The sequence below is a fragment of the Pseudoflavonifractor sp. HNCC25GI2 genome, assembly GCF_058136395.1.
Map to the genome: position 1 here is coordinate 1 of NZ_JBYUOW010000009.1, position 57,671 is coordinate 57,671.

Annotated in this window: 37 protein-coding genes and 3 riboswitches (1 of these 40 running past the window's edge); of the genes, 7 read left to right on the forward strand and 30 right to left on the reverse strand. The window is 61.7% G+C overall.

Translation table 11 applies throughout. The features are described from left to right. Positions 1-534 precede the first annotated feature (534 nt). The 7 genes from AC3YUO_RS10720 to mfd all read right to left on the reverse strand — a co-directional run bounded on the left by AC3YUO_RS10720 (position 535) and on the right by mfd (position 14,446). Positions 535-1,644: a GerAB/ArcD/ProY family transporter gene (locus AC3YUO_RS10720; protein ID WP_489963026.1), complete on the reverse strand. Its 1,110-nt coding sequence runs from the start codon at positions 1,642-1,644 to the stop codon at positions 535-537. A 41-nt stretch (positions 1,645-1,685) separates the two neighbouring features. After that, a complete protein-coding gene (locus AC3YUO_RS10725; RefSeq protein ID WP_489963027.1) occupies positions 1,686-2,765 on the reverse strand; it encodes a Ger(x)C family spore germination C-terminal domain-containing protein in 1,080 nt (359 codons plus the stop codon). Then, positions 2,762-4,264 carry a spore germination protein gene (locus AC3YUO_RS10730; protein WP_489963028.1) on the reverse strand — a complete coding sequence of 501 codons (1,503 nt, stop codon included), beginning with the start codon at positions 4,262-4,264 and terminating at the stop codon, positions 2,762-2,764. Before AC3YUO_RS10730 ends, AC3YUO_RS10725 begins: the two co-directional genes overlap by 4 nt. Positions 4,265-5,092: 828 nt before the next feature. After that, positions 5,093-7,753: a cation-translocating P-type ATPase gene (locus AC3YUO_RS10735; protein ID WP_489963029.1), complete on the reverse strand. Its 2,661-nt coding sequence runs from the start codon at positions 7,751-7,753 to the stop codon at positions 5,093-5,095. A gap of 335 nt (positions 7,754-8,088) precedes the next feature. Further along, positions 8,089-9,390, reverse strand: a complete 1,302-nt coding sequence (locus tag AC3YUO_RS10740) for a peptidylprolyl isomerase (RefSeq protein ID WP_489963030.1) — start codon at positions 9,388-9,390, stop codon at positions 8,089-8,091. A 285-nt stretch (positions 9,391-9,675) separates the two neighbouring features. After that, positions 9,676-10,833 carry a trans-sulfuration enzyme family protein gene (locus AC3YUO_RS10745; RefSeq protein ID WP_489963031.1) on the reverse strand — a complete coding sequence of 386 codons (1,158 nt, stop codon included), beginning with the start codon at positions 10,831-10,833 and terminating at the stop codon, positions 9,676-9,678. A 103-nt stretch (positions 10,834-10,936) separates the two neighbouring features. After that, complete coding sequence (mfd, locus tag AC3YUO_RS10750; RefSeq protein WP_489963098.1) at positions 10,937-14,446, reverse strand: transcription-repair coupling factor; 3,510 nt, start codon at positions 14,444-14,446, stop codon at positions 10,937-10,939. A 1,051-nt stretch (positions 14,447-15,497) separates the two neighbouring features. Between mfd and AC3YUO_RS10755 the strand changes: the two genes are divergently transcribed. From AC3YUO_RS10755 to AC3YUO_RS10765, 3 genes are read left to right on the forward strand one after another with little or no spacing between them, the layout of a single operon-like run. Beyond that, a complete protein-coding gene (locus tag AC3YUO_RS10755) occupies positions 15,498-15,860 on the forward strand; it encodes a BlaI/MecI/CopY family transcriptional regulator (RefSeq protein WP_489963032.1) in 363 nt (120 codons plus the stop codon). Positions 15,861-15,863: 3 nt separating this feature from the next. Further along, complete coding sequence (locus AC3YUO_RS10760) at positions 15,864-17,990, forward strand: M56 family metallopeptidase (protein ID WP_489963033.1); 2,127 nt, start codon at positions 15,864-15,866, stop codon at positions 17,988-17,990. Next, on the forward strand, positions 17,987-18,538 hold the full coding sequence (locus tag AC3YUO_RS10765; protein WP_489963034.1) for a hypothetical protein: 552 nt from the start codon (positions 17,987-17,989) through the stop codon (positions 18,536-18,538). The genes AC3YUO_RS10760 and AC3YUO_RS10765 overlap by 4 nt, the downstream gene beginning before the upstream one ends. A gap of 780 nt (positions 18,539-19,318) precedes the next feature. Here AC3YUO_RS10765 and AC3YUO_RS10770 read toward each other — a convergent pair. The 10 genes from AC3YUO_RS10770 to proC all read right to left on the reverse strand — a co-directional run bounded on the left by AC3YUO_RS10770 (position 19,319) and on the right by proC (position 27,482). After that, a complete protein-coding gene (locus AC3YUO_RS10770; protein WP_489963035.1) occupies positions 19,319-20,122 on the reverse strand; it encodes a hypothetical protein in 804 nt (267 codons plus the stop codon). A 13-nt stretch (positions 20,123-20,135) separates the two neighbouring features. Further along, the gene (locus AC3YUO_RS10775) at positions 20,136-20,909 is read right to left on the reverse strand and encodes a hypothetical protein (RefSeq protein WP_489963036.1); all 774 of its coding nucleotides are present in this window, start codon (positions 20,907-20,909) and stop codon (positions 20,136-20,138) included. 99 nt (positions 20,910-21,008) lie between these two features. Next, positions 21,009-21,602 carry an aminoacyl-tRNA hydrolase gene (gene pth / locus AC3YUO_RS10780; protein ID WP_489963037.1) on the reverse strand — a complete coding sequence of 198 codons (594 nt, stop codon included), beginning with the start codon at positions 21,600-21,602 and terminating at the stop codon, positions 21,009-21,011. 89 nt (positions 21,603-21,691) lie between these two features. Beyond that, positions 21,692-22,675 (reverse strand): ribose-phosphate pyrophosphokinase, encoded by a 984-nt coding sequence (locus AC3YUO_RS10785; RefSeq protein ID WP_489963038.1) that lies wholly within the window; start codon positions 22,673-22,675, stop codon positions 21,692-21,694. Positions 22,676-22,801: 126 nt separating this feature from the next. After that, entirely contained in the window at positions 22,802-23,485 is a 684-nt protein-coding gene (locus AC3YUO_RS10790) for a GlgC family sugar phosphate nucleotidyltransferase (RefSeq protein ID WP_489963039.1), read from the reverse strand. 199 nt (positions 23,486-23,684) lie between these two features. Next, positions 23,685-24,182: an HD domain-containing protein gene (locus AC3YUO_RS10795; protein WP_489963040.1), complete on the reverse strand. Its 498-nt coding sequence runs from the start codon at positions 24,180-24,182 to the stop codon at positions 23,685-23,687. Positions 24,183-24,310: 128 nt separating this feature from the next. Beyond that, positions 24,311-25,567 (reverse strand): glutamate-5-semialdehyde dehydrogenase, encoded by a 1,257-nt coding sequence (locus AC3YUO_RS10800; protein WP_489963041.1) that lies wholly within the window; start codon positions 25,565-25,567, stop codon positions 24,311-24,313. 13 nt (positions 25,568-25,580) lie between these two features. After that, complete coding sequence (locus AC3YUO_RS10805; RefSeq protein ID WP_489963042.1) at positions 25,581-25,832, reverse strand: kinase to dihydroxyacetone kinase; 252 nt, start codon at positions 25,830-25,832, stop codon at positions 25,581-25,583. 38 nt (positions 25,833-25,870) lie between these two features. After that, positions 25,871-26,644, reverse strand: a complete 774-nt coding sequence (gene proB, locus AC3YUO_RS10810) for a glutamate 5-kinase (protein WP_489963043.1) — start codon at positions 26,642-26,644, stop codon at positions 25,871-25,873. A 31-nt stretch (positions 26,645-26,675) separates the two neighbouring features. Further along, positions 26,676-27,482 (reverse strand): pyrroline-5-carboxylate reductase, encoded by an 807-nt coding sequence (proC, locus tag AC3YUO_RS10815; RefSeq protein ID WP_489963044.1) that lies wholly within the window; start codon positions 27,480-27,482, stop codon positions 26,676-26,678. Positions 27,483-27,736: 254 nt separating this feature from the next. Here proC and AC3YUO_RS10820 point away from each other — a divergent pair, with 254 nt between their 5' ends. The 4 genes from AC3YUO_RS10820 (at position 27,737) to AC3YUO_RS10835 (ending at position 32,529) form a co-directional block, all read left to right on the forward strand. After that, positions 27,737-28,108, forward strand: coding sequence for a GntR family transcriptional regulator (locus tag AC3YUO_RS10820; protein ID WP_489963045.1), 372 nt, complete (start codon positions 27,737-27,739; stop codon positions 28,106-28,108). Next, complete coding sequence (locus AC3YUO_RS10825) at positions 28,105-29,007, forward strand: ABC transporter ATP-binding protein (RefSeq protein WP_489963046.1); 903 nt, start codon at positions 28,105-28,107, stop codon at positions 29,005-29,007. The genes AC3YUO_RS10820 and AC3YUO_RS10825 overlap by 4 nt, the downstream gene beginning before the upstream one ends. After that, positions 28,982-30,982 (forward strand): hypothetical protein, encoded by a 2,001-nt coding sequence (locus AC3YUO_RS10830; protein ID WP_489963047.1) that lies wholly within the window; start codon positions 28,982-28,984, stop codon positions 30,980-30,982. The genes AC3YUO_RS10825 and AC3YUO_RS10830 overlap by 26 nt, the downstream gene beginning before the upstream one ends. Positions 30,983-31,272: 290 nt before the next feature. Continuing rightward, positions 31,273-32,529, forward strand: a complete 1,257-nt coding sequence (locus AC3YUO_RS10835) for an acetyl-CoA C-acetyltransferase (RefSeq protein ID WP_489963048.1) — start codon at positions 31,273-31,275, stop codon at positions 32,527-32,529. A gap of 445 nt (positions 32,530-32,974) precedes the next feature. Here AC3YUO_RS10835 and AC3YUO_RS10840 read toward each other — a convergent pair whose 3' ends face one another. From AC3YUO_RS10840 to AC3YUO_RS10900, 13 genes are all read right to left on the reverse strand, one after another. Continuing rightward, positions 32,975-33,442: a nucleoside deaminase gene (locus AC3YUO_RS10840; RefSeq protein ID WP_489963049.1), complete on the reverse strand. Its 468-nt coding sequence runs from the start codon at positions 33,440-33,442 to the stop codon at positions 32,975-32,977. Beyond that, positions 33,439-33,609, reverse strand: coding sequence for a hypothetical protein (locus AC3YUO_RS10845; RefSeq protein ID WP_489963050.1), 171 nt, complete (start codon positions 33,607-33,609; stop codon positions 33,439-33,441). The genes AC3YUO_RS10840 and AC3YUO_RS10845 overlap by 4 nt, the downstream gene beginning before the upstream one ends. 66 nt (positions 33,610-33,675) lie before the next feature. Beyond that, the gene (gene spoIIP / locus AC3YUO_RS10850; protein WP_489963051.1) at positions 33,676-34,860 is read right to left on the reverse strand and encodes a stage II sporulation protein P; all 1,185 of its coding nucleotides are present in this window, start codon (positions 34,858-34,860) and stop codon (positions 33,676-33,678) included. Between the two features lie 174 nt (positions 34,861-35,034). Beyond that, the gene (locus AC3YUO_RS10855; protein WP_489963052.1) at positions 35,035-39,192 is read right to left on the reverse strand and encodes a VWA domain-containing protein; all 4,158 of its coding nucleotides are present in this window, start codon (positions 39,190-39,192) and stop codon (positions 35,035-35,037) included. Positions 39,193-39,228: 36 nt separating this feature from the next. Then, positions 39,229-39,344: riboswitch (cyclic di-GMP riboswitch) on the reverse strand. A 351-nt stretch (positions 39,345-39,695) separates the two neighbouring features. Further along, entirely contained in the window at positions 39,696-42,620 is a 2,925-nt protein-coding gene (locus AC3YUO_RS10860; protein WP_489963053.1) for a leucine-rich repeat protein, read from the reverse strand. Between the two features lie 654 nt (positions 42,621-43,274). Beyond that, a riboswitch (cyclic di-GMP riboswitch) is annotated at positions 43,275-43,396 on the reverse strand. Between the two features lie 314 nt (positions 43,397-43,710). Continuing rightward, positions 43,711-46,527 carry an LPXTG cell wall anchor domain-containing protein gene (locus AC3YUO_RS10865; RefSeq protein WP_489963054.1) on the reverse strand — a complete coding sequence of 939 codons (2,817 nt, stop codon included), beginning with the start codon at positions 46,525-46,527 and terminating at the stop codon, positions 43,711-43,713. A 36-nt stretch (positions 46,528-46,563) separates the two neighbouring features. Next, positions 46,564-46,685: riboswitch (cyclic di-GMP riboswitch) on the reverse strand. Then, the gene (locus AC3YUO_RS10870) at positions 46,683-46,877 is read right to left on the reverse strand and encodes a hypothetical protein (protein WP_489963055.1); all 195 of its coding nucleotides are present in this window, start codon (positions 46,875-46,877) and stop codon (positions 46,683-46,685) included. It overlaps the preceding riboswitch by 3 nt. A gap of 111 nt (positions 46,878-46,988) precedes the next feature. Beyond that, on the reverse strand, positions 46,989-47,990 hold the full coding sequence (locus tag AC3YUO_RS10875) for an ABC transporter permease (RefSeq protein WP_489963056.1): 1,002 nt from the start codon (positions 47,988-47,990) through the stop codon (positions 46,989-46,991). After that, positions 47,987-49,111, reverse strand: coding sequence for an ABC transporter permease (locus AC3YUO_RS10880; RefSeq protein WP_489963057.1), 1,125 nt, complete (start codon positions 49,109-49,111; stop codon positions 47,987-47,989). The genes AC3YUO_RS10875 and AC3YUO_RS10880 overlap by 4 nt, the downstream gene beginning before the upstream one ends. Then, positions 49,108-50,685 (reverse strand): ABC transporter ATP-binding protein, encoded by a 1,578-nt coding sequence (locus AC3YUO_RS10885; protein ID WP_489963058.1) that lies wholly within the window; start codon positions 50,683-50,685, stop codon positions 49,108-49,110. Before AC3YUO_RS10885 ends, AC3YUO_RS10880 begins: the two co-directional genes overlap by 4 nt. 404 nt (positions 50,686-51,089) lie before the next feature. Next, the gene (locus AC3YUO_RS10890; protein WP_489963059.1) at positions 51,090-52,379 is read right to left on the reverse strand and encodes a BMP family ABC transporter substrate-binding protein; all 1,290 of its coding nucleotides are present in this window, start codon (positions 52,377-52,379) and stop codon (positions 51,090-51,092) included. A 320-nt stretch (positions 52,380-52,699) separates the two neighbouring features. Beyond that, positions 52,700-53,278: a xanthine phosphoribosyltransferase gene (locus AC3YUO_RS10895; RefSeq protein WP_489963060.1), complete on the reverse strand. Its 579-nt coding sequence runs from the start codon at positions 53,276-53,278 to the stop codon at positions 52,700-52,702. Positions 53,279-53,834: 556 nt separating this feature from the next. Then, positions 53,835-57,671, reverse strand: the 3' portion of a protein-coding gene (locus tag AC3YUO_RS10900) for an FtsX-like permease family protein (RefSeq protein WP_489963061.1). 273 nt of this gene lie beyond the right edge of the window; 3,837 of the gene's 4,110 nt are visible here — the last part of the coding sequence; its start codon lies beyond the right edge, outside the window; its stop codon occupies positions 53,835-53,837.

Consider the following 57,671-nt stretch of genomic DNA (forward strand, 5'->3'; position numbering starts at 1 on the left):
GTTCAAAGCTTTAAAACAACCATCACCTTCTGGTGCTTTTCGTGTTTGTCACGTTGTTTAATTTACAAGGTGCACACCGCTCATCGCGGCGGGTTTTTATTATAGCACTCGGTTTTTCCTTTGTCAAGAGCTTTTTTCAAGTTTTTTCAAACTTTTTTGAGCTCTTTCATTCGCCGGTCGTCCGGGGCTATCGCTTGCCGCTCTCACAAGCGACCTACTTATTTTACCACAGCTCGTTTCGCTTGTCAAGAACTTTTTTCAAGTTTTTCAAAACTTTTTGAAGTTCTTTCAGCAGAAACTTTGCCGTGTCGCGCGCCGCTCTCGCGAGCAGCTCAACTAGGTTACCACACTCGATTCCGTTTGTCAAGCACTTTTTTCGAGCTTTTTCAAACTCATTTGTGCTGACCGGTCTCGGTGGGACCCCTCGTTGGAGCGCTTGCCTATACTACCAGAACATTCCTCCTTTGTCAACACCTTTTTTCAAGTTTTTTCGGGCTTTTTTGCACCTTTTTCTCCACAACAATATCTGCCCCTCTAAGGCGGCGATTCACCACAAGATGTGTCCCCCTTCCGTCCCCTTTGCCAAAGGGTTTTCAAGAGAAGCAGCACCGCAGGCAGTCCCAAAGCCAAAATCAGGTTGCCAGCAGGCACAATGACCTGGCTCCAGTACTCCGCCTCTCCCCGTGAAAACGCGGCCAGAGCGGCGGCAGCCCCCACCACGGCGGCTCCGGCGGCCACCGGCTTCTCCTGTATTTTGGGGCTCAGCTCCACCGCCATGGCCCGCAGGGCAAAGAGAAGCAGAACACACAGAGTGAGGTCGGCACAGGTCCAGAGGGCGATGACCACACTCTCCACCCGCTGGAAGGCACCCTCCACGCCCACGCTCTTGGCCAGAGCAAAGAAGGGGTTATCCAGCCGCCCGGCCAGGGCGGGGCCCAGGTTGCCCAGAATGGTCCACTGGGCCAAGGTAAGGAGCAGACAGCCCCCAAGGCCCCAGAAGAGCCAGTGCCAGCCTCCCTTTTTCCCGCTCCCGGACACCGAGCCGGTGAGAAAGGCCCCAAAGAGTCCCCATCCCAAGGCCCCGGCGGCGGGCAGAGAGGAGGTGAGCACCGGGACCACGTCCTCCCGCCACAGGGGGAGGACCAGTTCGGGCCGGGCCCGCACCAGGGCCAGAGCCAATACCACACCCGCTGTGACCAGCAGGACGGCCAGAAAGAGCTGGCCCGCCCGGGCGTAGGCGGACAGCTTGCCCAGCCCCATCCACAGGGCCATTCCCGCCACCGCCAGCAGGAAAAACCACATGGTACCGTCCCGCAGCCCGGCGGACAGCAGCCGCTGGGCGCACAGCCGCAGCCGCAGAGCCAGCAGCACCAGTGCCCACACCATATAGATAAGGAGAACGCCCCGGCCGGCCACCGGGCCCAATACGTCCCGGATGGAACCCGCCAGCCCCCGGCCACGGGACAGGCTGCCCAGCAGCCAGCCCCCCAGCAGCACCAACGGGATGGCCGCCGCCGGAGCCAGCCAGGCCCCCTTACCCGCCAGGGGCAGGGTGACCGCGGGCAGAAGCTCCGCCGCCGGGGCCAGTACCCCCGCCCACACCAGGGCGGTGAGCTGGGTATGGGAAATGGTATCCCGTTTCACGCCGCAATTCCTCCTCTGCTTTTTCCCATATACAAGGAGAGCTAGTCCTGAATGTCCACCTGCACCTCCAGGTTAGGCTCCAGGCGGGCAAACCACTCCTCCCAGTCCTCCTCAATCTGCCGCCAGGCCTCCGGGGCGGACAGGGCACTGCGTACCCCCAGCCCCGCGCAGTCCGCCCCCCAGGCCCGGAGCTGGGTCAGCGCCCTGGTCATCCGCTCTGTCTCCACCCGGGTCAGCTCCTCCTCCACGGCCTGGAGCTGCTTCCGGTTCGGCTGGGTGCGGTACTCCGCCAGCTGGGCCGTCACCCGGCAGGCCACCGTCAGACCGGTGACCTGTCCTCCCTCCGTCTCCAGGCGGCAGGTGGTATCTCCGCCGGTGATGCGCACATACACCGTCTCCCCTTCCTGCTCCACCGGAATGATGTCCGAGGAGGGCTTCCCCACCAGAAGTTCCAGGCCCCGGGCTCCCTCCCCGTCCAGAAAGCCCACCAGCGTGTCCCCCTTCAGCACGGCGTAGCCCGCCTCCAACAGCACCGCCTGCTCCTCTGTCCCCGGCCGCAGGGCGGGGAGATAGGCCGACCCCTGCTCCAGCAGGTCGGTATAGACCTCCCCGGCGGTGCGGGCCAGGGCGGCAATGCCCATCTCCCCGTCCAGGCGCAGGGTGGACAGGCGGCTCTCCACACCCCGGTCCCCGCCTGCCTCAACTGCCTGCTGGGCGGAGGCGTCCCGCACCACCCAGAGCTGAGCCCCCAGGCCCAGCTCCACGTCCCGGGCAAAGTAGTCCAGCACCTGGGTCACCCCCGCCCCGGCCAGTTCCTCCCCCAGCAGCAGCTGGTCCACGTAACCGAAGAACACATAGCTGTCGCTGAGGGACTGGAGGGTGAGGGCGGCATCGCTGAGGGATTCCCCCTGGGCGGAGAGCACCAGGGCGCTCTCCCCCTCCCCCTGGAGCCCCTTGGCCCGGGGGCCGGTGGACACGGTAACGGACAATCCCTCCTCCCCCAGGTCCACCCCCATGGTGCGCAGCAGGGCCATGTCCCCCATCTCCCGGGGGTAGGGCAGGCCGGAGCAGCCCGTGAGCAGCAGGACCAGGGCAGCAAGCAGGGGCAGCATGCGTCTCATTTCTGATTCCTCCGGTTTTTGGTGTGCACCGCCCCGTCCCGCCACTTCAAAAGGGGCAGGGGCAGGCGGATGAGGCTGGGGTGCCCCCGTAGATTTTGGCTTCCGGTGGTGAAGGGGGCCAGATAGGGCACCCCAAAGGTCTCCAGCCCCGCCAGGTGGTAAATGAGGGCGGCGCAGCCCAGGGTCAGGGCGAAGAGGCCGCCCAGGCTGGCCAGGATGGCCAGGAGAAAGCGCCACAGCCGCAGGGCGTTGCCAAAATCCTGGGAGGGCTGGGTGTACCCCGCCACCCCGGCGATGGCCACGGCGATGAGCACCGCCGGGGACACGATGTGGGCCTCCACCGCCGCGTTGCCCACCACCAGGCCGCCCAGAATGGACACGGTGGACCCGATGGGCCCGGGCAGGCGCAGGCCTGCCTCCTGGATGACCTCGAAGGCCAGGAGCATGATGAGCACCTCAAAGACGGTGGAGAAGGGCACCTCCTGCTTGGCGGCCACAATGGACAGGGCCAGCTTGGCGGGGATGGCCTCGGGATGGAAGGTCACCAGGGCAATATAGAGCCCGGGCATCAGCAGGGTCAGGGCGGCGCAGACATAGCGGATGAGGCTCAGAGCCGAAGCCGCCAGCCAGTGGTAGGCCCGGTCCTGGCTGGTCTTGAAGAACTGGTCGATGGTCCCCGGGGCCATCCAGGCCAGAGGCAGGCCGTCAGCCATCAGACCCACCCGCCCCTCCAGCAGAGCCTGGCACAGCCGGTCGGGCCGCTGGGTGAAGGCCATGGTGGGAAAGGGTGTGGCCAGATTTCCGGTGAGGTACTCCTCCAGGTTGCCCGTAGCCTCCACTCCGTCAATATCCAACTCCTCCAACCGCTTCTCCACCCGCTCCACCGTCTCCGGGTCGGCGATGCCATCCAGGTACAGCACATCAACCATGGTCCGGGACTGCCGCCCCACGATGTGCTCCTTGATTTTCAGGTCCGGGGCCTTCAGATGCCGCCGGACCATGGCGGTGTTGGTGCGGATGGACTCCACAAAGGATTCCCGGCTTCCCTTCAGGGCAGGCTCATTGGAGGGCTCCCCCACCCCCCGCTTCTCCTCGGTGGGTACCGGGAAGGTGAGCACGTCCTGCCGCCCGGGGAAAAACAGGGCGCAGGAGCCTAATATGAGGTCGTTCACCACGTCGTCCAATTTGTCCCGCCGCAGGGCCGCCAGATTATAGAGTGCCCCGTACTGGAGGCGGGAAAAGAGCTCCCCCTCGGGCACCCGGCTCAGCGCCGGGTCCTGGGCCATGGGGCGGAGAATGTAGTCGCTGACCCGCTCGTTCCGGGTCATGCCCAGAAGATAGCACACCGTGGTGGTCCGCTCCCGGTCCCCGTTGAGGTACACCCGCCGCTCCATGTAGTCCACACACCCCGAAAACACCTCCTCCAGATGCTCCAGGGACAGGGGCTTGTCATAGCGGGGCTCCTTCCGGGGGTGGGGGCCGTCCTTTCGTTCCGACATGGCAAAGTCCCTCCTTTCCGGCTTAGTTTGCCGGAAAGGAGGGACTTTATACCAAACAGACCCAGGTTATATGCGAAAAAGGATGTTTCGCCTCCGGGCGAGTGACTTTCTGTGCAGACAGAAAGTCACCAAAGAACTGTCTAGGGGAAGGGGGATTTCGATTTCCCCCTTCCCCTAGATACCCCATTCCCTTGAAACGACCAATCAGGGGGCCTCGGCCCCCTATTGGATGTACCCCCAGAGGACGGTAACCTGGAAGGTCCAGCGCCGAAATAAGCCTGCAGTCGCCGAAACCACTGGCGGGTGCAGACCTGCAACAGGTGTGTACTCGCGACAGTTCTTGCACATCCAGCACCAGCCACGGAGGCGGAGCAACCACCGAACCGCTGCTCGATGGATGGAAGTCAGGCGCGATGGTTCTTGTAGGAGCAAGTACCTATTCAACCAACACGGAGCGGCAGCACCCGCAAGGGGTACGCCGCATCCGTAAGGCGGCAAAGCCGCCAACGGCTGCGCAGCGGGCGGCGCGAGGAACGGTATCCTGTCCTTTGCCCGCGCCGGATGGAGATACGCAGCCCCCTTTGTGGATCCCCCGTAAATTAAATGGGGGTCCGGGGCCGACTCCCCCTGTCAGGGGGAGATGTCCCGAAGGGACAGAGGGGGTAGGGACAGGCGGGATAGGGCATTGTAAATGCCCGTGAGCCGCCCCCGGCGGTCTTTTGGTTCCTTTTGCACCGCTGCAAAAGGAACTCGCCCGCAGGCGAAATCCCCTTATTTCTCAACATAATGGTTGTCTCGAATAGGTGGTACCACATTCTGCCGCGCCCCTTATCCCACAGGGAGATCGTCCCGCTCCTTCTCCGCTTCCTCCAACCGGCTCTCGTCCCGGCGGGAGAGGGCCTTGGCCGTCTCACAGATGGGAATGGGCGCGGCGGCCAGGGCCAGCACCGTCAGCCACTGACTTCCGCTCATGGGAATGACGGAAAACACGCCCTGGAGCGGCGGCAGCAGCAGTACCGCCAGCTGCAGCCCCAGGCCCACCAGGAAAGCCCGGTTCATGGCCGGGTTGGACAGTACCCCTTGGGCAAAGAGGGAGCGGTTCCCACTGCGCACGTTATAGGCGTGGAAGAGCTGGCTGAGGGTAAGGGTGGCAAAGGCCATGGTGTTGGCCGCCGCCCCCTCCTGTCCCGGCTCCCCCAGCACCCGCAGCCCCAAAAAGTAGGCCGTCAGGGTGAGCGCGCCCACCATCAGTCCCTGCCAGACCAAACGGAAGGAAAACCTCCTGTCAAAGAGGCCCGCCCGGGCGTCCCGAGGCTTCTCCTCCATGACGCCCTCCTCCACCGGCTCCACCCCCAGTGCCAGGGCGGGCAGCGAATCGGTGACCAAATTGAGCCACAGCAGCTGCACCGGCACCAGGGGCATCTGCCCCAGGTCCAGGAGGGTGGCGGTAAAGATGGTAAAAATCTCCCCGATGTTGCAGGAAAGTAAGTAGTGGATGGCCTTTTTGATGTTGGAGTAGATGCCCCGGCCCTCCTCAATGGCGGAAACAATGGTGGAGAAGTTGTCGTCGGTGAGAATCATGTGGGCGGCCCCCTTGGCCACGTCGGTGCCCGTGCGGCCCATAGCGCAGCCGATGTCCGCCGCCTTCAGAGCCGGGGCGTCGTTCACCCCGTCCCCCGTCATGGCCACCACGTGCCCCTTCTTCTGCCAGGCCTGGACAATGCGCATCTTATGCTCCGGGGACACCCGGGCAAAGACGGCAAACTTCTCAATGTCCTGCTCCAGCATCTCCTGGGGCATGAAATCCAGCTCCGTCCCCGTCACCGTCCAGTCCTCCGGGCCCAGAATGTCCAGCTCCCGGGCCACGGCACAGGCGGTAGCCCGGTGGTCCCCGGTGATCATCACCGGCCGCACCCCCGCCAGATGGCACTTGGCCACGGCGTTTTTCACCTCCCGCCTCGGCGGGTCCATAAGCCCGAACAGCCCCAGGAAGGTGAGCTCCCGCTCCATCTCCTCCGGCTCCAGCCGGGCGGGCGGGGCGGACAGCTCCCGCCGGGCCACCGCCATGACCCGCAGAGCCTGGGAGGCCATGGCCTCGTTGGCCACCTCCGCCTGCCGCCGCTGGGCGGGAGTGAGGGGCCCGGAGGGTCCGGCCACACACCGCCCCAGCAGAATATCCGGGGCACCCTTCACATAGAGGGTCCAGCCCCCCGCCGGGTTCTGGTGGAGGGTGGACATGAGCTTGCGCCGGGAATCGAAGGGGATGTCCCCCTTTCGGGGGTGGTCCTCCAGCAGGCGGCGCTGGTCCAGCCCCTCCCGGGCGGCGGCCACCACCAGGGCCGCCTCGGTGGGGTCACCCTGGGCAGTGGGAGCCCCCGCGTGCCACTCCAGCCGGGCATCGGAGCACAGTGCTCCCGCCTCCAGGGCCTCCCGACGCCGTCCCCGGGGCGGCGTCCAGATGGACTGCACCGTCATCTTGTTCTGGGTGAGGGTGCCCGTCTTGTCCGAGCAGATGACGCTGGCACAGCCCAGGGTTTCCACGGCAGGCAGCTTCTTCACAATGGCCCCCCGGGCCGCCAGCCGCTGCACCCCCAGAGCCAGCACAATGGTCACGATGGCGGGCAGGCCCTCCGGGATGGCCGCCACCGCCAGAGACACCGCCGTCAGGAACATATCCAGCAAATTCTTCCCCTGAATGAGCCCGATGCCGAACATGATGGCGCAGGCGGACAGGCAGAGGAAGGACAGAGACTTGGAGATCTCCCCCATTTTCCGCTGCAGCGGGGTCTCCCCCTCCTTGTGCTCCAGCAGCAGCCCGGCAATGTGTCCCATCTGGGTCTCCATTCCGGTGGCCACCACCAGGGCGGTGCACCGCCCCGCCGTCACCAGGGTGCCCGACAGGAGCAGGTTCACCCGGTCCCCCAGAGGCGTGTCCTCCGGCAGGGCCTCCCGGGCCTCCTTCTCCACCGGCACCGACTCCCCCGTCATGGCGCTCTCGTCGGTCTGGAGGCGGCTGCACTCCAGCACCCGGGCATCGGCAGGCACCAGATCTCCCGCCTCCAGCAAAATGACGTCCCCGGGCACCAGGGAGGCCGCAGGCACCTGCCGGGGCGTGCCGTCCCGCAGAGCCTTGGCCTGGGGCGCCGACATCCGGCGCAGCTCCTCCAGAGCCTGGTGGGCGTGGTCCTCCTGGGTGATGGAGATGACCGCGTTTACCACCACAATGACCAGAATAATGGCCCCGTCCAGCCAGTCCTCCCCCCTGCTGGCCCACAGGGAGAGTCCCGCCGCCGCCAGCAGCACCAGAATCATGGGATCCTTCAGCTGCCCCCAGATGCGGGCGAGCAGCGAGGGCCGCTGGGGCGGCTGAAGCTCGTTGGGGCCCACCCGCTCCAGGCGCTGGGCCGCCTCCCCCGCCGTCAGCCCTTGGGGCGAGGTGTTCAATTCCTTTATAATCTGGGCCGCCGGCCGACTGTGCCATCCTCCCATAGCTGTCACGCTCCTTTTCCTTCGCTTATGGTGAGTATAGCCCGGAGCCTGTCCTGTTTTTTGGGGAATCCTGGGAGGAAGCACTTTTTTCACTTCGAAATTCAGAAGGGCGGAACGCGGGCGGATACTATCCGCCCCTACGCGGGGACAGGAACCTGTGCGGGCGGCCACAGGCCGCCCCTACGCGACAAAATTAACCCAAGCGCAAACAAGATACAAAAACCGGTGGGAGCGACGAAACACGCCACTCCCACCGGATCATGTCCTTACGGGCACAGAGGCGAAGCGAAGCTTCGCACAACGTTCTTTGCCAAGCTTTCTTTCAAGAAAGCGCGTCAGCCTGCGCTGCTGGAGCTGGAACCAGCGGCAGAAGAAGCGCCGGAGGAGGAGGCGCTGCTGCCGGAAGCGGAGCTGTCCGCGTTCTCAGCCTCCTTGGCCGCCTGAATGGCGGCAATCTCCTGGTAGGCCGCGGTCTGGATGGCCTCCGCCTTGGTGCGGAAGTCGGAGGGGTCAATCTTGTCATAGGCCTCGGTGGTGGTGACGCCGTAGTCCTCCATCCACTGCTCCCGGGTCTCCTGCATCCGCTGGGCAATCAGGTCGGAGCGGTAGTCCGCCGGATCCAGGGGCAGGCGGAGAATGATGTGATAGCCGTAGGAGCTCTCCACCACGTCGCTGATCTCCCCGTCCTTCAGGGCCAGGGCAGTGTCCTCAAACTCAGACACCATGCGCCCCTTCTGGGTGGTGTAGCCGTCGGGGTTGGTGGCCAAACCGGTGTCCTCGCTGTACTCGTTCATCAGCTCATCAAACAGAGCCACGGGGTCGTCCGCCGCCCGCAGCTGAGCCAGCAGCTGGTCGGCCAGGGCCTTCTTCTCGGCGATGGTGGCATCGTCCAGAGGCTCATACTCCCCGGTGGCAGTGCCGTCCTCATTCTTGATGGGCTTCTCCATGTCCTTGGTCAGCAGCAGAATGTGCTTGGCCCGGTAGTAGCCCAGGTCGTCCTGGGCGTAGGACAGCACCTCGGCGTCGGTGGGATAGCTGCCGCTGTCGGGACCAAAATACTTCTCCTGCAGCTTCACATCGTAGTTGCTGCTGAGGTACAGCTGCTCAAAGAGGTTCTTGGTGGTCATGCTCATCCAGAAGTAGTGCTCCACCGCGTCTTCGCTGCCCAGCTCGGTGGTCAGCTCATTCATATAGGCGTCCAGCTCGGACTGGGCGTTCTCAGGGAGGCTCACGCCCTCCTTCAGCGCCTGCTCGTAGACCACACGGTAGGAGGCCGCCAACTCCAGGGCGCTCTCCAGCAAGCCCTGCTCAATGGTCTTACCCTCGCTCATCTCGCTGTCCCAGGGGATTTCGGTCATGCCCATCTGGTAGGCGTACTCCACGTTGTAGTTGAGCCAGTACAGCAGGCTGTCCGCGGTGATATCCCACTCTCCCAGCTTGGCCACCACCGTGTCGCCGGGCATGCCCGCGGCATACTCATAAATGTCGGTGACGGAGGCCAGGTCCACCGTGGGCTGCTGGGAGCCGGAGGCAGAGGTACCGGCGGAGGAGGCGGAGCCATCCTCCCCCTTGGTGCAGCCGGACAGCAGTCCGGCGGACAGGGCCAGGGCCAGTGCCAGCGCCCCAATTCGCTTCATCTTCTTCATCGCTTTGCAGTTCCTTTCCTCGGGGCGTCCGGCGATTCCGGTCTCGTTCCCCACAGTTTGTTCTTCGGCCGGGCAGCAGCAGAACACATACAATCCGGCTCCGCCGCGCCGCCCAAAACCGCCTAAAGCTTTTTTAAAGTTCCAGGCAACATCATAGCATAAAAGAGAACCGGGGGCAAGGAAAACCGTTCTCCCGCCCCCGGCTTCGACTTTGTTCTCTTTCTGTTCCGTCGTCTCCCCGCACGCGTGGGCGGAGCTTCGCCGGTAGGTCACTTCTCAAATGGCCTCCAGCGCCTGGCGCAGATCCTCAATGAGGTCGGCGGCATTCTCCAGGCCCACGGCAATACGGATCATGTCGTCGTTCTCCACCTGGATGAGGGTGTTGGCCTCGCCCAGGCTGGTAGCGATGGTGATGACCTTGGTGTTGTTGCACAGCTTGTAATCCGCCGCCCGGCGGGCCAGGCCCTTCACTTCCTCCTTCAGCCAGACGGCCACAATGCCGCCGCCCAGGCCGTTCATCTGCTTCTGGCACAGCTCATAGCCCGCGTCTCCGGGCAGGGCCGGGTAGATGACCTTCTCCACATAGGGAGAGGACTGGAGGAATTTGGCGATGGCCAGGGCGTTTTCGCAGTGGCGGCGCACCCGCAGATCCAAGGTGGCCATGCCCCGCATGATAAGCCAGGCGTTGAAGGGGGACAGGGCCGCGCCGGTAAAGCAGGGCATGGAGGGGTACTTAATCTTCTCGATGAGGTGCTTGGGGCCGATAACGCCGCCGCCCAGGGCGTCGCCGTGGCCGTTGATGTACTTGGTGAGGCTGTGGACCACCAGGTCGGCCCCCAGCTCCAGAGCCCGCTGGATGGGCGGGGGTGCAAAGGTGCTGTCCACCATCAGCAGGCACCCGTGCTCCTTGGCCAGGGCGGCCACCGCGCGCACGTCCACCACGCCCAGCTTGGGGTTGGTGGGGGTCTCCAAAAACAGGAGCTTGGTGTTGGGCTTGAGGTTCCGCTTTACGTCCTCCAGGTCCTGGAAGTCGGCAAAGGACACGTCCACCCCCAGCTTGCTGAGGAAATCATTCATGAGAATGTTGCTGTGGAAAAAGAGGCCCTTGGCGCACAGCAGATGGTCCCCCTTTTCCAGAATGGCATACAGAGCTGATGTGATGGCTCCGATGCCGGAGGCCGCGGTCACCGCCGCCTCGCCGCCCTCCAGGGCCGCCAGCTTCTCCTCCAGGGCGATGAGGCTGGGGTTGCCCTCCCGGGTGTAGAGATAGCCCAGCTTATCCCAGGCCGCGTCCATGTCCTCCACCGTCTCAAAGCCGAAGGTGGCCGTCTGGTAGATGGGACTGGCCAGAGCGTTGGTGGTGGGGTCAAAGGAATGTCCGGCGTGGATGATCTGGGTTTCAAACGCCAGATTGGATAATTCTTCTCGCTTCATAGCGTTCCCTCCTCTTAAGTGTATCCATAGCATAACCCCAAGGGCCGGGGTGGTGTCAACAGAGAAAAACAGGCTGTTTTTTTGTGTGAACAGACGAAGGATGTCACTCCCCCGCCTCCTCCAGCCCGGCGGAGTAATCGGCCACCAGAGCCCGGGCGGCTCTTAATACATCCTCCCCCTTTTTCAGCTTCAGGGACAGGTAGGGCTTCTCCCCGGCAGAGAACAGCAGCCGCCCCTTGTACTTCTCCCCGCCGCACAGGGCGGAGACCTGGCGCAGGTCGAACTGGGCCAGGGTGAAGAGCAGGCAGCCGTTCTTCTGGTCGATGTCGGTGATGTCCGCCTTGGCGGCATCCGCCCGGAGGAGGGCCACGGAGATGAGGTTATTCACCGTCCGGGGCGGCTCGCCGTAGCGGTCAATGAGCTCATCCACCAAATCGTCGGCGTCCGCCTCGCTGCGCAGGGCGGCGATGCGGCGGTAGAGGTCCATGCGCTGCTCTGGGGAGGACACGTACCGGTCGGGCACCGAGGCAGCCACGGTGAGGTTGGCGGCGCACTGGGTCTGCTTGGGCAGGGGCTGGCCCTGCTGGGTCAAAACCGCCTCCTCCAGCAGCTTCAGGTACATATCATAGCCCACCGAGAGCATGAAGCCGCTCTGCTCCGGGCCCAGCACGTTGCCTGCACCCCGGATCTCCAGGTCCCGCATGGCAATCTTAAAGCCGGATCCGAACTCGGCAAACTCCCTTATGGCCTCCAGGCGCTTGGCCGCCGTCTCGGAGAGTACCTTACCCCGGCGGTAGGTGAGGTAGGCGAAGGCCCGGCGGCTGGACCGGCCCACCCGGCCCCGAATCTGGTGGAGCTGGGCCAGGCCCATCTTGTCTGCGTCCTCAATGACCAGGGTGTTGGCGTTGGGCAGGTCGATGCCTGTCTCAATGATGGTGGTGCACACCAGCACATTGAGCTCCCCGTCGGTCATCTGGCTCATCACCTCGTCGATGGCCTCCTGGGACATGCGGCCGTGGGCCACCCCAATAAAGGCCTGCTCCCCCAGCATGGTCTGGAGGCGGGCGGCGGTGCGGTCGATGGTCTCCACCCGGTTGTGGAGGTAATAGACCTGGCCGCCCCGCTCCAGCTCCCGGCGCATGGCGTCGGTGAGCACCCCCCAGTCGTGCTCCAGCACATAGGTCTGCACCGGCTGGCGGTCGGCGGGGGGCTCCTCCAGGGTGGACATGTCCCGGATGCCCGAGAGGGCCATGTTCAGCGTCCGGGGAATGGGGGTGGCGGACAGGGTGAGAACGTCCACCTGGCGGAAGGTCTCCTTCAGCTTCTCCTTGTGCTGCACGCCGAAGCGCTGCTCCTCGTCCACCACCAGAAGGCCCAAATCCTTGAACTTCACGTCCTTGTTAAAGAGGCGGTGGGTGCCGATGAGGATGTCCACCTGCCCCTCCTCCACCCGGCGCAGGGTCTCCTTCATCTGGGCGGGGGTGCGGAAGCGGGAGACCACGTCAATTTCCACCGGGTACTTCTGGAACCGGCGCAGGGCGTTCAAATAGTGCTGCCGGGCCAGCACGGTGGTGGGCACCAGCACGGCGGCCTGTTTGCCGTCCAGGACACACTTCATCATGGCCCGGAAGGCCACCTCCGTCTTGCCGTAGCCCACGTCGCCGCACAGCAGCCGGTCCATGGGGGTGGGGCGCTCCATGTCCTGTTTGATTTCCCCGATGCACCGCAGCTGGTCGTCGGTCTCGGTATACTCAAACTGCTCCTCAAACTCCCGCTGCCAGGGGGAGTCGGGGGAAAAGGCAAACCCCGGCTGGCGCTGGCGCTGGGCGTAGAGCTCAATAAGACCCTTGGCCAGGTCCTGCACCGCCTTCTTGGCCCGGGTCTTGGCCTTCTCCCAGTCCCCGCCGCCCAGGCGGTTGAGCTTCCTTGTCTCGTTGGCGTCCTCGCCCCCGCCGATATACTTGGAGATGAGGTCCAGCTGGGTGGCCGGGACGTACAGTACGTCGGTGCCCGCGTACTGCAGCTTCACATAGTCCTTCTCAATGCCGTCCACCGGCATCTTCACCATGCCCACGTAGCGGCCCACGCCGTGGTGCTCGTGGACCACCAGGTCCCCGGGGGACAGGTCGGCGTAGGACTTGAGCTTCTGGCGGTTGGTGGCATCCTTCCGGGCCCGGGGCTTCCGGGCGGGGGCGCCGGAGCCCTCGGTAAGGACGGCCAGCTGCATCTGGGGGTACTCCATGCCCCCGGACAGGCCGCCCACGGTAATGATGGTCTGGCCCGGCTGGGGCAGCTCCCGGAGCTTGAACTCCACCGCCGAGCGCACCTTCTGCTCCCGCAGAAGACCCTGGAGATCCAGCGCCCGCTGCTCTCCGGACACCAGCACCAGAGAGCCGAAGCCCATGCCCTGGTAGTGGTTCAGATCCTGCACCGCCGTCTCCAGGCTGGCCCCGAAGGAGGGCAGCTGCTTGGCGGTGATGGACAGCAGCGCCTTGGGCGGCGTGGGATAGGCGGAGGTGGTGAAGGAGTCCAGGTACACCAGGGCCCAGTCCTCCAGTCTCCGGCACAGGGCGGAGAACGTGTGGGCCAGCTCGCCGCAGCTGCCGTCCAGCTCGCCCCGCTCCAGCAGGGTCTTTACGTCCTCCTCCATCTGCCACTGGTAGGTCTTGGCCCGGTCGGCCACCCGGACGCACTCGGTGAACACCACGCAGGCGTCACCGGGCAAGAAGTCCGCCGCCGTGGTGAGCTCCGGGTAGATGAGAGCCAGGTACCGGTCCACCGCCGGGAAGGACCGCCCCTCCATGAGGGCCTCCCGGTCCTGCTCCAGGGTGGCGTTCAGGTCCTTGTTCCCCTGGCTGAGGGCCTTGGCCGCCAGCTTCTGGAGTTTTCCACACAGACCCGCCACCCCTCCGGGGGCCATCTGGGGCAGAACCTCGGCGGCGGGCAGCAGGATTGCCTGCTCTATGTTTTCTGTGCGCCGCTGGGTGGACAGGTCGAAGGAACCCATGGCGTCCACCTCGTCCCCGAAGAATTCCACACGCACGGGCTGCTCCATGCCGGGGGCGTACACATCCAGGATGCCGCCCCGGAGGGCGAACTGGCCCACGCCCTCCACCTGGTCGCAGCGGGTGTAGCCGGCGGCGGTGAGGGTCTCGGAGAGCTCGTTTAAGTCGTAGCTCCCCCCTACTTTCAGCTCCAGGCGGCACTTATCCAGCACCTGGGGAGACAGAGTGCGCTGGAGGAGGGCCTCCACCGTGGCCACCACGAAGGGCAGCTCCCCCCGGCTCATCTTGTCCATAAGGGCCAGGCGGCGGTGCTCCCACTGGCGGGAGACGGTGGCTGCGTTGTGAAAGGTGAAGGACCGGGGGGTGAGGACGGGGACCTCGCCCCCGGCGAAGGCAGCTACGTCACGGGCGAGACGCTCCCCCTCCGCCTCGTCGGCGCACACCAGCACCACCGGCCGGTGGGTGACCAAGCCGATGGCGGCGGCGATGTGGGCGCGGTGGACTGCCGCCGCCCCGGACAGGGCCACAGGGCTCCGCCCCGCCTCCAGCGCGGCGGTGAGCTGTCTGAATTCCTCCAGACGGTTCAGCGCCCCCGACAATAGCTGCATCATCTTAAAACCCCTCCCGGCACAACGCGGCAATGCCCCCCGCGCAGCCTGCGTGGGGGGTAATTTCTTTTGTAGTATGTTTCAGTTTACCCCAACCATTCCCCACCGTCAAGGCGAAAGATGGGGGCTGGGGGGAAGTTTTCCCCCCGCTTTCTTGAAAGAAAGCTTGGCAAAGAACTTTCTGCGAAGCTGCGCTTCGCCTCCGCGCCCACCTGGAGATTTTCCGTATGGGCGGATATAATCCGCCGTCCCACTGTCCGGTTAAATCGGGAGAAAAAAGTGTTTCGCCTCCGGGCGAGTGACTTTCTGTCCAGACAGAAAGTCACCAAAGAGCTGTCTAGGGGAAGGGGGATTTCGATTTCCCCCTTCCCCTAGATACCCCATCCCCTTGAAACGACCAATCAGGGGGGCTCCGGCCCCCCCTATTGGATGTACCCCCCGGGGGTTGGCAATAACCTGAAAACTCCAGCGCCGAAATGGGTACGGAGGTCAACGGACCGAAGGGCTACTGCAAACCAAGAGGCGGGGAGAGCTGCAACCACTTCCCTGCCCTAAGCACCAGCCACGGAGGCGAACCGACTACCGAACCGCCACGCGAGGGCAGAGCATCAGGCGCGATAGCTCTTGTAGGAGCAAGTGCCCGTTCAAGGAACATGGAGCGGCAGCGGGCGGCGCAAGGAGCGGTATCCTGGTCTCTTCCCGCGCCGGATGGATATAACCTCGCCCCTTGGTGGCTCCCCCGTAAAATAAATGGGGGTCCGGGGGCAGGCGGGATAGGGCATTGTCAAATGCCCGTGAGCCGCCCCCGGTGGCGCTTTGCCTACTTTGCCGACACGGGCAAAGTAGGTCGCCCCGCAGGGCGAAACCATCCCCTCCCCGCCCGCAGGCGAAATCCTTTTTTCCACGTTTGAGCCGACGAAACGGCAAAACCGACACACACCGCCCCTCTCTGTGGAAAGACAAAAATCCGGTAGCCGGGAATCCTCTTGACAAAAGTATTCTACACATGTAGTATGGTCTTAAGGATTCTACACTTGTAGGAGGGATAGCCATGGCACACCTGACCGACAGTGAATGGAAGGTAATGGACGCCCTGTGGGCAGGCGGCCCCCAGACCCTGGGGGAAGTGATGGAACGGCTGTGCCCGGAGACGGGCTGGAGCCGCACCACGGTGCACACCTACCTCACCCGGATGATGGCCAAGGGGCTGGTGGAGGCTCAGGGCCAGACCCCCAAGCACTACCGGGCCGCGCTCAGCCGGGCCGACTGCGTGGAAAAGGAGGAGCGCACCCTGGTGGACCGGGCCTACGGAGGCTCGGCGGGCAAGCTGGTGGCCGCCTTCATCCGCTCCGGTGCTCTGACCACCGAGGAGCGGGAGGAGCTCAAGCGCCTGCTGGACGAGATGGAGGTGTAATCCATGAACAACATCTGGGCTGTGCTTCAGCAAGGGGCAGCGGCCGCTCTGGCAGCTCTCTTCCTGCTCCTTTTACAGCGCATCTTTCTGGATAAGCTCTCCCCCCGGTGGCAGTACGGGGTGTGGACAGTGCTGCTCCTGCGCCTTCTGGTCCCCGTGGGCATCGGCGGACGGACCACCTCCCTGGACCTGTGGCCCTGGGTGGAGCGGCTGCGGGTGCAGGCCGAGCTGCACCTCTCCTCCGCCTGGTCCTCCCCCTGGACCACCTCTCTGCCCGCCGCCCCCTGGCCTCTTCTCCCCGCCGGGGCCCCCAGCTCGTTGACCGACTGGCTGTTTGTGGTCTATCTGGTCGGGGTACTGGCCTGGGCGGTGTGGTTTCTCCTGTGCGCCTTCCGCCTCCACCGGCGGGTTGGGACGGGGGTCCCCGTATCCGGTGAGCGGCTGGAGCTGGTGCACCGGGTGGCGGAGCAATATCAGCTCCCCCTCCCCCGCCGTGTGGTGGAGTGCAAATGGGACCACGGCCCCTTCCTCATGGGGGTGCTGCGCCCCACCCTGGTGCTGCCCATGGGCTGGGAGCCGGAGGAGAAGGTCATCCTCCACGAACTGCTCCATCTGAAGCACTACGACGTGCTGGCCGGGTGGGTGGTTACCCTGTTCCGGTGCCTCCACTGGTGCAACCCGGTGCTGTGGTACGCCTTTGACAAGATAGGTGAGGACCGGGAGGCCCTGTGCGACCAGCGGGCGCTGGAGCGCCTGGAGGGGGAGGAACGCCGGGACTACGGCCGCTGTCTGCTGGCCATGGCCGACGACAGGGCGGTGCGCATCCCCGGTGCCACCACCATGGCCAACGGCGCTCGGGGGGTGAAGGCCCGGATTGAGGCTATCGCCCGCTTCAAGCGCTACCCCCAGGGGATGGCCCTGGCCTCCGGCTGCATCACCTTCGCCCTGGCCCTGGCTCTGGTGGCGGGTACCCCGGTGCAGGCCCTGATGGAAGGTTCCTTTGCGGAGGTTGATCTGGACCTGGATTCCCCCCAGTCCACCTCCGACGCTCTGGCTACCGGACAGATCTACCGGGCCACCACCGTGGCTGGAGCCCTGGACGCCTACGGCAAGGGGCTGCTTCTGTGGTGGGATGACCGGGAGGCCGCCCTTATGTGCCAGGCCATGTCCCGCTCCCCGGAGGAGATGGCCGGGGTACTGGAGGAGTGGGAAAACCCCATCCAATACGGTCTGGATTTGAACAGCATGTCCTACCAAGAGATGATGGACACCGCCTTCCCCAACATCCGCTGGTGGACCACTGGCCCCCAGTTCCGGGGACTTGTGGCGGACGGCCAGGGGGGCTACCTGTGCCAGGTACTGTGGTACCGGGATGTGGATCCCTTCCTGTGTATGGAGGGGGAACGTCCCCTCCCGGAGGACGGGGAACCCTATCCGGTGGAATATCTGTGCCACACGGTGCAGGTGCGTCCCGACGGAAGGCACTGGACCGTCCACCTGTTGGCCGAGACCCAGGGCGAGGTGGACTTCGCCCCTCTCAGCAACCGGGATGGCAGACTGTTCGGCCCGGTGACCTGGGTGGGTGAGCTGGACGGCGTGAAGGTAAGCATCTCCCCCGCCCACCTGCTGGAGACAGGCGAGGGTCTGGTGGGGAAGTATGAACTGCAGGCCTGGTCCCAGTCCGCCTGGTCCTGGTCCATCTACGACTCCTCGCCCGACTCTCCTCCGATACAGCCCATGCCGGGCTGCAATTTCTATTCCATTACGGAAGGCCTATACTGGACGGTGGAGAACCCAACAGACCTGGTCCGCCCGGTGAAACTGTGGGCCGACCCCCTGTGGGATAACTCGGGCACTCTGGAGGCCCGGCCCGCCGCCCAAACCATGTCCGTAGACCCCGCATACCTGGCCCTGACCCCGGAGGCGGGTGACCTGCTCCAGGGCGTCGAGGGCGGCAGCGGTGCCAGCGGCTCGCTGGGGGAGGATCTTCCTTACTTCCTGGGCCCGGATGGCTTCCAGGTCACCCTGGCGGTGGACGGCGGCGAGGAGCAGACTATCACCCTGACCAAAACCTACACCACACCCGACGGGGGCAGCTACACGCTGCCCGGAGAGGAGGAACTCCCGTGACGATGCAAGAGCGGCTCTATCCCCTGGCCCGCCGGGCCTTTTGGGGCTACTTCTTCGTGCTGCTGAACTTCAACATTACCTTCCAGGGCGTCTTTGCCCTCCAGCTTATCCCCACCTCAGTGGGCTGGTGGCTGCTGGCCCGGGTGTGCCGGGAGGGCAAGGAGCTGCGCCCCTCCCTGGGGCTTCTGTCCTCCTTCTGTCTGGTCCTGACGGTGTGGAATGTGCAGCAGTTCTTCCCCGCCCTGGAGAAGCAGATTCCCGGCCTTATCACCCTGCTGGTGGGGCTGGTGACCCTCTATACCCACTTCCAGTTCCTCACGGATTTGGCCGCCCTGGCGGACGAGGCCCTGCCCGGCGGAGAACATGGACATAAGCTGCGCACCGCCCGAACAGTGGTGGTGATTATGAGCACTCTGCTCTACTGCTACGACCTGTTCTTCCGCCTGCCCGCCCTGATGGTGGTGATGCTGGTGGTAGGACTGTGCGTCTATATCTATATCCTGGTGCAGCTGTGGGGGCTGTCCAAGTCCCTCTCCCCCGCCGAATAATTCCCCAAACCGTTCCCCGGAGAGCCATATAAGGCAGCAAAACAGACCGATGAGACATCGGCCCTACCTCAGGGAACCCGGCACAGCTGCGGGCGGATGATATCCGCCCCTACGGAATTTCCGCAGCCTGATACGGCGGGCGGCCGCAGGCCGCCCCTACGAAGGGAACCCATACCAGGCGGTCAACGGTTCAGCGCGCGGCCCCGGCAAAGCGGGCGGATAATATCCGCCCCTACGGAATTTCCACAGCCTGATACGGCGGGCGGCCGCAGGCCGCCCCTACGAAGGGAACCCATACCAGGCGGTCAACGGTTCAGCGCGCGGCCCCGGCAAAGCGGGCGGATAATATCCGCCCCTACGGAATTTCCACAGCCTGATACGGCGGGCGGCCGCAGGCCGCCCCTACGGAGGGATCCCATACCAGGCGGCCAACGGTCCAGCATGCGGCCCGGCAAGGCGGGCGGATGGTATCCGCCCCTACGGAATTTCCGTAATCTGATGCAGCGGGCGGCCACAGGCCGCCCCTACGGAGGGAACCCATACCAGGCAGTCAACGGTCCAGCATGCGGCCCGGCAAGGCGGGCGGATGGTATCCGCCCCTACGGAATTTCCGTAATCTGATGCAGCGGGTGACCACCCCTGAACCAACTTAAAAGCACAAAAAAACAGGCAGGAGCGACGTACAATGTCACTCCTGCCTGAATGTTTTCTTACGGGCGCAGAGGCGAAGCGCAGCTTCGCACAAAGTTCTTTGCCAAGCTTTCTTTCAAGAAAGCGAGGTTAGAAGCCCATGTGGCTGAGCTTGTTCTTTGCACGGGCGCCTATGGCCAGCTTGGGAGCCTTCTCCGCCACCAGCCGCAGGCAGGACAGAGCCTGGTCCGTCTCGCCCCGGGCCAGGTGGTACTCCGCCATGTCCATAATGGCCTGCACCTGATAGAGCGTACAGGGTGCCTTGTTCAGCAGCTCCTTCAGCCGGGGCAGCAGCTCCAGCACCGGCCCGGCGGTGCGCAGCAGAAGCAGGCAGCGGCCCCGCTCCACGTGCCAGTCCATCAGCTCCGGGAAGGTCACACCTCCAAAGAGGCTGGGCACCCGCACCTTCTGAGCCATGGCGGAGATGGCCTCCAGCTCCCCCTCCATGCCCTGGAGGCGCTCCTCCTCCAGGTTCAGCTCCGCCCGGTTCCACCGCAGGGTAACAGCGGCCGGGGAGCCCTTCTCCCGGGGCGGCGCGTCGGCAAAGCGATCCAGCTCCGCCCGGGCCTCCTCCCGCCGGCCCAGGGCCAGCAGAGCGGAAATCCGGTTGCAGCGCAGGGCCAGCAGATAGCCGCCCCGGCCGTCTCCAGCCCCCGCCAACAGCCGGTCACAGTTTTCCAGCAGCGGTTCCGGGTCGCAGTCCCGGTAAAATTCCACCACGCCCCGGCTCACCGCCCGGGACAGCCACCGGCCGCCCAGCACCAGGCTGGCCAGCACCAGAATAAAATACCCGGTGGCAACGGCGGTGCCCCACAGGGACAGGTACGTACACAGCACGCCCACCGCCACCAGGACGATGTAAATCCCTTTGTAATACTTCAGCAGCCAGGACATGGCGCTTCCTCCCTTATTCCGTTGCGGGCAAATGACACAACATCCGCTCCGCCTCCACGCGGATGGCCAGCTTTCCTCCGTGGGCCACCACAAAGCTCAGATGCTCCTGGGCCTTGTCCACCTGCCCCCGCCGGCAGTAGTACACCCCCAGGACCATGTGGGCGGCCACCTGGTCCCGGGTACACCGGGCCGCCTCCAGCCGCTCCAGCAGGATGGGCTCCAGCTCCGGGGCGCTCTCCCCCAGCTTGGACACCGTCTCGCTCCACTCCAACATCTCTTTGGCCGCCCGGCGGAACTTCCTGCGCACAAACAATCCCTTGGACATGTGCTTCAGGGTCTTCTCCCGCCGGGGATCGTCCGGCGGAAGAACAGCGCACCAGGTGAGCACCAGGGCCGCCGACCGCTTGAGCTTCCACCGGCCCTCCACCAGATTGGCGGAGGCCAGGGCCTCCTTCTCCCGGCCCAGCAGAGTGAGGGCCCAGGCCTCCAGCACCCGGTAGGACACCACCTGGCGGTTCTGGCGGATGACCGCCTGACACAGCTCCAGCAGGGGCTCGGGGTCACAGTCCTCGTCCAAGGCCCGCAGGGCGGGCCGGCGCATCAGAGCGACGGAGAGGTTGATGGCCCAAGAGCCCAGCACCACCCACACCATAAACAGGAAAAGGGGCGCCACCTCCAGATCGGGACGGGTGGCACTCATCCATATCAGCCACACAACTCCCGGCAGGTACCACAGCCAGAACAGCATCCGGGCCTTGGTGAGCAGCAGCTTTTTCAGTGTTTTCATGCCAGTCTCCTCCAGTTTACCATACTTTGGAGCCAGAATAGCACACAAACTTTAAAATGGGCGGTGGGTTTTTCTTAAATTTTTCTTAGGCGGCCCTCATCAGCCATTAAACTTATTCATGGCCCGGTCGGGGCCCTCCTTCAAAAGACACTCGATGGCGTCCGCCGCCCGCTTGACGGAGGCGTCGATGGCCTTCTTGTCCTCCCCCTGGAAGTGGCCCAGCACCCAGTCGGCCATGTCGTAGTCGGGGTGGGGCTTCTCCCCCACACCCACCCGCAGGCGGGGGAACTGGTCGGTGCCCAGGTGCTGGATGATGCTCTTCAGGCCGTTGTGCCCCCCGGCGGAGCCACCCTTACGGATGCGCAGCTTGCCCACCGCCAGGGCGGTATCGTCGGAGACCACCAGGACGTGGTCCGGGGGTATTTTATAGAAGTCCGCCGCCGGGCGCACCGCCTCCCCCGACAGGTTCATATAGGTCACCGGCTTCATCACCAGCACCTTTTCCCCGGAAATAGTCAGAAGGTTGGTCAGAGCCTTGAACTTCAGCTTCTGGATGGGGGCGTGCTGCCGCTCGGCCACCTCGTCGGCCACCATGAAGCCCACGTTGTGGCGGGTATTCTCGTACTTGTCCCCGGGGTTGCCCAGGCACACCAGCAGCCAGGAGGCCCCGCCGGAATCACGCTTAAAAAACATATGCTTGCCTCACTTACCTACATACAAAGCGGGGGCGGGCAAGGCTGCCCGCCCCTCTGCTTGACGCAATCTTACAGGGATGCCGTCCCTTACAGGAACAGCGGAGACACGGAAGTCTCCATATAGATGTGGCTGATGGCCTCGGCAAAGAGGTGAGCCACGGAGATATACTTGATCTTGTCGCAGCGCACGCCGGACTTGGGGGGAATGGTGTTGAGGAAGATGACCTCGTCCAGCACGCTGTCGGTGATGCGCTGGACAGCGGGGCCGGAGAGGACGCCGTGGCTGGCGCAGGCGGTGACGTCCTTGGCGCCGCCGATCTCCACCAGAGCCTTGGCGGCGTGGCACAGGGATCCGCCGGTGTCCACCATGTCGTCCAGAAGGATGACGTGCTTGTCCTTCACCTCGCCGATGATGTTCATGACCTCGGAGGAGTTGGCCTTCTGACGGCGCTTATCCACAATGGCCAGAGGCATGCTCAGCTTCTGGGCGAAGGCGCGGGCGCGGGCCACGCTGCCCACGTCGGGGGACACCACCATGGTGTCGTCGTGGCAGTCGGCGTACTTCTTCACGAAGTGGTCCACGAAGATGGGAGAGCCCAGCAGGTTGTCCACCGGGATGTCGAAGAAGCCCTGGATCTGGTTGGCGTGGAGATCCATGGTCAGCACCCGGTCGGCGCCGGCGGTGGTGATGAGGTTGGCCACCAGCTTGGCGGAGATGGGGTCACGGGGCTTGGTCTTGCGGTCCTGACGGGCGTAGCCGAAGTAGGGAATCACGGCGGTGATTCGACCGGCAGAGGCCCGGCGCAGAGCGTCGATCATAATGAGCAGCTCCATGAGAGCGTCGTTGACGGTGCCGGGCTTGCCGTCCTTCTCGAAGGAGCAGGTGGACTGCACCACAAATACGTCCGAGCCGCGGACGGTCTCGTAGATGGAGGCGAAGTTCTCCCCGTCGGAGAAGGCTCCTACCTCAGAGTTGCCCAGGGGAATCCCCAGTTCCTTACAGATGTCCTTGGCCAGCTGGGGATTGGAATTGCCGGTAAATACCTTGATATCCTTCCCGTGTGCGATCATGAATCTTATCCTCCCGTTTTTCATTAGGGCGCGGCGGGGCTCTGTGCAGTCCGGCCCGCCCTTGTTTTCCGTTGTTGGGCGCTTTTTAAAACGCCGGGCGCCGGTGCCCGGCGCAGTGGACAGAAGTTATTTCTTGCCCTTTTTCTCCCGGTTGGCGGCGGCCCAGCCTTCCTTCACCTGCTGGCGCTGCCGGCCGATGACCATGGCGTCGGCGGGCACATCCTGGGTGACGGTGGTGGCGGCGGCGATATAGGCCCCGTCCCCGATGGTCACCGGGGGCACAAAGTTGGTGTTGCAGCCCACAAAGACGTGGTTTCCGATGGTGGTGCGGAACTTCTTGAACCCGTCGTAGTTGCAGGTGACGGTGCCGCAGCCGAAGTTGCAGTTCTCTCCCACGTCGCTGTCGCCCACGTAGGTGAGGTGGGCCATCTTGGTCCCCTTGCCCAGGTTGCAGTTCTTCAGCTGGACAAAGGCGCCGATCTTGGAGCCCTCTCCCACGTCACAGTGGGGCCGGATGTGGGTGTAGGGGCCGATCTGGCAGCCCTTGCGGATGACGCTCTCCTCACACTGGGAGGCGTTGATGGTGCAGCCCTCCTCCACGGTGCAGTCGGTGAGCATCACGTTGGGGCCAATCTGGCAGTTGGGGCCCACGGTGGTGTTCCCCCGGAGAATGGTGCCGGGCAGCAGCAGCGTGCCCGCCCCCACGGTGACGGTGTCCTCCACATAGACGGCGGAGGGATCCATCATCTCCACGCCTGCTTCAAGAAGCTGCTCCCGCTTGGCCGCCAGAGCAGCGCTGTGATCCTTCATAGGCGATAACCTCCTGAATGTGCGCGGCCTTGCCGGCCGCCTTCAAAGACATTATAGCATATTACCAGTAATTTTCAGAGGTGGCAAGAAAAAAATTTTTAAATTGGGCCCGATTCTACAATTTTTGGGCAATCTGCGGCAGGGCAGGAAAATACCGCCCTGCAAAGCCGTGGTTTTGCAGGGCGGCAAGGTACAAATCTCAGCCGGGGACCGCAGCCAGAGGCTGCACGCCCAGACGCTTGCGCAGCCGGGCGGGATGGTAGATGCGCGACACCTCCAGCCCCGCACAGATGGTGTCCACCAGGTCCACCAGCCAGGCCTCCAGGGAACGGGGCAGAGGCCCGCCCAAAGGCCACATGTGGGACAGGATGATGTTGCGCTCCTTATCGGACAGCTCCGTCAGCTGCTCCGCGTTGCGGGCAGCGGCCCGGGGGTGGTCAAAGCACTGCCAGCCGGGGTGGGCGGACTTGTCCTTGGAGTCGTAAAGATACAGGTCATGGAGCAATCCTCCACGGGCGGCTGCCCGCTCGTCCAGACCCAGGAACCGCGCCGCCCGGAAGGACAGGTAGGCCACAAACAGGGAATGGTCCAGGGTGCTGATGGGACCGTGGTGCTTCCAGCGGCCCATCATGCGCACCTGATCGCTCTCCAGCAGCTCGCCGGTGGTCTGAATAAACTCCCGCATAAAACGATTCATTGGAATCAGTCCTTTCTCAAAACGTGTGGTGGAAACGTCCCCGCCCCGGCTGAAACCGGACCGGCAACCAAATGGCTTTGCTTCTATGATACAACATCCCGGGCAAAGGGCAAGCGGTATGATTTTCCTTACCGCACCTGGCCCCCGCCCCGAATCACGTATTTAAAGGTGCACAGCTCCCGCAGGCCCAGAGGGCCCCGGGCATGGAGCTTCTGGGTGGAGATGCCCATCTCGCAGCCCAGGCCGAACTCCCCGCCGTCGGTAAACCGGGTGGAGGCGTTCCAGTAGACCGCCGCCGAATCCACTCCCGCCTGGAAGACCCGGGCGGCCGCCTCGTCGGCGGTAATGATGGACTCGGAGTGTCCGGTGGAGTGGGCGGCGATGTGGGCCATGGCCTCCTCCACCCCCGACACCACCTTCACGGCCAGAATGTAGTCCAGAAACTCGGTGTCAAAGTCCCGCTCCCCGGCGGGTGTGCCGGGAATGAGAGCCGCGGCTTCCTTGTCCAAACGAAGTTCCACCGGGGGCAGACCCGCCGCCCGGCGCTCCTCCACCAGCCGCTTTTGAAGCCGGGGCAGGAACTCCGGGGCCACCGCCCGGTCCACCAGGCACACCTCGGCGGCATTGCACACCGAGGGCCGGGAGCACTTGGCGTTCTCCACAATGTTCAAAGCCATGTCCAAATCGGCCTTTTTATCCACATAGATGTGGCAGATGCCGGTGCCCGTCTCCACCACGGGGACGGCGGCGTTGTCCACACAGGCCCGGATGAGCCCCGCGCCGCCCCGGGGGATGAGCAGGTCCACATAGCCCCGGGCCCGCATGAGTTCGTTGGCGCTTTCCCGGCTGGTGTCCTCCACCAGCTCCAGGGCGTCGGCGGGCAGGCCCGCCTCTTGAAGGCCCCGCTTCAGGGCGGCCACGATGGCCGCGGCGGAGCGGTGGGCCTCCTTGCCGCTGCGCAGCACGCAGGCGGAGCCCGCCTTCAGCGCCAGGGCGGCGGCGTCGGAGGTGACGTTGGGGCGGCTCTCGTAGATGATAGCGATGACCCCCATGGGCACCGCAGTCCGCTCAATCACCAGGCCGTTGGGCCGCTCCACCCGCTGGAGCACCTCCCCCACCGGGTCGGGCAGCTGAGCCACCTCCCGGATGCCCTGGGCCATGCCCGCGATGCGCTCCGGGCTCAGGGCCAGCCGGTCCAGCATGACCTCGGACACCGTTCCCCGGGCTGCCTCCAGGTCCTGGGTGTTGGCGGCCAGAATGGTCTCCCGGTCCGCCTCCAGGGCGTCCGCCATGGCCAGCAGGGCCCGGTTCTTCGTCTCGGTATCCGCCAGAGCCATGGCTCCCTTGGCCCCTCTGGCCCGCTCCAGCAGCTCCATTGTCGTCATGGTATTTCCTCCCTCAGCCCTTCAGGCCGTTCTCCTGCCGCTCCATGTTCTCTACCACGATGTCGTAGATCTCCCCCAGACCGGCACAGTACTCCAGCACCTGCCAGGGCTCGTTGGTGTGGAAGTGGAGCTTCATGGCCTCCTCGTCCCCCGCCACCAGCAGGCAGTCCCCGGCGAAGTGGGTGCGGATGTAGTCGTTCACGTCATCCTCGTCCACCGTGCAGCCTTCCATGAGCAGTTGGGTGTCAAATTTAAATTCCAGCATGGAATATCCCCTCTCATTTATACGTTTTGGATTGTAATTTATCCCCTGGGACGGGCCAGGAAGCGGGTGCCCACGTCCTTGCCCTCCACAATGTCATAGAGCACGTCCGGGTGCTCGCCGTTGGCGATGACCATGTCGCAGCCCGCCCCGGCGGCCATCCTGGCCGCCCGCAGCTTGGTGGCCATGCCTCCGGTGCCCAGGTCGCTGCCCTTGCCCCCGGCCAGAGCTTCAATCTCCGGCGTGACCTCCTCCACCACCGGCAGCAGCCGGGCGTTGGGGTTGGTGCGGGGGTCGGCGGTGTAGAGCCCGTCGATGTCGCTGAGCAGCACCAGCAGGTCCGCCCCCACCGAGCAGGCCACAATGGCGCCCAGGGTGTCGTTGTCGCCCACCTTGATTTCGGCGGTGGCCACGGTGTCGTTCTCGTTGATGATGGGAAGAGCCCCCAACTCCAGCAGGCGGAACATGGTATTCTCAAAGTTCTGCCGCCGGTCGGCGTGGTCCACGTCCTCCCCGGTGAGCAGCACCTGGGCCACAGTGTGGTTATACTGGGTAAAGAGCCGGTCGTAGGTATACATGAGTTCGCACTGGCCCACAGCGGCGGCGGCCTGCTTGGAGGGCATATCGGTGGGGCGGCCGGGCAGGTTCAGCTTGCCCACTCCCATGCCAATGGCTCCCGAGGAGACCAGAATCAGCTCGTGCCCCGCGTTTTTCAAGTCGGACAGCACCTTCACCAGCTCCTCCACGTGGCGGATGTTCAGCCGCCCGGTGGCGTGGGCCAGAGTGGAGGTACCCACCTTCACTACAATTCTCAAGAACTACACCTCATTTTCCACCGGGCGGGCCTCAGCCCTTGCCCAGCTCCAGCGTCTTTTCGTAGGCGGCAATGACCGCGTTCATGGCAGCGGCCCGGAAGCCCTGCTCCTCCAGGATGCGCACGCCCTGGATGGTAGACCCACCCGGAGAGCACACCGCATCCTTCAGGGCACCAGGATGCTGACCGCTCTCCAGCACCATCTTCGCCGCTCCCTGGGCCATCTGGGCAGCGTAGGCCAGGGCCTTGTCCCGGGGCAGGCCGCAGGCCACGCCGCCATCGGCCAGAGCCTCCAGAAATAGATAGAGGAAGGCCGGGCCACAGCCGGATACAGCACTGGCCGCATCAATAAGCCGCTCCTCCACCCGGTCCACCAGGCCGGCCGGAGCCAGCAGCGCCCCGAAGGCCTCCAGCTCCTCTTCCGTCACGTCCAGGCCGCAGTACTGCACCACTCCTGCGCCCACAGCCGACGGGGTGTTGGGCATAAGGCGGATAACAGGATACTTACCCCCGGCCATCTTCTGGATGGTCTCGGCGGTCAGGCCGGCGGCCATGGAGGCCAGTACAAACCGCTCCTTCCGGGCAGCCAGCGTGGGCGCCAGGTCCTTCAGCACCCGGGCCATCATCTGGGGCTTCACCGCCAGGAAAATAATCTGGCACTGCTGGGCTACCGTCCGGTTATCGGACAGCTTGGCATTCAGCTCGACGGCCAGCTTCTCAGCCTTCTCCGGCGAACGGTTGGACAGGTAGACCGGCACACCCGCCGCACCCTTGGCCGCCGCCCGGGCCAGAGCCGAGCCCATATGCCCGGTGCCGATAAATCCGATGGATTGAAACATTTTATTGTATCCTCCTTACCGCCCGGCGGGGCCGGGGGCTTCTTTTCACCTTTATCATACCATAGCCGTCAAGAGTTTCAAGGGCTGTTCTGTTAAGGTTTTGTCATACTTTTTCCCGCTTTTCCATTTGTAAGAAAATCTTAAAGGCTTCTTAATTGTTTTTCCACAGGGCCTCCCTTATACTAATGTGTACTAGTACACTTCATACAGTTTGTCCGGCCAACGCCGGACCTGTGGGAAAGGAGACGGCATCCATGCTGAATCTGGATTACCGGGACGCCCGCCCCATCTACGAACAGGTAAAGGAAGGGCTGCGCCGGCTGATGGTGTCCGGCGCCATCCGGGAGGGAGAAAAGCTCCCCTCGGTCCGGTCCATGGCCTCCTCTCTGGCCATCAACCCCAATACCATTCAGAGGGCCTACGAGGCCCTGGAGGCCGAGGGCTACCTCTACTCGGTGCCCGGCAAGGGCTCCTTCGCCGCCCCCCACACAGGGGTGGACGGACGTCGGAAGGAGGAGCTTCTGCAGGTCTTTGACCAGACCACGGCGGAGCTTTTGTTCCTGGGTCTGACGGGAGAGGCGCTGCGGGCCCGGGTGCGGGCAAAGGAAGGGGGATGTACCCAATGATTAAGGTAAACAATCTGGTCAAGACCTTCGACGGCTTCCGGGCCCTGGACGGTCTGACCATGACGGTGGAGCCCGGCTCCATCTACGGCCTGGTGGGCCCCAACGGCGCGGGCAAGTCCACGGTGCTGCGCCACATCGCCGGGGTCTACCGCCCCGACTCGGGCACCGTGCTGGTGGACGGCCAGCCGGTCTATGAAAACCCCGCCGTCAAACAGGGCATCGCCGTCATTCCCGACGAGCTCTACTACTTCAACTCCGCCTCCACCCGGGACATGATGAAGTTCTACCGCGGGATCTACCCCCAGTTTGACGACAAGCGGTACCATGCCCTGCGGGAGGCCTTCCCCGAGGTGGACGACCGCCAGCCCATCCGCCGCCTGTCCAAGGGCATGCAGAAGCAGAGCGCCTTCTGGCTGGCCCTGTGCTGCGCCCCCAAGCTGCTGGTGCTGGATGAGCCGGTGGACGGCCTGGACCCGGTGATGCGCCGCCAGGTGTGGTCCCTCCTCATGGGGGATGTGGCCCAGCGGGGCACCACGGTGCTCATCTCCTCCCACAACCTGCGGGAGCTGGAGGATGTGTGCGACCACGTGGGCATCCTCTCCCACGGCAAGGTGCTGCTGGAGCGCTCCCTCACCGACCTGCAGGACAACATTGTGAAGCTGCAGATCGCCTTCGCTCAGGCGGAGCCCCCCGCCTTCCCCAAGGACCTTCACATCCTCCACACTGCCCAGGTGGGCCGGGTGTTTACCCTCATTCTCCGGGGCAGCCCCGCGGACATCAAGGCCCGCATGGCCCCCCTGAACCCCATTTTGATGGAGGCTCTGCCCCTTTCCCTGGAGGAAATCTTTATCTATGAATTGGGAGGTGAGGACTATGCGGTCCGGGACATCGTTCTTTAATGCCGCCCTGTGGCGCAAGACCATGGGCCGGTTCTGGCCCCTGTGGGCCCTGTACGCCGCGGCGTGGACCTTTGCCCTGCCCCTGTATCTGCTCAACCAGTTTGTCGGCGGCCGCTCCCGGGGCTACGGCGCCGTGGACGTCCAGGACTGGATGCTGTCGGCCGCCCAGGAATTCCCCTCCTGGCTGTCCTTCGGCGTGTGGGTGTCCTGCATCTTCGGCCTGCTGTGCGCCATGGCGGTGTTCGGCTACCTCTACAACGCCCGCTCCAGCTGCGCCATGCACGCCCTGCCTCTGCGCCGGGAGGGTCTCTTTACCACCCAGTACCTGGCCGGACTGTCCTTCGGCCTGCTGCCCCACCTGGCGGTGGCCCTGTGCACCGCCGCCATTGAGATGGTGCTTCTGCCCCCCGACGCCTGGCTGGAGGCCCTGTCCTGCCTGGGCATCTGGCTGCTGGTCCAGAGTGCCACCTTCCTGTTCTTCTTCTCCTTTGCCGCCTTCTGCGCCATGTTTACCGGCCACCTGCTGGCCCTTCCCGCCTTCTATGCCATCCTCAACGGTCTGGTGTGGGGGCTGTACGGCCTGCTGACCCTCCTCTTCTCCCAGTTCTTCTACGGGTACAGCACCTCCGCCTCCTACGCATTGATGGACCTGCTCACCCCCCTCTATACCCTGTCCGACGCCTGCCGCTGGCAGGTTGTGGATGCGGCCGACTATACCACAGTTCCCATCTCCTATGAGCTGGCCTCCCCCCTGACCGTGGCCGGCTATGCCGTGGCCGGACTGGTGCTGGCCCTGCTGGCCCTCCTCCTCTACCGCCGCCGGCACGTGGAGTCCGCCGGAGACGTGGTCTCCTTCCGGGTGGTACGCCCCATCTTCCAGTGGGGCGTCACCTTCTGCGTGGGCCTCTCCTTCGGCATGGCCACCTCCCTGTTCTTCTCCTGGTCGGACAACGCCGCCTTCCTGTCCGTGTGCGTGGTGCTGTGGTCGGTGGTGGGCTTCTTCGCCGCCGAGATGCTGCTGAAAAAGTCCTTCCGGGTGCTGGGCGCCTGGAAGCGTGGCCTCATTGCCCTGGTGGTCATGAGCCTTCTGTGTGGGGGCTGCTTTGCCGACGTCTTCGGCATCGAGACCCGGGTCCCCAAGGCGGACCAGGTGGCCTCCCTCTCCGTTGTGCTGGACTTGGGCGAGCCCTACGACGACGGCCGCCAGCTGGTGCTGGAGCTCACCGACCCGGAGGATATGGCGCCCTTTATCGCCCTGCACCAGGCCGTGGTGGCCCAGCGGGACCGGGCCCAGTACAACTCCCCCTCCTACGACCCCGGAGACAACTACTTCTCCCTGTCCCTCTACTATACTCTGGGCAACGGCACCACTGTGAACCGCCAGTATCACTCCATTCCCATCTATCGCAGCGAGTCGGAGGATCCCAGCACGGTGTCCGGACAGTACTTCGCTCTGCTCCAGAACCGGGAGCTGGTGGCCAAGGCCTATGCGTTTGACCACTATGGGGCGGGCCGCCTGGTGGAGGTCTGCCTCTCCGGGGTGGAGCTGCCCCGGGCCGAGGGCAGCGGCCAGGACCCCCAGTATCAGGACCCCTACTATCTGGAGGGCGCCACCCCCCAGCAGCTGGAGCAGCTGTGGGAGGCCGTACAGGAGGACTTCGCCGCGGGCACTCTGGGCGTGCGCTACGCCATTCCCGACCAGGAGCGCTGGGACAACACCTATCAAACCGACCTGCGCTTTACCTTTGAGCTGACCCAGGACCTCTCAGGCAACGTGGAAAAGACCTATTCCTCCGACCTGTCCATCACCCTGACCCCCAACGCAAAAAACACCCTGGCCTGGCTGGAGCAGTACGGCGGTCTCAACACCCAGTACTACCTCATCGCCCACCAGAGCACCGTCGACGCCCTTCCCGGCACCCAGAGCCAGCCCCAGACGGATGGCCCCAGCGCCGAAGTCTATCCTCTGGGCTGAACCCTCTGCCCATCCCCCTCTTCCGCCGCCCGGAGCACCTGCCCCGGGCGGCGTTTTTTTGAAAAAAGTTCAAATTCAAATTTTTGTGAAAATTTTAACGATTTTGTGGGAAAGGGAGAGGGTTTCGCCCCGTTTTCGGGGGCTCTTGTCACTCTCAGACAGAAATGCAGCCAGAAAGCGCAGAAAAATTGATTGCTTTTTGGGGCCCGCTCCGATATAATCAGCATAAGAGCGGAAATTCCGGGCGTCCTCTGGGGCGTCAAAACCAAAATTTGGAGGTTTCAGACACTATGAAGGAAATCTATGTTGTCAACTGCTGCCGTACCGCCATCGGTTCCTTTGGCGGCTCCCTGAAGGACACCCCCGCCGCTGACCTGGGCGCTATCGTCATCAAGGAGGCCCTGAACCGCGCCGGCGTGAAGCCCGAGCAGGTGGATGAGGTCATGTTCGGCTGCATCCTCACCGCTGGTCTGGGCCAGAACGTGGCCCGTCAGGCTGCCCTGAAGGCCGGTGTGCCCGCCTCTGTTCCCGCTTACACTGTGGGCATGGTGTGCGGCTCCGGCATGAAGTCCGTCATCGAGGCCGGCCGTACCATTCTGGCCGGCGACGCCGATATCGTGGTGGCCGGCGGCACCGAGAACATGTCCGCTGCCCCCTATGCCCTGCCTGCTGAGCGCTGGGGCGCCCGCATGGGTGACAAGAAGGTCATCGACACCATGATCAAGGACGGCCTGTGGGACGCCTTCAACAACTACCACATGGGCACCACCGCCGAGAACATCTGCGACGTGTGGGGCATCAGCCGCCAGGAGCTGGACGAGTTCGCCGCCTCCTCCCAGAACAAGGCTGAGGCTGCTCTGGCCTCCGGCCGCTTCAACGACGAGATCGTTCCCGTCATGGTGAAGCAGAAGAAGCAGATGGTGGAGTTCAAGGTGGACGAGTTCCCCCGCGCCGGCGTTACCCCCGAGAGCATTGCCAAGCTGAAGGGCGCCTTCCCCGTGGGTCCCGAGTCCCCCGCTCCCCAGGTTGTCCACACCTTTGAGCCCACCGGCATTCAGGAGTCCCCCGACAAGGGTCAGCAGCGCGTCACCGCCGCCAACGCCTCCGGCATCAACGACGGCGCCGCCGCCATCATCCTGGCCTCCGGCGAGGCCGTGGAGAAGTACGGTCTGAAGCCCATGGCCAAGCTGGTCTCCTGGGGCCAGGGCGGCGTGGATCCCAAGATCATGGGAGTGGGCCCCGTGCCCGCTTCCCGTCAGGCTATGGCCAAGGCCGGCCTGACCATCGAGGACATGGACCTCATCGAGGCTAACGAGGCCTTTGCTGCCCAGTCCATCGCCGTGGCCCGCGAGCTGAAGTTCGACATGAGCAAGGTCAACGTCAACGGCGGCGCCATTGCTCTGGGTCACCCCGTGGGCGCTTCCGGTGCCCGTATCATCGTCACCCTGCTCCACGAGATGCAGAAGCGCGACGACGCCAAGAAGGGTCTGGCCACTCTGTGCATCGGCGGCGGCCAGGGCGTTGCCACCATCTTCGAGAAGTGCTGAGTCATTCCTGCACTTGCCTTGCCTTGTGATCTGGCAGGAATTTCATAGAGCGAAAACCCCCGGGACGCGGCAGTCCCGGGGGTTTTCGTATATAATTCGGCACTTCCGGACATAGCAAAACCCGGACGCCAGCTCCAAAGCGTCCGGGTCTTACCGTTGAAAAAGAGGATTAAAATGAAACGAACTGTCTCTTGCAGATTTTATAATACACAGAAGTTGTGAACAATTCCAACGAAAGTTGTTACATAAGTTTTAAATATCCCCCGGTTTGGAGGAATTTTCTTCTTTTTTCCTCTGTGCGTGCCGGAAAAAAGGAGGAAGGACCAACGGAGCGACCCGTTGGTCCTTCAAAATTGGAGGATAGAATGAAAAGATGTTCTTGCCTTGCGAGTATCAGTATATCCGCGTTTTATTAAAAAAGACACCTTCAATTGTTACAAAAGCTTTAAATCTTTTCCAAGGGGTCCGCACCCCGTAAGTGTTCAAAGAAATCCTGGAGCACCGCCCGGCACTCTTCCTCCAGCGGCCCCTGGTAGATGCGGGGGTGGTGGTTGAACCGCTCCTCAAAGAGGTTGAGCACCGAGGTGCAGCAGCCCGCCTTCTCATCCCGAACCCCGTAGCGCACCGTCTCAATCCGAGCGTTGATGATGCCCCCGGCGCACATGGGACAGGGCTCCAGAGTGACATACAGGGTACAGCCGTGGAGCCGCCAGCTGCCCAGCCGCCCGCAGGCGTCCCGGATGGCCTCCAGCTCGGCGTGGGCGGTGGCGTCCCCCCGCTCCTCCCGGCGGTTCCGGCCCCGGCCCACAATCGCCCCGTCCTTTACAATGACGCAGCCCACGGGCACGTCGCCCTCCTCCGCCGCCTGGCGGGCCAGCGCCAATGCCTCGCGCATATAGTCCTCGTGGCTCATTCCTCAATCTCCCGCATAAAGACCAGCACGCCGTTTCCGCTCATGCAGAACTGCCAGCCCTCCTGCCCCAGCTGATTCCACTGCTGCTCCATCTCCCGGAGCTTCTTCCCCCAGTCCAGCCCCAGCGGGGTCTTGATGTCCGCGAACTTATATTCAAACTTTTTCATGTCTCTGCCCCCTTTGCCTCAGTTTACACAAAAAGAGGGGCTTTTTCAAGCGCTCTCTTTTGGCCCTCACCCCTGCCCTGTCTTCAGGGTCTGAAGGGTGCGGGCCACATTGTCCGCCCACATCCGCGCCCCGTTGATGGCCTCGGTGAGGGTATTGCCGTGGCCGCCCACCTCCACCAGAATGGAGCCGGGGGATACCTGCTGGTTGTAGCTGCTGCTGCGCAGTACGATGGGCCGGGCCAGGCTGGTATAGCCCCGCACCAGCTCCTTCTGGAGCAGCACCGCAAAGGCCAGATTGTCCTGCCACCGGGGATGGGCCCCGGAGTTTTCGTCGCTGCCGATGACCATCATGACCTGGGCCACCTTTTCCCCCGCCTCGGTGGTCACCAGCTTGTAAATCTCGTTGTTGCTGCCCACCAGAGCGTCCCGGTGGACGTCCAGCACCACCTTGATGGTGGGGTACTGCCGAAGCCACTCCTCCACCGCCGCAAGGGAGCGCTCATAGGCCCCGTTGTAGGCCGGGTAATCGTAGAGCGTGGTGTCGTGGACCACCTGGAAGCCGTGGGCCCGGAACACCGTGGCGATCTCCTCCCCCACCCGCACCACGTTGTGGGTGCAGTCGGTGGTACGGTAGGGGTCGCTCTGCTCGTACACGTCCCCGTCCGTCTGGCTGTACGCCTCGCTGCCGTGGGTGTGGACAATCAAAATCTGTGGCCCCTCCCCCAGAGGGACATCCACCGTTCCCGCCGACAGCACCGACGGATCCAGCGCCTTACTGGTGCGGTTATAGAGATAGATGTTGTCCTGGCGGATGTACTGGCTGCCCTCCTTGCCCTGGGCCGTCATCTCCACAATGTCCCCCTCCTGGGCGGGCGGCTGCAGGTCGGGCTCCTCCTGGTCCTCCCCGTCCTGGTCGTAGAACTCCGGGTCCTGCCCCGCCAGGTCCTCGCCCCGGCTCTCCCGGGCGGAGGCCACCGCCTTCTCCCCTGCCGCCAGCAGCGCCGACTGCCCCAGCAGAAGCCGCCCCCACCCCGTGAAGGTCTCTTCCCCGCTCCCGGGCAGCGCCCCCAGCTGCCGCTCCATGAGCGCCACTGCCCTTCCGCCTTCCGCGCCCCAGGCCGCCACCGCCTCATTCAGGCTGGAAAAATCCACCGTCATGCCCACACCCCAAATTCCTATAAGTGCCAGGCCCAGAGCAACTCCCCGCCGCAGGGCACGTCCCACTTGTCCGTTTCCTTTGTTCTCCGCCACAGTATAGTCTCCCTCCTTGTCCGGCCCGCGGGCTGTGTATGGACATCTTATGCGGCGGGAGAACGGGATATGACCGCCGGGACAGGCAGTCCTCCCGGAAATAAAAAGCCGCGCCCCCGGCAGACGCCGGGGGCGCGGTCTCAAGGTTAGGTTTTTACCGCTTTGGGGCAGGAATTACTCCTCGTCCCGCTTCTTGCGGCCCAGCAGGGTGACGCCGGCCAGTCCGGTACCGGACAGGGCGCTCAGCGCCAGCCACAGGCCGGAGATATCGCCGGTCTCAGGCACCTCGCCCGTGGGCACGTCGGGATCCTCAATGTCCACGCCGGGGTCAGTACCGGGATCGGTTCCGTCCCCACCGTCGGGATTCTCGGGCAGCTCGCCGCCGGGAACCTCGGGGTCGGTAATGTCCGTGTCCTCGGCCACATACCAGACGTTGATCACCTTGTTGCCGTTCATGGTACCGGTAAGGGGATCACCGGTGGTGCTGTCGTAGGTGTAGCCCTCGATGGCAATGGCATCGTAAGCGGTCACATCATAGCTGCGGCCCTCACGGATGGAAGCGCTGACATAGGACTGAGCAATCTTGTCGCCGCTGTCCTTGTCCAGGTAGTTCACGGTCACGGTGTAGTAGTCGTAGCTGCTGCCGCCGCCACCTCCGCCGCTGACGGTGTAAGACACGGTGGGCTTGGCAAAGTTCTCGGGCGCAATCTGTACGCCGTTGGAATCAATGGGCCACAAGGTTGCGCTCTTATTCGTGAACAGTCCGCCGTAGCCCTTGCTGCCGTCTTCGTCATACTGTCCGTAGGTGCCGGGGTCAGTCTTGGGATTGGTCAGCTTCACGGAATAGGTCAGTTCCACGGGAGCAAAGTTGCTCACGGGGACGTTGATCTCCCACAGGAAGCACTCGTCGGAGTTTCCATCCTCGCCCTTGGCATAATAGTGGAGAACGTAGGGGTAAACACCCTCCTCATTCGCCTCACCAAAGGCGTAGCGGGCAGTCTCATAAGAGCCGCTGAACATGGGATCGAGCAGTTCGATTTCACGTACGGTCTGCTCCACACCGTTCACGGTCAGGGACAACTTGCTCATGTCGTTGACAAAGTCGAAGTTGTAGTCATCGCCGTAGCCGATAACATCCTTGACTGTGGAGCCATCAGCCAGAAGGTAATAGATGTCATTCTGAATTTCCTTGAAGGAAACCGACTCTCCGTCCGCCAGATAGCTCATAAATGCGGGACCCCAGGGATAGTCAGAAGCAGCGCCGGTGTCAGCCGCAACCGCATAGCAGCGATAGCCAGCCTCTACAGCCTCCATATAGGTCTTGTAGGTCTTATAGAGCGCCACATCCACACAGGTAGGATACTCGGTTCCATTTTCTCTGGGGATGTGCAGGTCTGTGTTGCTGGCGGTATTGTCGTAAAGCTGGATATACTCCTTGACCATATCCAGATCCTGTCCCACATCGTTCAGGTAGCTTTCAAAGCTTTCAGGCAGGTAATCCTTTCCGCCCTCTGCATAGTGGCGGATTGCCCAGCAGTCAGGGCCAGCCATAATCGCGTACTCGCCGTTGGTCATCTGCTGAGAGTTAATGGAATTTGCTTCTTCGTCAAAAATATAGGTGATACCATCGCTGACGAAAATCATATACTTCCGGTTTGCGTCTACACCAGTATCTTCGTCCAGCATAGCTTTACCGGCCAGCAGCCCGGCGTGGGTATTGGTGCCGCTGGAGATCTTCGTCTCAATCGCCTGCTGGATGACAGGCAGGTTGGCGTCGTTCAGCTCGGTCAGCTCCAGAACATTGTTCGCCACCTTATTGAAGATCACAACGCCCACCTTGATCACAGCGCCGGTTTCCTTAGCCTGGTTGTTCAAATCGCTCAGCATGTCCAGCATCTGCCGCTCCACTTCCGCGCTGGTGGACTTGTCCAGTACAAATACCACGTCGGATTTCAGAGTCTCTTCCGCCGCGGGAAGCGCCAGCGTCACCTTGGACTCATAGTTGGAATCCAGGTTGGTGGCTGTCTTGGACTTGGAGGTCTGCCAATCGGACTGCTCGGAATCCTCGGGAACCAGCCCATGAGCTGCCTTCAGGGACAGCTCACCTGTCACAAAGGCAACGCCGTTGCGTTCGAACTGCTTGAATTCTACCGCATTCAGGGGTTTAAAGTGGGCGGACCAGCGGTGTTCCGCGCCATCCTGATACCAGCCATCAATTTCGTGACTGCAGTCATCCAGAGTCCACTCGGAACCAACTTTGCTGAATGTAATGGTGCCCTTGCTGTAAATGTCGTCGCCGGCCTTGTTGGCAGCGTTATTGTATACCGCCGCGCCTACGGGCAGAGTCAGAGATCCATTGTTATTGTAGATATAGATACCGCCGCCAAAGCTGTTGGAGCTATTGTGCATGATGGTCACATCAGCGTTTCCAAGCTCGACACTGCCGCGATACACATAAAGTCCGCTGTTGCCATTGCCGCACAGCTCAAATTGTGCGCCTTCTGCCGCCGACAGGGCAGTTCCATAAAAATAGAAACCGCTGTTTGCGTTGTCGTTGGCAATGACAGAAGATTTCGCATCAAAGTTTGCCGTAACACTGGAAGCAAAAAATCTAAATCCATCCTTGCCATTTTCATTGGTGGTAAAGCTGGAATTTACCACATTCAGCGGCTGCTTTACCTGGATACCATGAGAACCATTTCCATTTGCAATAACGGTACAATCCTTAATCGTAGATGCGGATTGGTCCTTATTTAACTTGGAAATGTTAAGACCAATGTTGCCATTCCCGTTGGCAATGATGGTGTATCCTTCGGCATCCAGTGCGGCATTATTTTCTCTTCCGCCGTCCAAACCGTTGTTGTCGTTGTCGCTGACGTTAAAGGTATAGTCTCCCTTGCCTGTATTGCGCAGGGTGATATATCCGTAGCTGAAACCATCGCCTTCGCCGTCATCTGTGGAACTTCCGTTGCCAGTCACAGTCACATTGGTATTCTCAAAAACGAATGTAGGGGTGTTGCCGCCCAAATACGAAGCCGGTGCGCCCATAAATCCATTCAGGCCATTGTTATTCATCGTCAGGCTGCTGTCGATAAATTCAAATACAGCGTTCGAGTTGCCATCTGCATTTGCCCAGATTCCGGCTCCGCCGCCGCTGCCCTGAACGTTGTTGCTGAAGGTAACGTCGCTGTTTGTGGCGATAAACTTGCTGCCAGCAGTTCCTCCACCAGCATACAGACCACAGCCTTTAGTATTCCCGCTGGCAGAAAGGACTGCATCGTTCAGGGTAAAATTACCGCCCTCCCAATTAATCAAATAGTTGTGAGCTGCGCCGGTAATATTCACAGTCAAAGAGTTCAGCGTTGCCGTATTGACTGTGGTTTCAGAAGTCTCCTTAATGTCCAGGATATCGCTGCCGGTGTAGCCCTCCAGAGTTGCATTTTTCAGGGTGATACCGCCGTTGATAACAGCATTCCCTTCCACATAAAGGGTAACATTTTCTGCCTTAAAGCCCTTTTCATATGTGCCGCTCTTCAGTAACGCCGGAACATTAGCCTCAGCCGCAGCCTTCAGCACAGTATTCGGATCCGGCGTTTCCGGCGTAATGATATACTGCTCTTCAATGTCAACCTTTGGTTTTTCTTCCACCGTCACCGTAATGGAAAGGGGATCGCCGCTATAGGAATACCTCTCGCCCAGCGTAGCGATAAAGGTGTAGTCTCCGGCCGTCCGGCCATCATAGTGATCGCAGGACCAGGTAACAGGAACCTCTACGGTTTCGGGCTCATTGGAGTCTCCCAGCACGATAGTATCCGACTCACCGCCGGGCACCGCAGCCAGCATGACAGTAGTGGGAACTCCATCTTCACCGCCCTCCACAGGCTGCTCGGGCGTCTCAGGCTGCTCAGGAACCTCAGGCTGCTCAGGAACCTCAGGTTGCTCGGGCGTCTCAGGCTGCTCAGGAACCTCAGGCTGCTCGGGAACCTCAGGCTGCTCGGGAACCTCAGGCTGCTCGGGAACCTCAGGCTGCTCAGTCACCTCAGATGCCTCAGACTGATCGGGATCCACTGGATCAACCGGCGGATCGACAGGCTCCGCCGCCTCAACCGTACCCGTCAGAGTCCCGGGAAGCTTCTCCAGAACATCCCCCAGCTCCGTACCATAAGCCACAGAGATGTTCTTGTCCTTCTCAGGAATTGTGACCGACGACAGCTTAACCGCATCCGAAGAACCGCCCTCTTCTGCGAACACTCCCGCCGTGAGCATGCTCATGGTCATACTGGCCACCAGCAGCAACGCGAACACTTTTTGCAGTCTTCTTCTCATTGCCATTTTTCGTTCTCCTTTCCTTTGTCTGAAGATCGAATACATGGCGGCTGGGCTGGCCTGGCGGCAGCTCTTACTCCATCCTCCCGATGAGCTCGCTCCGCTTTAGCCCCCTGGCTTTGCGTCCCGCCGTTTCCAGCGGTTTGCCCCTGCATCTATTCCTGCGGAATTCCTCCGCATTTTGTTCGGAGAGGCTTGCTTTGTTGAAAACAAAGCAAAAAGCCAATATTGGCTTTTCCCGGAGGCGGTTCCGGGTCACCCTTTTTTGGCCCATATTCTCTCCTCTGGACGCAAAAGATTCCTATCCTGCGTTCAGGGTTTCATTATAGCACCTTTGAGTTACAAAAGGGGTTACAAATTTTATTTTCTTGTTCAATTTCTTAAAAATTTTTCAGCATTTTTGCCATTTTCTGTATATTTTACGCATTTTTTACGCAAAAACAGACCACACCCCGGTAAACGCCGGGGTGTGGTCTTAATGATATGGTTTTACCGCTTCTGCGGAGCAATTACTCCTCGTCCCGCTTCTTGCGGCCCAGCAGAGTGACGCCGGCCAGTCCGGTACCGGACAGGGCGCTCAGCGCCAGCCACAGGGCAGAGATATCGCCAGTCTCAGGCACCTCTGCTCCGGGCACATCGGGGTCTTCGATGTCCACACCGGGGTCAGTGCCAGGCTCGGTTCCATCCCCACCGTCAGGATTCTCAGGCGTCTCGCCGCCGGGAACCTCGGGGTCAGTGATGTCCGTGTCCTCGGCCACATACCAGACGTTGATCACCTTGTTGCCGTTCATCGTGCCGGTGAGCGGATCACCGGTAGTTCTGTCGTAGGTATAGCCCTCGATGGCAATGGCGTCGTAAGCGGTCACATCATAGCGCAGGCCCTCACGGATGCGCTCGCTGTGGTTGGAGGCAATGCTGTTTCCATCCTCATCCAGATAGTTGACCGTGACGTTGTAATAGTCGTAGCTGCTGCCGCCGCCACCGGAAGAAGAACGCTCCCGGGTAAGAACAGGTGTAGCGACTGCATTCACGTTGTCAGCACCCAGCGCCACAACAGCGTCTCCCTCATTGGTATCAAAGGATCCATAGGGGTAGCTGTCGTTCACCTGATTGAGCATCAGGTCGTAGTTCATGGTGTGGGTCAGGTAGGGCACGCCAGTGATGGTCCAGGTAATCGTGGTGTTTCCATCCGCGTCCTCGCCGACCTGGTAGGTGCCGGCCGAAACGGTAATGCTGCTCTCATCCAGCGTAAAGGCAGGGTCAATGGTATCCACCAAGGTATAAATGTTATAAGACGCGCCGATTGCATTGTTGATGGCATCACTGAACTCCTGAGTATCGCTGGCCAAGAAGAACAAACCGTCGCTACAAAGCCGCTTCATAGCGTTGATACAGTCGGCCTCTTCGCTGGCCGGAACCGACTGCATAACACCAAAGATCTTGGTCCCGTGGCCAAATTGCTGAATACTCTTGATTCTATCGGCATATTCTTCAATTTCCGGCAAAATCTTCTCCATGTTACTGGAGTTCGCTGCAAAGTTTCGGTTGGGTTTTCCGTCGGAGATAAAGATTACCGCGGCCTCCCGAGAAGTATCCTCACGGTTGGCAATCAGGCTATAGGCGGCATCCAGGGCAATGGCGTAATTCGTAGATCCATAGGGCTGATACGCCATAACAAAATTCTCCGCCATGTCATAGTCCTGAGTGAAATTCTGCGTATGCAAGTACTCCGTAGCATTGGTTGCAAAGGTAACAAAGGCCACCCGGTTATCATAGCCCTGCGTATTCAACAGCTGCTCGCTGACGTCCAGCAGCTTGGACTGCATGTCAAAGAAGCGGGAGTTGTCATCCACACTACCATCAGGCACAGTAGCAGCGGCATAGTTGCCGACCTTGGACATGGATCCGGAGTAATCTACTACAAAGACAAAGTCCATACCCTGGTCTTTGGCGTAGTTGAACTGGAACTCTACTTCTGCCTGGGTTTTATCCTCGTCCGTCCAGCGGGCAGCTTTGGTGACTTGGTCCTCGTTCAAAGCAGCAGCATTTTCCTGACCAGTGTGGCTGCTCTCCCAACCGCTGGGCACTGTTAAAGTCTCAGGAGAGGGTGTTGCTTTCAGAGCAAACTGTCCGTCCAGAATGGCAAACATACGGTCCTTCAGATAAGCAAACTCGGTTTTGTTAAAAATGTCGCTGTAGCCCAGTTTGGTTTCGTCAGGTACGTTCAGAGTGGTAAGCAAGTCGCAGCCGTCAAAGGTATAGGCATCGATGAGGCCCACATTCTCGATGGTCACACTCTCCAGGTCGCCGCAGTAGTAGAATCCGCCCTCGCCGACGGCCTGGACGTTGCGTAGAGTCACGTTTTTGACCGGGGTATTCTGAAACGCATACTTACCAACCAGTCCTACGTTTTCCAAAGTAATATCGGTCAGATTTGGGAATATATTGTTGCCCCACACAACATCATACATCCACTTATCACCAATGCGTTCCGCGTTGGTGACCACCAGGGTCTTTAAATCATCCGAACTCGCGCGGCCTTGGATCTCCTTTACATTTACAGTCAGATTGATGATGCCGTCCCACTGGCTGGTAATGTTGGCCTTCCCCAGGATACCGTCCGGATCATCAATGACCATATTGGTCACCAATGTGCTGCCTGCAAGCGGTTCATTAGCCTGGAACCCAAAGGCATCTGCCACTGGCGTGTTGTGAACAGTCACGCTGTCCAGTTCACCGCAGTTATAGAGGCAACCATCCATGTCCTGAACATTTTCTGTAAAGGTGTAGCTGGTCATACCATGTACGTTCCAGAAGGCCCCATAGCCCACGGAGTTTACATCAAGAACACCGATACCTTCGAGGGTATCTGCCGGACCTATAGCTTTTAATGCGGTAAAATATGCGAAAGCATAGCCACCCACCTGCTGCACGCCATCGGCAAGGACCACCCGCTCCGCTTCATCAGCAAATTCCTGGTAGGGCCGGGTAGTATAGGTGTTTTGGGCATAGGTGGGAATATCGGCCGTAAAGGTCAGGGTCTTGCTCTCCTCATCCCAAGTAAACAGCACCTTGCCACAGACAGGACAAGCTTCCCCTGCTGCAAGCTCACTGTGGAACGCAGGAATAGATTCCGTGGCCTTTTCCCCACAGGCGCGACAAATCAGATTTTTGACGCCAGCCTGGGCACAGGTAGGCTCGGTCTCTCCAGTGGTCTCATACATGTGGCCCTCGACAACAGTAAGATTCCAAGTGTAGGTCTGCGCCCAATACTGAGGGTCACCCCCGATAATACCGGGAATTTTATAATAATTTGTGTAATACTCATAGGTACCGTCGTCAAGCAACACTTTATAGCGCAGACCAGTCAACTTCGTGGTACCAGCTGCTAAGCCCTTAATTTTACCGTTGCTGCCAGTCGTTACATTGACCAAACTCGTGTCGTCTACCGACCATTCCCTTTGAGACTGGTATCCCGAGTTTTCCACCTCCGAAGCTAGATAACCGGACTCCCAATCCATAGAAGACAGACTTTTGGTCTTGCCCACTTCCAGGTAAAGCACTGCCTCCTCCGGTGAGCTCACCCCAGACTGTGCATCATAGCACGCCTCGTTATGGGTATGCTCCTCCTGACTGCACACCAGTGTTTCCGTATAGCAGGCGTCGGTGTGGGTGTGGCCCGCGCTTTCCTCCTGCTCGCAGGTCAGACCAGAGCAGGCGTCGGTATGGCTGTGGCTGCCTTCACCCTCTGCCAGTCCACAGATCGGGTTATTCTCTGCATCATAGCAGGCATCGCTGTGGGTATGGCCCGTGCTTTCCTCCTGCCCGCAGGTCAGACCAGAGCAGGCGTCGGTATGACTGTGGCTGCCTTCACCTTCTGCCAGCCCACAGGTCAAGTCCCGTTGATAGCACGCCGTGGTGTGGGTGTGCTCTTGCGTATCGCAGATCAGTTCACCTTCCGTTGCAAAGGCCGTGATGTTCAGCATACCCATGGTCATGCTAAGCACCAGCAGCAGTGCAAACAGTTTTTGCAGTCGTCTTCTTGTCGCCATTTTTCGTTCTCCTTTCTAAAATCTGAAGATCGAATACATGGCAGCTGGGCCGGCCTGGCGGCTCGGGATTGGGACGGCCTGCTCGTCCCTCTGCCCGGCTCCGCTTTAGCTCCCTGGCTTTGCGTCCCGCCCTTTCAGACGGTTTGCCCCTGCATCTATTCTGCGGAATTCCTCCGCATGCTGTTTTGAGAGTTCCCTTGCTTTGTTTTCAACAAAGCAAAAGCCAATATTGGCTTTTCTCCGGTTTTCCCTCTCACACACGCAAAATGATCTCCCATATTGCGCTTTGTAGCCTCATTATAGCACCCCCTGGTTACAAAAGCGGTTACAAACGTCATTTTCTCATTCATGTTTCAAAATTTTTTAAGCTTTTTATCTGCTAGCTCAGTTTACTCGATACAAAAGAGCCGCACCCCCAGTATTAACTGGGGGTGCGGCTTCGATGCCAGCGTTTTTTGTTTCTGAGGGACAATTATTCTTCGTCCCGCTTCTTGCGGCCCAGCAGAGTGACGCCGGCCAGTCCGGTACCGGACAGGGCGCTCAGCGCCAGCCACAGCGCAGAAATATCGCCAGTCTCAGGCACTTCTGCTCCGGGCACATCGGGGTCTTCGATATCCACACCGGGATCGGTACCATCCCCACCGTCGGGGTTCTCGGGCAGCTCGCCGCCGGGAACCTCGGGGTCGGTAATGTCCGTGTCCTCGGCCACATACCAGACGTTGATCACCTTGTTGCCGTTCATGGTGCCGGTAAGAGGATCACCGGTGGTACTGTCGTAGGTATAGCCCTCGACGGCAATGGCATCGTAGGCGGTCACATCATAGCTGCGGCCCTCACGGATGGAACCGCTGACATAGGACTGGGCAATCTTCTCGCCGCTGTCCTTGTCCAGGTAGTTGACGGTCACAGTGTAGTAGTCGTAGCTGCTTCCGCCGCCGCCACTGCTGATCGCTCCATGAGCCGCCTTAAGCGCCAGGTTTACAGTTTCATCTTTTACAGGAGTATACTGTGTATAGTAGCTATCAACACTCCAGCGCTTCGTGCTGTCCGCGCCCTTGAGACCGTCCAGATACCAGCCGGTGATCTTTTCGCCGTCGGCCAGCAACAGGTCACCAGACATCTCTCCAGCGGGTACCAAATTAAGCACATTGGGATAACCCTCCATGCCCATACTATAAATGTCATCGCCGGCCCCGGCAGCGGTATTATTGTAAACGGCCGCGCCCTCACCCAGGGTCAGGGTTCCATACAGGCTGGCAATGCCGCCGCCGTAGCCGTTGACGCCGGTGCTGTGCAGGGTCACGCTGTTGCCGGTAATGGTGCTGGCAACTGTCACGTTGGCCTGATTGGCATAGATGGCTCCGCCGTAGTTGGCACCCACGGCGCCGGTAATATTTCCCGTTACATTCAGGTCACCCAAGTAGGCATACACTGCGCCACCGTAGCTGGGGCTGGTAGCACCAGTGATATCGGCGCCCAGGTCCAGGTCCATATAGGCCGCGTAAACAGCACCACCGTACACGGTGGCAGTACTGTTGGTAATGGTGGTCTCACCGTCCACAGTGGCGGGTACCACATAGCTGCCCTTGATACCTTGAATAGCCAGCGCGCCACCATAGCCGCCAACACTGTCCTCGATGGTGCATCTCTCAAGCATCAAGGTAGTACTCTTAGCAAAGGTATCAGCCACCAGGATCGCGCCGCCCATAATGCCGGCGGTATTGCCAGAGAAGATACTGTCGGAGATGGCAGCCGGGCCGCTTTGGTGAGAAATCGCGCCGCCGTTGCTGTTAGTGTTATTTCCGGTAAAGGTGCAGTCAGAGACAGTCAAGTTGTTCTGGAGGCCAGAACAAATGGCACCGCCCATAGAGATAGCAGTGTTATCGGTAAAGGTGCAGCCGTCAAAGTTCAGATTCTTGGTATTATCCACATATACTGCACCGCCGCCGGTACCAGCGACGCTGGTATTGCCGTTAAACTCCGAGTCGGTAACGGAGAAAGAATTACTATTGCTGCAATATACAGCACCGCCGGTACCACCCTGGTTGGCAGTAAAGGAACTATCACTCACCACGGCGGTATCCACCCCCAACAGGTACACAGCGCCTCCCAGCGTACTGGCGGTATCCCAACCGTTGGCCTCAAAGGTACAACCAGTAATGGTGACAAAGGGGATTTTGGGCGCATCGGCACCCTCAGTGGTGGTGGGACCCTTTACTGCCACAGCAGATCCGTAGTTGGTGCCAGTAGAGACGCCTATATTATTTTTAAGGATGCACCCCTCCATATAGAGAGAGCCATTCGTCCACAGAGCACTGCCGATACCCGCAGCATTATTTACAAAGACACAATCAATGAGCCTTAGAATGCTGCTCTTGCCGGCAGTGCAGTAAATAGCACCGCCGTAGGTATTATGATCGACCAGATCGGTGCCTTTGCTTCCGTCCAAGGTGCCCCCTTTAACAGTCACGTCCATCGAAGCGCCGTCCTGGCTATTGATGATCAGCAAACGTTCAACACTACCCTCCAGGCTAAAGCCATTCAGGTCCAGCACCAAGCTCTTACTGATGTTGATGGTGCTGGTCAGGGTCACATTGCCCGTCAAGGTAACGGTACCGCCGGTCTCAACTTCGTCAATAGCCTTTTGGAGGCTTTCCTGCGTCATTTCCTCCGGTTCCTCGCCGGGCTTGACAGCACCACAGACAGTGCACTTCAGATCATCGCCATAAGTGTGCTGGCCAGTGGCGGGCATCACTACATTTTCCTGTACCTCACAAAGAACACAGGTGCGGGTGCCCTCTCCATCGTCGACACAGGTGGGCACCTTCCCCTCCAGGGCCACAGGTTCGCCCCACTGATGGGCGGCAGCATCCACAGGAATTTCCTCCGTGTAGCTGGCTTGGCAGGTTTCACAGGTATAAGTCATAACACCAGCAGCTACGCAAGTAGCGGCCGTGGTCACCTCACCCGCAAACTCACCGATACAGGAGGTATAACCATCAATACAGTCCACACACTCCTGAGCCTCTTGGCGCTCACCCGTACCGTTACAGCTCCCGCAGGTTTCCTCAGCGGAGCCGTCCACGTTTCCGGTCCCGCCGCAGGCGGAGCAGGGCACAGTCACCTCAACCTCGTGATCGCCCCCGCAGGTCTCGCAGATAATTGCGTTGTGGGAATGATCTTCCCCATCCCCTCCTGCCGCAAAGGCCGTGATATTCAGCATACCCATGGTCATGCTGAGCACCAACAGCAGCGCAAACAGTTTTTGCAGTCGTTTTCTTGTCGCCATTTTTCGTTCTCCTTTCTAAAATCTGAAGATCGAATACATGGCAGCTGGGCCGGCCTGGCGGCTCGGGATTGGGACGGCCTGCTCGTCCCTCTGCCCGGCTCCGCTTTAGCTCCCTGGCTTTGCGTCCCGCCCTTTCAGACGGTTTGCCCCTGCATCTATTCTGCGGAATTCCTCCGCATGCTGTTTTGAGAGTTCCCTTGCTTTGTTTTCAACAAAGCAAAAGCCAATATTGGCTTTTCTCCGGTTTTCCCTCTCACACACGCAAAATGATCGCCCATATTGCGTTTTGTAGCCTTATTATAGCACCCCTCGGTTACAAAAGCGGTTACATCTTGAATTTTCTCTTTCATTCTTTTAAAAATTTTTTGTCGCACTTCCCATCAGGGATCCGACGCCTGCAGAAGGTATAAAAAAAGCCGTCCCCCGGACGGGGGACGGCGAAGGATGCGGTCCGGCGGAGCTTACCGCTCCTCCCGGAAGTAGTTGAGGCCCAGGGCGGCGGGCTGGCCGCTGCCCTCTTTGCTGCGGATGGAGGAAACCACCAGCACGATGGCGGTGATGATAAAGGGCAGGGCCTTGAAGAGGTGGGGCGGAACGGCGTTGAGCCAGCCCAGCCCGTCGGGGAAGGCCGAGGCCAGGGTTCCGGCATACACCTGGAGGGTGTTGAAGAAGCCGAAGACCACGGTGCCCAGGATGGCGTACAGGGGGTTCCAGTTGGCGAAGATAACCAGGGCGATGGCAATCCAGCCGTAGCCGTTGACCCAGCAGTTGGATCCCTCGAAGGAGCCGCTCATGTTGAGGGCCATGTAGAAGCCGCCCAGGCCCATAATGCCCGAGCCCAGCATCAGGTTCAGGTACTTATAGAGCAGGATGTTGACGCCCACCGAGTCGGCGGCGCCGGGGTTCTCGCCCACGGCCCGCAGCTTCAGGCCCATGCGGGTGCAGGACAGGTACCACCAGGCCAGCACCGCGATGGCCAGGCCCAGGTAGACCAGGGGGTTGTGGGAGAAGAACACCTTGCCCACCACCGGCAGGTCGGAGAGCACCGGAATGTGGATTTCTCCGAAGGCGGCGGACAGGCCGGGGGCCTGCTGCATGGTGGGCCAGTTCTGGCCCACGCCCTTGCCGATGAAGAAGTAGAGGCCCACGCCGAAGGTGGTGATGGTGAGGCCCGTGACGTTCTGGTTGGCCTGAAGGGAGACAGTGAGGACGGCGAACAGCAGTCCGCACAGGGCGGCGGTGAGGAAGGACACCACAAGGCCCACCAGGATGTTGTCCGTCCAGGCTCCGGCCAGGTAGCCGAACATGGCGCCCACGGCCATGGTGCCCTCCACGCCCAGGTTCAGGCTGCCCGCCTTCTCGGTGATAATCTCGCCCACCGTGCCGTAGAGCAGGGGGATGTTATAGACAATGATGTTGAACAGAAACAGGACCAGAATGCTGGCCGCGCTGGTATCGTTCATTTTGCCACCTCCCCGGAGTGGGCGCTGCGCGCCAGTTTAAAGCGGGTAAAGAAGTCTGCCGCCAGCACCGCGAAGAGGATCATGCCCTGGAGCAGGTCGGCAAAGTTGGCGTCCACGCTGGAGTAGGTGACGCTGGCCGCCTGGGCGCCGTACTGCAGCACGGTGATGAGGGCGGAAGCCACCAGGATGCCCGCCACGTTCAGCTTGGCAAGCCAGGCCACGATGATGCCCGTCCAGCCCACGTCATTGGTGAGGGAGGTGGACAGCACCCCGGCGGAGGAGACGCAGAAGGCGCCCGCCAGGCCAATAAGGGCGGCGGAAATAAAGACGGTGCGGATGACGATGGCGCCCACCTTCATGCCGGCGTACTTGGCGGTGTTGGGGCTGTCGCCCACCACGGCAATCTCATAGCCCTGCTTGGTGTACTTGAGGTACACGAAGATACCCGCGCACAGGGCCAGGGCCACCAGCAGGCTCACATTCAGAGAGAAGGGGCCGATGGGGATGGTGAGCATCTGGGCATTGGCGGGGAAGGTCTGGAACCGGGGGCGGGGAGACTGGGGGTCCAGGAAGAAGTTCCAGGCGCCCCGGGTCTCGCCGAAGAAGGCCAGCAGATAGAGGGCCATGTAGTTGAACATCAGGGTGAGCAGGGTCTCGTTGGTGCCGTAGCGCACCTTCAGAACGGCGGCGATGACGCCATAGAGGCCGCCGCCCACCATGCCGGCCAGGGCCATGAGCAGCAGCACCACGATGCGGGGCAGGCTGTCCCCCAGCTGCATGGCCACCGCGCCGGCGCACAGGGCACCCAGGGTGAACTGACCCTCGCCGCCGATGTTCCAGAAGCGCATGCGGAAGGCCAGCGCCAGGGCCAGAGAGGTGATGAGCAGGGGCACGAAAAGCTTGATAAAGTTCTCCACATTCTTATAGGCGAACTTGTTGTCCAGAAGGCCCAGGGTGAACATCTTCTGGTAGAAGGCCCCGAAGGGGACCCCCATCACGGTGAGCAGCACGGCGCCCACCGCCACGGCGATGACCACGGCCAGCACGTAGGCCAGCACCAGCTGGCTGCGGCTCACATGGTCCCGCTTCACCACATGAAAAAGCGGCTGTTTCGGTTTCATTCTCCGGCCTCCTCTCCAAAGCGGGTGTCCTTGGCGATGCCCTTGGCGTGGCGGGCCTCGTCCCCGGTGAGGTCCAGGGCGCCCGTCATCATCAGGCCAAGCTCCTCCTTGGTGGTCTTGTGGGCGTGGACCACGCCCATGAGCCGGCCGTGGCACAGCACCATAATCTTATCGCACAGGGCCATCATCACGTCCAGGTCCTCGCCCACGAACAGGATACCCACCCCGTCCTTCTTCTGGCGGTTGAGGATGTCGTAGATGGCGTAGGAGGAGTTGATGTCCAGGCCCCGCACCGGGTAGGCGGTGACCAGTACGTTGGGGCCGGCCTTGATTTCCCGGCCCAGCAGCACCTTCTGCACGTTGCCGCCGGACAGACGGCGCACCGGGGTCTCCGCCGAGGGGGTGACCACACCCAGCTCCCGGATAACCGTCTCGGCCTCCTCCCGGCCCCGCTTCCGGTCCACGAAGATGCCCTTTCCATCCCGGTAGCTCTTCAGGAGCATGTTGTCGATGATGGACAGGGAGGGTGCCAGGCCCATGCCCAGCCGGTCCTCGGGGATGAAGGACATGGAGATGCCCTTGTCCAGAATGGCCTTGGGGGAAAGGCCCACGATGTTCTCGCCCTTGTGGATCATCTGGCCGGACTGGATGGGGCGCAGGCCCGCGATGGCCTCGCACAGCTCCTTCTGGCCGCAGCCGGCGATGCCCGCCACGCCCAGAATCTCGCCGCCGCGGATGTAGAAGTTCACCTTGTCGATGGCTACGGCGCCCTCGTCGTTCTTGATGGTCAGGTCCCGGATCTCCAGCAGGGGCCGGGTCTTCTCCACCTGGGGCCGCTGGATGTTCAGGTCCACCTTCCGGCCCACCATCCACTCGGTGAGCGCCTGCTCGTTGGTGTCGGCGGTGTCCACGGTGGTGATGTACTCGCCCTTGCGGAGGATGGCTACCCGGTCGGAGATCTCCAGCACCTCGTTGAGCTTGTGGGTGATGATGATGACGGCGTGGCCCTCCGCCTTCATCCGGCGGAGCACGTCGAAGAGCTTCCGGGTCTCCTGCACCGTCAGAACGGCGGTGGGCTCGTCCAGAATGATGACCTTGGCCCCGTAGTAGAGCACCTTCACAATCTCCAGGGTCTGCTTCTCGCTGACGGCCATGTTGTAGACCTTTTTCTCCGGGTCCACATCAAAGCCGAACTTCTCCGTCACCTTGCGGATGCGGTCGTAGCGGCTCTTGTGCAGCAGAAAATCCTTCTCCTGGCTGCCCATCCAGATGTTGTCCGCCGCCGAAAACACGTCCACCAGCTTGAAGTGCTGGTGCACCATGCCGATGCCCAGCCGCTTGGCGTCCTCCGGGGACTGGATGGACACCGGCTTGCCGTCCACCAGAATCTCACCCGCGTCCGGACGGTAGATGCCCGAGAGCATGTTCATCAGGGTGGTCTTGCCCGAGCCGTTCTCACCCAGCAGGGCCAGAATCTCCCCCTGGCGCACCTTCAGCTCCACGTTGTGGTTGGCCACCACGCTGCCGAAGGCCTTGGTGATGCCCCGCATCTCAATGGCGTACTGCTCCGCCATGGAATTCCCTCCTTTTTCTTTTCCTTCCGCGGCCGTCTCCGGCCCCGGGAAACAGGAGACAACGGACATGTCCTTCTGTCCGCTCTCTCCTATCCCCCGCAAGCTTTCTTGAAAGAAAGCTTGGCAAAGAACTTTGTGCGAAGCTTCGCTTCGCCTCTGCGCCCGCCTGGTGGTTTTTTGTAATGAGAACCAGGCAGCAGCCCGCCTGGCAGTATTCCGTAAGGGCGGACATTGGGTTGCGGTAACTCCGTAGGGGCGGATAGCATCCGCCCGCCGCTTGTGGTTTACACCGCTTTGCGGAGGACGGATTGCGCACATCTCCCCTCAGCAAAACGGTTTCCGGGCCGGCCGGTCTCCCGGCCGGCCCGGAGTTGGGTCTGTGTCAGGTGTTTGGGGTGCGGGTCTTAGCCGACCACGACGCCCTCCACATTGTAGTTCATGCTGCCCTTGATGACAGCGTCGTCCACGCTGGGACCGCCGGCAGGAACCACCTCAGGATCGCGCTCAACCATCTCGCCGTCCACCAGCTCGTAGCCGTTGCACATGAGAGGAGCGTCCACCTGCTCCACGTTGACGGTGCCGTCCTCATTGACGGTGATGTTCAGCTTCACGCCGGAGAACACGTCCCACTCACCGGAGACGATGAGCTCACGAACAGCCTCGATGGCGGCGTCGGTGCCAGGAGCGGCAACGGCCTCGTTGATGGGGCTGATGTCCACCATGCCCTCAGCCAGGCCGGCGTAGTAGGCCTCACCCATGGTCTCCATGAAGTGCTCCTTGCCCTGCATGGCGGCCTCGATTGCAGCCTGGTAGTACACATCCCAGTGCCAGATGGCGGCGGTGATGTGGGCGTTGGGGGCCTGCTCGGTCATGTCGGAGTTGTAGCCGCAGCCGAACACACCGGCCTCCTGGGCAGCCAGCTGGGGCTGAGCGGAGTCACAGTGCTGGGCGATGACACCGCAGCCGGCGTCAATGAGGGCCTGAGCGGTCTGGCGCTCCAGGGTCTCGTCGCCCCAGGTGTTCAGGGTCTTCACGGTAACAGTGGCGTCGGGGTTGACAGCCTGGACGCCCAGAGCAAAGGCGTTGATGCCGGAGCAAGTCTCAGCATACTCCAGGTTGTAGGCGGCCACATAGCCCAGGGAGTTGTTGCCGGTCTCCAGGCTCTTCAGGCCGGCGGCGATGCCGGTGAGGTAGCGGGCCTGGTAGATGCGGCCGAAGTAGTTGTTGAAGTTGTCGGGGTTGCTCAGGTAGCCGGTGGCGTGAGTAAAGATGATGTCGGAGTACTCAGGCTTGGCGGCAGCGGCATCCATGGCGTTCAGATAGCCGAAGGAGATGCCGATGATCATCTGGCAGCCCTGGCTGGCCAGAGTGTCGATGGCGTTGGACACGTCGGTGTCGTTCTCAGCCACCTGGTCCACGATGAGCAGCTGGGTGGCAGGATCCATGCCCAGGTTCTCCATGGCGGTGGTGATGCCCTTGTGGTGCTGATAGGTGTAGCCGGCGGTGTCGTTCTGGCCATTGATATAAATGGCACCCACCTTGAAGTCAGAGACATTGGTGGTCTGGCTGCTGCTGGCGGAGCTGTTGGAACCGGTGTTGGAACCAGCGCTGCTGCTGGAGCTGTTGCTGCTGCCGCAGGCGGCCAGAGACAGGGTCATGGCCACGGCCAGAGCCATGGCAAGAAACTTCTTCATTTCTCGTTGTCCTCCTTAAAAAGTCTGAATGGCTTTCATTCTATATTAAAACCGTTTTTCCCGGTTTTAACCACATTTTCCCGTGGACTCAGTCCACAAACTCCACGCCGGTTTCCTCGTTCATGGATTTGATCCGTGCCAGAGATTTCCCACAGCCGGGCTTCCCCGTCTGTGGGGACCCGTTCTTTTAAATCCTCGGGCGGAAGTGAATTCCGCCCTCCGGAATCCTCCGGGCTCTGCCCGTCGGATTTACGGCCTGTCGGCCGCCCCATCTCCCGATGGGGCCCCGTGGAATCCCTGGCGGGAAGCGGTGTTCTTTCTTATTCCTCCACAAACTCCACGCCGGTTTCCTCGTTCATGGATTTAATCCGGGCCAGGGATTCCACCCGGATACCCTGGGCGCGCAGACGGTCGCCGCCGGGCTGGAAGGCCTTCTCAATGACGATGCCCGCTCCGGCCAGCTGAGCCCCGGACTGGTGCACCAGGTCGATGAGTCCCTCCAGAGCCGCGCCGTTGGCCAGGAAATCATCGATGATCAGCACCTTGTCCCCCGGGCCCAGGAATTTCTTGGACACAATGACGTCGTAGATGCGGCCGTGGGTGAAGGACTCCACCTTGGTGGAGTACACCGCCCCGTCAATGTTCTTGGACTGGCTCTTCTTGGCGAAAATCACCGGGCAGTGAAAAAACTGCGCCGTGACACAAGCGATCCCGATGCCAGAAGCCTCGATGGTCAAAATCTTGTTCACGCCGCAGCCCTCAAACCGGCGCAGAAACTCCTTGCCGATCTCCGCAAAGAGCTCCACATCCATCTGATGATTCAAAAAACTGTCCACCTTCAGCACATCAGTGCCCTTCACCGTGCCGTCCGTGCGAATGCGCTGCTTCAGAAGCTCCATGCCGCTCTCTCCGCCTTTCTGAAGAAAATGACAGTGGCCCGGAAATACGGGCCACGCAGATTATGTCGATACGGTACCATTTTACAGGAATTTTACCCCGCCTGCAATCCTTTTTTCAAAATTCTTTCCAGCATCCCACACAAAAATTTTTTCGCCCCACCGCCTGCCCTTCAACACTCTGGTCAGAGAAAACAGCTGTTTTAAAAAATTCGGTGAATGGTCCGCGGATAGGATAGCCGTTTTGAAGGTTTTTCCTGCGGGCAAAATCCTCACGTCCTTTTCTAAAACCTGTCAGAGCGGGCGGATGGTATCCGCCCCTACGGAAGCGGAATACCGGATGCGGCGTGCGGGATCATATCCCACCTCTACAAAAATGCGGAAAACCCGAAGGCGAGGGGAAAGGCCACATCTGTTCCAGCCTTTCCTTACGGGCGCAGAGGCGAAACGAAGTTTCGCAGAAAGTTCTTTGCCAAGCTTTCTTTCAAGAAAGCGAAGAAAGCGGAGGGCGGCTGAGCGCCGCCCTCCGCAGGGGGTTGTGCTTTGAAGTCCCGCTCCCCTACTCCACGGTTTTCAGGGACTCCACCATGTCCAGCTTTTTCAGCTTCCGGTGGGCGGCCAGATTGACCAGCAGGGAGAACACCACCGTCAGGGCAGTCGCCCAGGCGTAGCTCTTCCACTGCAGCACCCGGCCAAACATTAAAAGGTCAATTTCCACCGTGAGGATGAGCCACTGGTGCAGAGCCTTGCCCATGAGCATGCCCATGGCCACGCCGAACACCGTGAGAATCACATTCTCCCGGTAGATATAGGCGGACAGCTCCCGGTCATAGAAGCCCAGCACCTTCAGGGTGGCCATCTCCCGCATGCGCTCGGTGATGTTGATGTTGGTGAGGTTGTAGAGCACCACAAAGGCCAGGGCCGCGGCGCACACAATAATCAGAATCACCGCGTAGTCCACACTCTCCAGACTGGAGGAGTAGGTGCGCCGGGTGTCCTCGTTGAGGGACACGGTGGTCACCCCGTCCAGTGCCACCAGGTCGGAGGCCAGCTGGTCCGCTCCCTCCGCCTCGGGGTCGTAGTCCATGAGCACCGTGTTGTCCTCCGGCGCCTGGCCGAAAAGGGTCTGGTAGTAAGCATCCGTGATGTAGACACTGTGCTGGATGTAGTGCTCGGTGATGTCGGCCACCCGGGCGGTCACCGTCTTGTCCCCCTCCAGGGTGATGGTGTCCCCCACCCCCACGTCCAGCAGCTTTGCCAGCTTCTCGGTGAGCACCACCCCGTCGTCGGGCAGCGTCACCGGCTCTGAGCTGGTGCGGTGGCGCAGATTTACAAAGCGCTCCAGCTCCTCCTGGCTGGCGGTGGTCTGGAGGGTGGCGTCCACGCTGTACGCATCGGTGCGGGCGGTCACCGTCTCGGAGCGGCAGGGGGCAAAGTCCGTCACCAGACCGCTCTGCTCCAGCATCGCCTCCACCTCTCCCAGCTCGCCGGTGGTCACCTTGTCCACCAGCCCCACCTGGGCGGTGTAGCGGTAAATCTCGTCGTACTGGATGTCCATAATGTCCAGAATGGAGTCCCGCAGGCCGAAGGCGGTAACGATGAGGGCCGCGCAGCCGCCGATGCCCGCCACCGTCATCCAGAACCGCTTCTGGTACCGGAACAGGTTCCGCAGGGTCACCTTATAGTTGAAGGACAGCCGCCGCCACAGGGGGCCGATCCGCTCCAGCAGAATCCGCCGCCCCATAGGCGGGGCCTTGGGCCGCATGAGCTGGGCGGGCACCGCCGTCAGGGTGGAGAAGCAGGCTCCCAGAGCCGCCAGGGTCACCGTCCCCACCGCCGCGCCGCAGGCAAAGAGGGAGGTAGCGGGCTCCAGGCTATAATAGATGTCGCCGGTGGCGTAGATAATGCCCCAGGCGGTGCAGATAATCCAGGGCAGCAGGGTGAGACCCACCGCCAGTCCAATCAGGGAACCCAGGGCGCTGGCCAGGAAGCCGTAGCCCACATACTTCACGGCGATGGCCCCCTTGGAGTAGCCCAGGGCCTTCAGTCCGCCGATGGTCACCCGCTGCTCCTCCACCATACGGGTCATGGTGGTGAGGCACACCAGGGCTGCCACCAGGAAGAAAATCAGGGGGAAGACGCTGGCCAGGTTGCCCATGCGGTCGGCGTCCATGGAGTAGCTCACGTAGCCGGCGTTGGTGTTCCGGTCCAGCACGTACCAGGTACACTCCTCAATGCTTTCCACATCCCGGCGGGCCTTGTCCAGCTCCTCCTGGGCGTCGGAAATCTTCTCGTCCGCCTCCGCCTTGCCCTCCAGGTACTCCTGGTAGCCCTCCTCATACTCGGCTTCGCCGTCCCGCAGCTCCGCCAGGGCGTCGTCCAGCTTGACCCCCGCGTCGTGGAGCTCCGCCTCGCCGTCCGCCTTCTCCTGGGCCAGGGTGTTCCAGCCGTCCTGGATCTCCGCCAGGCCGTCGGCGTACTCCTGCTCCCCTTCCTCATAGTCCCGGAGGCCGTCTTCGTATTCCTTCTCGCCGTCCTGGAGCTGTTTCAGCGCGTCCTCCAGCTGGAACCGGGCGTCGTCCAGCTCGTACTTGCCCGTCATCATCTCCAGCTTGCCGCTCTCCAGCTCCTTTTCCGCCTCTTCCAGCTCCTCCTTGGCCTCGTCCAGCTGCTTCTTGGCGTCCCGGAGCTGGGCCTGGCCCCAGCGGTAGTCGGACCAGCCGCTGTCCAGCGCCGCACGGCCCGCCTCCAGCTGGGCTTGAGCCGCCAGCAGCGCGATGCTGTCGGCGGGAATGGAAGCCTTTTGGGTCTCCAGCGCTTTGATTTGGCTTTCCAGCTTGGCAATGCCAGCCTCCAGCTTGGTAATATTCCCCTGGGTCGCGGTCAGCTGCTCCTGGGCCTGGGCCAACTGCGCCTCCAGCTCCGCCTTTTCCGTCTCATCGGTGGCGGCGGCAATCTGCTCTTTCAGCTGAGCAATCTGCCCTTCCAGGGCCGCCGCCCCCTGCTTGGCCGCGTCCAGCTGCCCCTGGAGCTCCTGGAGCTTGGCCTGGCCCTGGGCAATACCCTGGTCCAGCTGGCCAATCATGCCTCCCAGCACCCCGTTGACGGCCTGGGTAACGGTGGCGGTCTCCCCGCCCCCCTCACTTCCGCCGGATTCTCCGGTTCCCTCCCGGGCCGCCGGAGCCGCGCTCTCAGCGTCCGGGGCGGGGTCGGTCTGGTCCTCCCCGGGCGTGGGCTCCGGGTCGGGTTCGGGGGCGGGATTGGGCGAGGACGCCTCCTGTTTCAGGGCGGCAATGAGCTCGTCCCGGGTCAGAGGCAGTCCGCTTTGGGTCAGAATGGTGTCCAGAAGGGTGTTAAACTGCTCCAGATTGGCGGAATACACACTCTCCTGCTCGTTGAGGGTTTGCAGGGCGGAGCTGAGCTTTCTTTTGCCGCTCTCATACTCCTTGAGCCCGTCTTCATACTCTTTCAGGCCGTCTTCGTACTTCTTTTTGCCATCCTCGTACTCCTTGACGCCCTCTTCATAGTCCCGCAGGCCCTGGGTGTAGTCGGCGTAGTTGGTATAGTACTCCTCCCAGCCGTCGTCCAGCTCCTTCCGGGCGTCCTCCAGCTTCTGCTTGGCGTCATCCAGCTCCTTCCGGCCGTCCGCCATCTCCGCTTCCGCGTCCCGGAGCTCCGCCTCCGCCTTGGAAACCTCCTCATTCAGCTCCTGCAGGCCCTCATTATACTCGTCCAGGCCGTCATAGTACTCGTTCCAGCCGTCGTCCAGCTCCTTCCGGGCATCGGCCAACTCCGCTTCCGCGTCTTGAAGTTCGGCCTCCGCCTCCGCCTTGGCGTCATCCAGCTCCGCCTGGGCGTCCGACAGCTTCTCGTTGGCCTCCTCCAGGATGCCCTCCCGGCGCAGAGGGGCCCGAACCTCCCCCAGCTTCTCCAGCTGGGCGGTGTACTCCTCCATTAGGTCCTCATAGGCGTCGCTGTACGTCTCCAGCTCCGCCGTCCCCTCCATCACCAGATAGGCGTCGGTGTAATAGTCCATGGTGAAGGCCTCTTCCGGCAGCAGCACATAGGCGGAAACCTTGCCGGTGCCCAGGGTGGAGCTGCCCCGCTCCACGCCGACGTAGAGCGGCGTGTCCGCAGTGCCCACAATGGTGAAGGTGTTCTGCGCCAAGGAATTCTCATAGTCCCCCGTGCCGGTATTCAGGGTGATTTGGTCCCCCAGCTCCAGCCCCGTCTCCGTCATCAGCCGGGGCTCCACCAGGCACTCGTCCGCCGCCTGGGGCAGACGGCCCTCCTTCACGGCGGGGAGGTTCACATCTTCCGACAAGGATAATGCCTTTACAATATAATCATTGTTCTCAAGGGGCAGGCTGGCATCCACCGTATAGGCGCCCCGGGC

What these genes read in the sequence shown, in the direction of transcription:
- AC3YUO_RS10840 (WP_489963049.1), bottom strand. Translation starts at nt 33,442, where the DNA reads ATGAGCCACGAGGACTATATGCGCGAGGCATTGGCGCTGGCCCGCCAG.
- AC3YUO_RS10800 (WP_489963041.1), bottom strand. Translation starts at nt 25,567, where the DNA reads ATGACGACAATGGAGCTGCTGGAGCGGGCCAGAGGGGCCAAGGGAGCC.
- AC3YUO_RS10730 (WP_489963028.1), bottom strand. Translation starts at nt 4,264, where the DNA reads ATGTCGGAACGAAAGGACGGCCCCCACCCCCGGAAGGAGCCCCGCTAT.
- AC3YUO_RS10795 (WP_489963040.1), bottom strand. Translation starts at nt 24,182, where the DNA reads ATGAATCGTTTTATGCGGGAGTTTATTCAGACCACCGGCGAGCTGCTG.
- AC3YUO_RS10870 (WP_489963055.1), bottom strand. Translation starts at nt 46,877, where the DNA reads ATGAAAGAGAAAATTCAAGATGTAACCGCTTTTGTAACCGAGGGGTGC.
- AC3YUO_RS10875 (WP_489963056.1), bottom strand. Translation starts at nt 47,990, where the DNA reads ATGAACGATACCAGCGCGGCCAGCATTCTGGTCCTGTTTCTGTTCAAC.
- pth (WP_489963037.1), bottom strand. Translation starts at nt 21,602, where the DNA reads ATGTTTTTTAAGCGTGATTCCGGCGGGGCCTCCTGGCTGCTGGTGTGC.
- AC3YUO_RS10865 (WP_489963054.1), bottom strand. Translation starts at nt 46,527, where the DNA reads ATGGCGACAAGAAAACGACTGCAAAAACTGTTTGCGCTGCTGTTGGTG.
- AC3YUO_RS10745 (WP_489963031.1), bottom strand. Translation starts at nt 10,833, where the DNA reads ATGAAGCGAGAAGAATTATCCAATCTGGCGTTTGAAACCCAGATCATC.
- AC3YUO_RS10880 (WP_489963057.1), bottom strand. Translation starts at nt 49,111, where the DNA reads ATGAAACCGAAACAGCCGCTTTTTCATGTGGTGAAGCGGGACCATGTG.
- AC3YUO_RS10820 (WP_489963045.1), top strand. Translation starts at nt 27,737, where the DNA reads ATGCTGAATCTGGATTACCGGGACGCCCGCCCCATCTACGAACAGGTA.
- AC3YUO_RS10845 (WP_489963050.1), bottom strand. Translation starts at nt 33,609, where the DNA reads ATGAAAAAGTTTGAATATAAGTTCGCGGACATCAAGACCCCGCTGGGG.
- AC3YUO_RS10805 (WP_489963042.1), bottom strand. Translation starts at nt 25,832, where the DNA reads ATGCTGGAATTTAAATTTGACACCCAACTGCTCATGGAAGGCTGCACG.
- AC3YUO_RS10785 (WP_489963038.1), bottom strand. Translation starts at nt 22,675, where the DNA reads ATGATCGCACACGGGAAGGATATCAAGGTATTTACCGGCAATTCCAAT.
- AC3YUO_RS10775 (WP_489963036.1), bottom strand. Translation starts at nt 20,909, where the DNA reads ATGAAAACACTGAAAAAGCTGCTGCTCACCAAGGCCCGGATGCTGTTC.
- AC3YUO_RS10830 (WP_489963047.1), top strand. Translation starts at nt 28,982, where the DNA reads ATGCGGTCCGGGACATCGTTCTTTAATGCCGCCCTGTGGCGCAAGACC.
- mfd (WP_489963098.1), bottom strand. Translation starts at nt 14,446, where the DNA reads ATGCAGCTATTGTCGGGGGCGCTGAACCGTCTGGAGGAATTCAGACAG.
- AC3YUO_RS10825 (WP_489963046.1), top strand. Translation starts at nt 28,105, where the DNA reads ATGATTAAGGTAAACAATCTGGTCAAGACCTTCGACGGCTTCCGGGCC.
- AC3YUO_RS10740 (WP_489963030.1), bottom strand. Translation starts at nt 9,390, where the DNA reads ATGAAGCGAATTGGGGCGCTGGCACTGGCCCTGGCCCTGTCCGCCGGA.
- AC3YUO_RS10835 (WP_489963048.1), top strand. Translation starts at nt 31,273, where the DNA reads ATGAAGGAAATCTATGTTGTCAACTGCTGCCGTACCGCCATCGGTTCC.
- AC3YUO_RS10855 (WP_489963052.1), bottom strand. Translation starts at nt 39,192, where the DNA reads ATGGCAATGAGAAGAAGACTGCAAAAAGTGTTCGCGTTGCTGCTGGTG.
- AC3YUO_RS10790 (WP_489963039.1), bottom strand. Translation starts at nt 23,485, where the DNA reads ATGAAGGATCACAGCGCTGCTCTGGCGGCCAAGCGGGAGCAGCTTCTT.
- AC3YUO_RS10890 (WP_489963059.1), bottom strand. Translation starts at nt 52,379, where the DNA reads ATGAAGAAGTTTCTTGCCATGGCTCTGGCCGTGGCCATGACCCTGTCT.
- AC3YUO_RS10895 (WP_489963060.1), bottom strand. Translation starts at nt 53,278, where the DNA reads ATGGAGCTTCTGAAGCAGCGCATTCGCACGGACGGCACGGTGAAGGGC.
- AC3YUO_RS10735 (WP_489963029.1), bottom strand. Translation starts at nt 7,753, where the DNA reads ATGGGAGGATGGCACAGTCGGCCGGCGGCCCAGATTATAAAGGAATTG.
- AC3YUO_RS10760 (WP_489963033.1), top strand. Translation starts at nt 15,864, where the DNA reads ATGAACAACATCTGGGCTGTGCTTCAGCAAGGGGCAGCGGCCGCTCTG.
- AC3YUO_RS10885 (WP_489963058.1), bottom strand. Translation starts at nt 50,685, where the DNA reads ATGGCGGAGCAGTACGCCATTGAGATGCGGGGCATCACCAAGGCCTTC.
- AC3YUO_RS10725 (WP_489963027.1), bottom strand. Translation starts at nt 2,765, where the DNA reads ATGAGACGCATGCTGCCCCTGCTTGCTGCCCTGGTCCTGCTGCTCACG.
- AC3YUO_RS10770 (WP_489963035.1), bottom strand. Translation starts at nt 20,122, where the DNA reads ATGTCCTGGCTGCTGAAGTATTACAAAGGGATTTACATCGTCCTGGTG.
- proC (WP_489963044.1), bottom strand. Translation starts at nt 27,482, where the DNA reads ATGTTTCAATCCATCGGATTTATCGGCACCGGGCATATGGGCTCGGCT.
- AC3YUO_RS10755 (WP_489963032.1), top strand. Translation starts at nt 15,498, where the DNA reads ATGGCACACCTGACCGACAGTGAATGGAAGGTAATGGACGCCCTGTGG.